This window comes from Rhizobium sp. BK619, from assembly GCF_014195245.1.
Taxonomy (GTDB): Bacteria; Pseudomonadota; Alphaproteobacteria; order Rhizobiales; family Rhizobiaceae; genus Rhizobium; species Rhizobium acidisoli.
This window is the reverse complement of the sequence record NZ_JACIBH010000017.1, coordinates 112,628-169,794: the sequence shown is the minus strand read 5'-3', so window position 1 is coordinate 169,794 and position 57,167 is coordinate 112,628. Positions and strand designations below refer to the sequence as shown.

Annotated in this window: 53 protein-coding genes (1 of these 53 cut by a window edge); 28 read left to right on the top strand and 25 right to left on the bottom strand. The window is 62.3% G+C overall.

All coding sequences use genetic code 11. The features are described from left to right. From FHX14_RS29130 to FHX14_RS29110, 5 genes are all read right to left on the bottom strand, one after another. Positions 1-1,662, bottom strand: partial view of a diguanylate cyclase gene (locus tag FHX14_RS29130; protein ID WP_184380432.1) — the 5' portion only. It extends 267 nt beyond the left edge of the window; only the first 1,662 of its 1,929 coding nucleotides appear in the window; the start codon lies at positions 1,660-1,662; its stop codon lies off the left edge, out of view. A gap of 286 nt (positions 1,663-1,948) precedes the next feature. Next, positions 1,949-3,388 carry a coniferyl aldehyde dehydrogenase gene (locus FHX14_RS29125; RefSeq protein ID WP_184380430.1) on the bottom strand — a complete coding sequence of 480 codons (1,440 nt, stop codon included), beginning with the start codon at positions 3,386-3,388 and terminating at the stop codon, positions 1,949-1,951. A 21-nt stretch (positions 3,389-3,409) separates the two neighbouring features. Further along, positions 3,410-4,516 carry an NAD(P)-dependent alcohol dehydrogenase gene (locus FHX14_RS29120; RefSeq protein ID WP_184380428.1) on the bottom strand — a complete coding sequence of 369 codons (1,107 nt, stop codon included), beginning with the start codon at positions 4,514-4,516 and terminating at the stop codon, positions 3,410-3,412. Between the two features lie 57 nt (positions 4,517-4,573). Next, entirely contained in the window at positions 4,574-5,398 is an 825-nt protein-coding gene (locus FHX14_RS29115; RefSeq protein ID WP_054183816.1) for a p-hydroxycinnamoyl CoA hydratase/lyase, read from the bottom strand. Positions 5,399-5,442: 44 nt separating this feature from the next. Beyond that, positions 5,443-7,026, bottom strand: a complete 1,584-nt coding sequence (locus FHX14_RS29110) for an AMP-binding protein (RefSeq protein WP_184380426.1) — start codon at positions 7,024-7,026, stop codon at positions 5,443-5,445. A gap of 209 nt (positions 7,027-7,235) precedes the next feature. Here FHX14_RS29110 and FHX14_RS29105 point away from each other — a divergent pair, with 209 nt between their 5' ends. Both FHX14_RS29105 and FHX14_RS29100 read left to right on the top strand, forming a co-directional pair. Then, on the top strand, positions 7,236-7,721 hold the full coding sequence (locus FHX14_RS29105) for a MarR family transcriptional regulator (RefSeq protein ID WP_184380424.1): 486 nt from the start codon (positions 7,236-7,238) through the stop codon (positions 7,719-7,721). A gap of 122 nt (positions 7,722-7,843) precedes the next feature. Then, positions 7,844-9,250 (top strand): adenylate/guanylate cyclase domain-containing protein, encoded by a 1,407-nt coding sequence (locus FHX14_RS29100; protein WP_184380422.1) that lies wholly within the window; start codon positions 7,844-7,846, stop codon positions 9,248-9,250. A gap of 175 nt (positions 9,251-9,425) precedes the next feature. Here FHX14_RS29100 and FHX14_RS29095 read toward each other — a convergent pair whose 3' ends face one another. The 6 genes from FHX14_RS29095 to FHX14_RS29070 all read right to left on the bottom strand — a co-directional run bounded on the left by FHX14_RS29095 (position 9,426) and on the right by FHX14_RS29070 (position 14,400). After that, positions 9,426-9,929, bottom strand: coding sequence for an SRPBCC family protein (locus tag FHX14_RS29095; protein WP_184380421.1), 504 nt, complete (start codon positions 9,927-9,929; stop codon positions 9,426-9,428). After that, positions 9,922-10,269 (bottom strand): metalloregulator ArsR/SmtB family transcription factor, encoded by a 348-nt coding sequence (locus FHX14_RS29090; protein ID WP_184380419.1) that lies wholly within the window; start codon positions 10,267-10,269, stop codon positions 9,922-9,924. Before FHX14_RS29090 ends, FHX14_RS29095 begins: the two co-directional genes overlap by 8 nt. A 137-nt stretch (positions 10,270-10,406) precedes the next feature. After that, positions 10,407-10,916 carry a nucleoside kinase gene (locus FHX14_RS29085; protein WP_184380417.1) on the bottom strand — a complete coding sequence of 170 codons (510 nt, stop codon included), beginning with the start codon at positions 10,914-10,916 and terminating at the stop codon, positions 10,407-10,409. A gap of 244 nt (positions 10,917-11,160) precedes the next feature. Beyond that, a complete protein-coding gene (locus FHX14_RS29080; protein ID WP_184380415.1) occupies positions 11,161-12,270 on the bottom strand; it encodes a sulfite oxidase in 1,110 nt (369 codons plus the stop codon). A 209-nt stretch (positions 12,271-12,479) separates the two neighbouring features. Then, positions 12,480-13,151, bottom strand: coding sequence for a DUF938 domain-containing protein (locus FHX14_RS29075; RefSeq protein WP_184380413.1), 672 nt, complete (start codon positions 13,149-13,151; stop codon positions 12,480-12,482). Between the two features lie 349 nt (positions 13,152-13,500). Beyond that, entirely contained in the window at positions 13,501-14,400 is a 900-nt protein-coding gene (locus FHX14_RS29070; protein ID WP_184380411.1) for an AraC family transcriptional regulator, read from the bottom strand. A 200-nt stretch (positions 14,401-14,600) separates the two neighbouring features. Here FHX14_RS29070 and FHX14_RS29065 point away from each other — a divergent pair, with 200 nt between their 5' ends. The 8 genes from FHX14_RS29065 to FHX14_RS29030 all read left to right on the top strand — a co-directional run bounded on the left by FHX14_RS29065 (position 14,601) and on the right by FHX14_RS29030 (position 23,151). Next, a complete protein-coding gene (locus FHX14_RS29065) occupies positions 14,601-16,067 on the top strand; it encodes an aldehyde dehydrogenase (protein WP_184380410.1) in 1,467 nt (488 codons plus the stop codon). A gap of 67 nt (positions 16,068-16,134) precedes the next feature. Further along, positions 16,135-17,439 carry an ABC transporter substrate-binding protein gene (locus FHX14_RS29060; RefSeq protein ID WP_184380408.1) on the top strand — a complete coding sequence of 435 codons (1,305 nt, stop codon included), beginning with the start codon at positions 16,135-16,137 and terminating at the stop codon, positions 17,437-17,439. A 3-nt stretch (positions 17,440-17,442) separates the two neighbouring features. Continuing rightward, positions 17,443-18,198: an ABC transporter ATP-binding protein gene (locus tag FHX14_RS29055; RefSeq protein WP_184380482.1), complete on the top strand. Its 756-nt coding sequence runs from the start codon at positions 17,443-17,445 to the stop codon at positions 18,196-18,198. Continuing rightward, positions 18,195-18,923, top strand: a complete 729-nt coding sequence (locus FHX14_RS29050; RefSeq protein WP_184380406.1) for an ABC transporter ATP-binding protein — start codon at positions 18,195-18,197, stop codon at positions 18,921-18,923. Before FHX14_RS29055 ends, FHX14_RS29050 begins: the two co-directional genes overlap by 4 nt. Further along, positions 18,920-19,834: a branched-chain amino acid ABC transporter permease gene (locus FHX14_RS29045; RefSeq protein ID WP_184380404.1), complete on the top strand. Its 915-nt coding sequence runs from the start codon at positions 18,920-18,922 to the stop codon at positions 19,832-19,834. Before FHX14_RS29050 ends, FHX14_RS29045 begins: the two co-directional genes overlap by 4 nt. Beyond that, a complete protein-coding gene (locus FHX14_RS29040) occupies positions 19,831-20,856 on the top strand; it encodes a branched-chain amino acid ABC transporter permease (RefSeq protein WP_184380402.1) in 1,026 nt (341 codons plus the stop codon). Before FHX14_RS29045 ends, FHX14_RS29040 begins: the two co-directional genes overlap by 4 nt. A gap of 41 nt (positions 20,857-20,897) precedes the next feature. After that, positions 20,898-21,683 carry a coniferyl-alcohol dehydrogenase gene (locus tag FHX14_RS29035; protein ID WP_184380400.1) on the top strand — a complete coding sequence of 262 codons (786 nt, stop codon included), beginning with the start codon at positions 20,898-20,900 and terminating at the stop codon, positions 21,681-21,683. Positions 21,684-21,705: 22 nt separating this feature from the next. Continuing rightward, positions 21,706-23,151 (top strand): aldehyde dehydrogenase, encoded by a 1,446-nt coding sequence (locus tag FHX14_RS29030; protein WP_184380398.1) that lies wholly within the window; start codon positions 21,706-21,708, stop codon positions 23,149-23,151. Positions 23,152-23,207: 56 nt separating this feature from the next. On the opposite strand, the gene FHX14_RS29025 is transcribed toward FHX14_RS29030, so the two are convergent. The 12 genes from FHX14_RS29025 to tssH form a co-directional block, all read right to left on the bottom strand. Continuing rightward, the gene (locus FHX14_RS29025; RefSeq protein WP_246713488.1) at positions 23,208-23,651 is read right to left on the bottom strand and encodes a chemotaxis protein; all 444 of its coding nucleotides are present in this window, start codon (positions 23,649-23,651) and stop codon (positions 23,208-23,210) included. A 73-nt stretch (positions 23,652-23,724) separates the two neighbouring features. Then, entirely contained in the window at positions 23,725-23,955 is a 231-nt protein-coding gene (locus tag FHX14_RS29020; RefSeq protein ID WP_348649274.1) for a PAAR domain-containing protein, read from the bottom strand. A 167-nt stretch (positions 23,956-24,122) separates the two neighbouring features. After that, positions 24,123-24,695, bottom strand: coding sequence for an SMI1/KNR4 family protein (locus tag FHX14_RS29015; RefSeq protein WP_184380394.1), 573 nt, complete (start codon positions 24,693-24,695; stop codon positions 24,123-24,125). Between the two features lie 298 nt (positions 24,696-24,993). Further along, positions 24,994-25,263, bottom strand: a complete 270-nt coding sequence (locus FHX14_RS29010) for a PAAR domain-containing protein (protein ID WP_157179821.1) — start codon at positions 25,261-25,263, stop codon at positions 24,994-24,996. Between the two features lie 108 nt (positions 25,264-25,371). Continuing rightward, the gene (locus tag FHX14_RS29005; RefSeq protein ID WP_184380392.1) at positions 25,372-25,884 is read right to left on the bottom strand and encodes a GNAT family N-acetyltransferase; all 513 of its coding nucleotides are present in this window, start codon (positions 25,882-25,884) and stop codon (positions 25,372-25,374) included. After that, a complete protein-coding gene (gene comJ, locus FHX14_RS29000; protein WP_184380390.1) occupies positions 25,865-26,353 on the bottom strand; it encodes a competence protein ComJ in 489 nt (162 codons plus the stop codon). The genes FHX14_RS29005 and comJ overlap by 20 nt, the downstream gene beginning before the upstream one ends. Positions 26,354-26,355: 2 nt before the next feature. After that, positions 26,356-26,784 (bottom strand): NucA/NucB deoxyribonuclease domain-containing protein, encoded by a 429-nt coding sequence (locus FHX14_RS28995; RefSeq protein WP_348649275.1) that lies wholly within the window; start codon positions 26,782-26,784, stop codon positions 26,356-26,358. 98 nt (positions 26,785-26,882) lie between these two features. Next, positions 26,883-27,821 (bottom strand): DUF4123 domain-containing protein, encoded by a 939-nt coding sequence (locus tag FHX14_RS28990; RefSeq protein ID WP_184380388.1) that lies wholly within the window; start codon positions 27,819-27,821, stop codon positions 26,883-26,885. A gap of 5 nt (positions 27,822-27,826) precedes the next feature. Further along, a complete protein-coding gene (tssI, locus tag FHX14_RS28985) occupies positions 27,827-30,226 on the bottom strand; it encodes a type VI secretion system tip protein TssI/VgrG (RefSeq protein ID WP_184380386.1) in 2,400 nt (799 codons plus the stop codon). 13 nt (positions 30,227-30,239) lie between these two features. Beyond that, on the bottom strand, positions 30,240-30,833 hold the full coding sequence (locus FHX14_RS28980; RefSeq protein ID WP_184380384.1) for a hypothetical protein: 594 nt from the start codon (positions 30,831-30,833) through the stop codon (positions 30,240-30,242). Positions 30,834-30,911: 78 nt separating this feature from the next. After that, positions 30,912-31,388 (bottom strand): type VI secretion system tube protein Hcp, encoded by a 477-nt coding sequence (locus FHX14_RS28975; protein WP_003592330.1) that lies wholly within the window; start codon positions 31,386-31,388, stop codon positions 30,912-30,914. 41 nt (positions 31,389-31,429) lie between these two features. Further along, on the bottom strand, positions 31,430-34,192 hold the full coding sequence (gene tssH, locus FHX14_RS28970; protein WP_184380382.1) for a type VI secretion system ATPase TssH: 2,763 nt from the start codon (positions 34,190-34,192) through the stop codon (positions 31,430-31,432). Positions 34,193-34,422: 230 nt separating this feature from the next. Here tssH and tssA point away from each other — a divergent pair, with 230 nt between their 5' ends. The 14 genes from tssA (at position 34,423) to FHX14_RS28900 (ending at position 53,097) form a co-directional block, all read left to right on the top strand. Next, positions 34,423-35,487: a type VI secretion system protein TssA gene (gene tssA, locus FHX14_RS28965; protein WP_184380478.1), complete on the top strand. Its 1,065-nt coding sequence runs from the start codon at positions 34,423-34,425 to the stop codon at positions 35,485-35,487. A 68-nt stretch (positions 35,488-35,555) separates the two neighbouring features. Next, positions 35,556-36,080 (top strand): type VI secretion system contractile sheath small subunit, encoded by a 525-nt coding sequence (gene tssB, locus FHX14_RS28960; protein ID WP_184380380.1) that lies wholly within the window; start codon positions 35,556-35,558, stop codon positions 36,078-36,080. A 130-nt stretch (positions 36,081-36,210) separates the two neighbouring features. Continuing rightward, positions 36,211-37,692, top strand: a complete 1,482-nt coding sequence (gene tssC / locus FHX14_RS28955) for a type VI secretion system contractile sheath large subunit (RefSeq protein WP_003592325.1) — start codon at positions 36,211-36,213, stop codon at positions 37,690-37,692. Between the two features lie 55 nt (positions 37,693-37,747). Further along, positions 37,748-39,151: a type VI secretion system contractile sheath large subunit gene (tssC, locus tag FHX14_RS28950; protein WP_281414181.1), complete on the top strand. Its 1,404-nt coding sequence runs from the start codon at positions 37,748-37,750 to the stop codon at positions 39,149-39,151. Next, positions 39,148-39,978: a type VI secretion system accessory protein TagJ gene (locus FHX14_RS28945; RefSeq protein WP_184380375.1), complete on the top strand. Its 831-nt coding sequence runs from the start codon at positions 39,148-39,150 to the stop codon at positions 39,976-39,978. The genes tssC (FHX14_RS28950) and FHX14_RS28945 overlap by 4 nt, the downstream gene beginning before the upstream one ends. Beyond that, the gene (gene tssE / locus FHX14_RS28940; RefSeq protein ID WP_184380373.1) at positions 39,971-40,480 is read left to right on the top strand and encodes a type VI secretion system baseplate subunit TssE; all 510 of its coding nucleotides are present in this window, start codon (positions 39,971-39,973) and stop codon (positions 40,478-40,480) included. The genes FHX14_RS28945 and tssE overlap by 8 nt, the downstream gene beginning before the upstream one ends. After that, the gene (gene tssF / locus FHX14_RS28935) at positions 40,473-42,254 is read left to right on the top strand and encodes a type VI secretion system baseplate subunit TssF (protein WP_184380372.1); all 1,782 of its coding nucleotides are present in this window, start codon (positions 40,473-40,475) and stop codon (positions 42,252-42,254) included. The genes tssE and tssF overlap by 8 nt, the downstream gene beginning before the upstream one ends. A 20-nt stretch (positions 42,255-42,274) precedes the next feature. Then, positions 42,275-43,276, top strand: coding sequence for a type VI secretion system baseplate subunit TssG (gene tssG, locus FHX14_RS28930; protein WP_184380370.1), 1,002 nt, complete (start codon positions 42,275-42,277; stop codon positions 43,274-43,276). Between the two features lie 10 nt (positions 43,277-43,286). Beyond that, complete coding sequence (locus tag FHX14_RS28925) at positions 43,287-44,474, top strand: FHA domain-containing protein (RefSeq protein WP_184380368.1); 1,188 nt, start codon at positions 43,287-43,289, stop codon at positions 44,472-44,474. Continuing rightward, positions 44,464-45,804 carry a type VI secretion system baseplate subunit TssK gene (tssK, locus tag FHX14_RS28920; protein WP_184380366.1) on the top strand — a complete coding sequence of 447 codons (1,341 nt, stop codon included), beginning with the start codon at positions 44,464-44,466 and terminating at the stop codon, positions 45,802-45,804. The genes FHX14_RS28925 and tssK overlap by 11 nt, the downstream gene beginning before the upstream one ends. Continuing rightward, positions 45,801-47,330, top strand: a complete 1,530-nt coding sequence (tssL, locus tag FHX14_RS28915) for a type VI secretion system protein TssL, long form (RefSeq protein ID WP_184380364.1) — start codon at positions 45,801-45,803, stop codon at positions 47,328-47,330. Before tssK ends, tssL begins: the two co-directional genes overlap by 4 nt. Beyond that, positions 47,327-50,803 (top strand): type VI secretion system membrane subunit TssM, encoded by a 3,477-nt coding sequence (tssM, locus tag FHX14_RS28910; protein ID WP_184380362.1) that lies wholly within the window; start codon positions 47,327-47,329, stop codon positions 50,801-50,803. The genes tssL and tssM overlap by 4 nt, the downstream gene beginning before the upstream one ends. Positions 50,804-50,813: 10 nt before the next feature. Beyond that, positions 50,814-52,187, top strand: a complete 1,374-nt coding sequence (tagF, locus tag FHX14_RS28905; RefSeq protein ID WP_184380359.1) for a type VI secretion system-associated protein TagF — start codon at positions 50,814-50,816, stop codon at positions 52,185-52,187. Next, complete coding sequence (locus tag FHX14_RS28900) at positions 52,177-53,097, top strand: serine/threonine-protein kinase (RefSeq protein WP_184380358.1); 921 nt, start codon at positions 52,177-52,179, stop codon at positions 53,095-53,097. Before tagF ends, FHX14_RS28900 begins: the two co-directional genes overlap by 11 nt. On the opposite strand, the gene FHX14_RS28895 is transcribed toward FHX14_RS28900, so the two are convergent. Then, entirely contained in the window at positions 53,094-54,233 is a 1,140-nt protein-coding gene (locus tag FHX14_RS28895) for a polysaccharide biosynthesis/export family protein (RefSeq protein ID WP_184380356.1), read from the bottom strand. The genes FHX14_RS28900 and FHX14_RS28895 overlap by 4 nt on opposite strands. A gap of 205 nt (positions 54,234-54,438) precedes the next feature. Between FHX14_RS28895 and FHX14_RS28890 the strand changes: the two genes are divergently transcribed. The 4 genes from FHX14_RS28890 to FHX14_RS28875 all read left to right on the top strand — a co-directional run bounded on the left by FHX14_RS28890 (position 54,439) and on the right by FHX14_RS28875 (position 56,535). Next, positions 54,439-54,786, top strand: coding sequence for a DUF488 domain-containing protein (locus FHX14_RS28890; RefSeq protein ID WP_184380354.1), 348 nt, complete (start codon positions 54,439-54,441; stop codon positions 54,784-54,786). Positions 54,787-54,934: 148 nt separating this feature from the next. Then, the gene (locus tag FHX14_RS28885; RefSeq protein WP_184380352.1) at positions 54,935-55,456 is read left to right on the top strand and encodes a DUF4142 domain-containing protein; all 522 of its coding nucleotides are present in this window, start codon (positions 54,935-54,937) and stop codon (positions 55,454-55,456) included. A 7-nt stretch (positions 55,457-55,463) separates the two neighbouring features. Continuing rightward, entirely contained in the window at positions 55,464-55,784 is a 321-nt protein-coding gene (locus FHX14_RS33220) for a cupredoxin family copper-binding protein (protein ID WP_246713487.1), read from the top strand. 40 nt (positions 55,785-55,824) lie between these two features. Beyond that, positions 55,825-56,535: an RNA polymerase sigma factor gene (locus FHX14_RS28875; protein ID WP_184380347.1), complete on the top strand. Its 711-nt coding sequence runs from the start codon at positions 55,825-55,827 to the stop codon at positions 56,533-56,535. A gap of 66 nt (positions 56,536-56,601) precedes the next feature. On the opposite strand, the gene FHX14_RS28870 is transcribed toward FHX14_RS28875, so the two are convergent. Further along, positions 56,602-56,802, bottom strand: coding sequence for a hypothetical protein (locus tag FHX14_RS28870; RefSeq protein ID WP_246713486.1), 201 nt, complete (start codon positions 56,800-56,802; stop codon positions 56,602-56,604). Between the last annotated feature and the right edge of the window lie 365 nt (positions 56,803-57,167).

Genomic DNA, 57,167 nt, shown 5'->3' with positions numbered 1-57,167 from the left:
GTCGGGCAGGAACACCACGAATTCCTCGCCGCCGTAACGGGCGACGATGTCGGCCGGCCGGCTGACGGATTGGCGCAGACACTTGCTGACGACCCGCAGGCATTGGTCTCCGGCGGGATGACCATAGGTGTCGTTATAGGCCTTGAAGCGGTCGATATCGACCATCAGCAGGCTGAACGGCATGTTCCTCCTGCCACTGCCCGAGGTTTCGCGGGCGAAAGCCTCGTCGAAGGTCCGGCGGTTGACCATGCCGGTGAGGCCATCGGTCTCGGCAAGGCTCTTCAACTGCTCCGCCGACAGCCTGAGTGCGATTTCCGCCTGTTTCGTCGCCGTAATATCGGAGACGACGGCCATCGCCGTGCCGTCTTCCGCAAGCCTTGTCCGGATGCTGCGCCAGTCGCCGTTGTGAAGCTGAACCTCTTCGTCCTTGTTGCTGTGCAGCGAGGCGGTGGCGGCCTTGATCCACCCGTCCACATCATCGGGAATACCAGGCCGCTCGCCGGTTTCGACGACGCGGCGCAGGATGTCGCTGATATGGGCGCCAACCACGCGGGCCTCGCCGGAGAGCGGGAAGGCATTGCGATACTGCTCATTGCAAAACAGGATAAACCCCTTGCTATCGTACATGGCGATGCCATCGGACATGCTGGCCATCGCATGCGAGAGCAGGTTCTTGCTTTCGCGCAATTCCCGCTCCAGAGCGGTGCGCTCGGTAACATCGCGCGTGACGCCGGCAAGGCCGATCACCCGCCCCTGCTTGTCCCGCAGCGGCACTTTGGAGGCGAGCAGGAATCTGCCTTCGATATGCTCGGTCGAATCGATCAGCGGCACGCCGGTGTCTATGACCTGCTGCTCGAGGTAATATAATTCCTCGGCAAGCGGCCGCGACATCAGATTGAAATCCGACAATCCGATCATCTCCGCCGTGGTCCGGAAGCGGAAGAGGCGGGTCATGTTTTCATTGACGGTGATGAACCGGCTGTTTCGGTCCTTAACATAGAGATAATCGGGCGACTGCGAAAATGCGGTCACCAATATGCTTCGCTCCAGCTCCCATTGCTGTGTCTTCAGCAGAACGAAACCACCCAGAACGGTCGCGAGACAATTCAATGCCGTCAGGGGGAAACCGACGCCGGCCAGCACATGGGCATTCACCAAGGTGGGAAGCAAGGCCATCGACAGGACCAATGCAACGCCAAGGGCAAGGCTCAGCAGCGCAACGTCCTTAAGCTCCGGCGATCTCTTGAAGGTCCAGAAATGACCGGCCAAACCAATGCCGGTGGCGACGGCCATGGTGATGACCCCGTCGACCATCGCTGTGCCGCCGACGGCAAAACGAAACGCTATCGCCAGCGCCGCGGCAAAGGCCGCCGCGATCGGCCCCCCGAACATGCCGGCCAATGCAAGCGGCGAAAAACGCAGGTCGATATAGATGCCGGGGTGGAATTCAACGGCCAGCAATATGGATCCGATGGAGGCGCCGCCGGCTATGATCCCGAAGGCGATTTTTTCCTGCCGGAAGGATCGGCGCTGAAACTCAATCGAAAAAAGCGCCCAGAGCGAAATTGCCAGGCACACGAAGGAAAGGTTGCCACCGAATTGCGTCCAATTGCCATTCACCGCGCTGTATCCACCTTCCACGACATGTAACGAACTCATCATAGGCGAAACTGGTTTGAGCTTGGTTAAACCGATCTCATGGGGCGGCATGGAGTATCGACCAGGCAAGGCTGGCACGCCTGTTATAAGGCATGTTTAACAAACACCGTCCTCTTCGACTGCAATGCCCGTCGATGGCACAATACTGCGCAATCCGGATAAGCCTGCGCAATCGGACTATTATTGCGCGATCAAAAGGCTCGCAGAATGCTGGTGGTTGCAGGCGAAATTGACGGTCGGTGGCGTCCCAACGAGAAAGCCCGGCGTGGCCCGCCGGGCCTGTCCTCCGTTACTTGCAGATCGCCCCGGCTAGAAAACCGCGCATCGCCTCGCCAAAGGGCGGCCGCATCATATATTCCGCTTCCACCATCTTGCTCTGGTGATAGACGGCGCGCGGATGTGAGAAGGCGAGGAAGCCGAACTTGCCGTGATAGGCGCCCATGCCGGAATGGCCGACACCGCCGAAGGGCAGGCCTTCGGCCGTGACGTGGCTCATGCAGTCGTTGACCGTCATGCCGCCGGAGGTCGTATTGTCGAGAACGCGGGCCTCCTCTTCGCCATCCTGGCTGAAATAATAGAGAGCGAGTGGGCGCGACCGGGCGTTGATGCGATCGATGACGTCGGCGATCTCGCGATAGGCAAGAACCGGCAGCACCGGCCCGAAGATTTCCTCCTGCAGCACGCGCATATCTTCGGTGGGATCGAGGATCAGGGTCGGCGGCACGCGGTGAGCCGGTTGCTGCGAGAAGTTTTCCGCCGCCGGGTTGATCTCGACGATACGGGCGCCCTTGGCCCTGGCGTCGTCGACCAGGCCCTGGACGCGGGCGTGATGGCGGGCATTGACGATCGACGTGTAATCCGGATTTTCCTTGAGCGTCGGATACATTGCGGCGACCGCCGCCACCGCATGTTCGGCAAAGGCTTCGACGCTCTCCTCCGGCACATAGACATGGTCGGGCGCCAGGCAGATCTGGCCGGCATTCAGCGTCTTGACGGTCATGACGCGGCGCGCGGCATCCGCTAGATCGGCCGAGCGGCCGATGACGACGGGCGATTTGCCGCCGAGTTCGAGCGTCAGCGGCGTCAGGTTTTCCGCCGCAGCGCGCATGACATGATGGGCGATCGCGGTGCCGCCGGTGAATATCAGATGGTCGAAAGCAAGGGATGTGAAAGCCGTGCCCGTCGCCGGTCCGCCCTGCACGACGGCGATTTCCGTTTCGTCGAAGGCGCGGGCGACGAGTTGCGCCATCAGTGCTGATGAAGCCGGCGTCACCTCCGACGGTTTGATCATGGCGCGATTGCCGGCGGCGAGAATGCCGGCAAGCGGCGCAAGGGCCAGCTGATAGGGAAAATTCCAGGGGCTGAGGATCCCGACCACGCCCTTCGGCTGATAGACCACTTTGGCGACCGCATCCGGGAACAACGCCTCGTGCTCTTCCGGCTTCAGCCATTCGGCCAGATGGGCCTTGGCATATTTGAGCGAACCGACGCAGGTGAAAACGTCGAGCAGCAGGCTTGCCTCGACACTGCGGCTGCCGAAATCCTCCGACAGCGCTCCGGCAATCGCATCCTTATGGTCGACAAGAAGGGCGATGACGCGGTCGATGCGATCGATGCGGGTTTCGATGGCTGGCGGCCCTTCCTTCAGGAAGGACGCCCTTTGCAGGGCAAGCAGCGCCTTCATGGCATCGGGACTGGTATCGGTGACGATTGGGGTGACGGTGTTCATTGTTTCCTCCCTTGAACGATGTCAGGCGGCCGGCTGGCGCACGATCGGTTTCAGCACGATGCCCTTTTCCGAATCCTCGACCGCCTGGTTGATGTCGGCGAAATCATAGAAGGTGACGAGCCTGTCGAAGGGGAAGCGGCCCTGCCTGTGAAGGTCGATCAGCAGAGGGATCAGCACGTCCGGATTGGAATCGCCTTCGACGATACCGCGCACCCGGCGTCCCCCGGACAGAATATGGGTGAGGTCGAGCGTCAGCGTCGCGCCGTGGGGCGAGGCGCCGACGATGCCGCAGGTGCCGCGCGGCGCCAGCACGCGGACGCATTGATCGATGACGGCAGGCACGCCGGAGGCATCGATCGAATAATCGACGCCGGCGCCGGTCAGCGCCATGATCGCGGCAACCGCATCACCCGTCTTACCGTTGACGATGTCGGTGGCGCCGAGTTCGGCGGCAAGCGCCAGCCGCGCCTCGTTGACATCGACGGCGATGATCCGGGAAGCGCCGACGATCCTTGCCGCCATCACGGCCGCAAGACCGACCGAACCCATGCCGAAGACCGCAAGCACCTTTCCGGGTTCGACCTTCAGTGCATTCATGACCGCGCCGGCGCCGGTCTGGATGCCGCAGGCAAGCGGCCCGAGCAGCGCCAAATCGGCATATTCAGCCACTTTGACGATATTGCGCTCATGGCAGAGCGCGTGACTGGCGAAGGAAGATTGCCCGAAAATATTGCCGTTCACCCGCTCCCCTCTGTAGGAGAGCCCGCTCGAACCGTCGGCGCGCGCACCGAAGAAATTGCGCGGAAAGAATTCATGGCAATAGGTCTCCTCGTGATCATTGCAGCTCGGGCAATGACCGCAGGAATTGAAGGTCATGACCACATGATCGCCGGGCACCACCTTGGTAACGCCCGGCCCGACACGTTCGACAACCCCAGCACCTTCATGGCCGAGCACGACCGGCTGCGGCACCGGCAGATGCTGGTCGCGCATGACGATGTCGGTGTGGCAAACCCCGGTGGCGACGACGCGAACCAGGATTTCCCCCTCACGCGGCTCCTCCAGATCGAGACTTTCCAGCGAAAACGGCATATGCGGCGCACGCGCCACCGCGGCATGGATTTTCATTCTATCCTCCTCCCGATGATCGGCCCGCGCGCGTCCCGGCGGATCGGGTTCGCTTCCTCAGCGGCTGCGTTTGTAGGCGCCGAGCCCCGGCTGATAGGTCTTGTCGTCGAGGAACTGCTTCAGCCCCTCGTCGCGCCCCTTGGTCTTATCGAGAAACAGCATCTGCTCCAGCTTGGCGTAGATGTAATCGTCGGCGAGATCCCATGGCAGGTCGCGCACGCGCTTATAGGTGTCCTTGGCGGCCTTCAGGGTCACCGGGTTCTTTTCGAGCAGGCCGGCGCAGATCTTGCGGACGCGGGTTTCGAGCTCGGCGAGCGGCACGGCCTCGTTGACGAGACCCATTTCAGCCGCCTTGCGCCCGCCGAAGAGTTCGCCGGTCATGATGTAGTAGAGCGCGTCGCGATGGCGCATCACTTCGGCGACCGCGCGGGTCACGTTGCCGCCCGGCAGGATGCCCCAGTTGATTTCGGAAAGGCCGAAATTCGCCTCCTCGGCAGCGATGGCGAGATCGCAGGAAACGAGCGGCGTGAAAGCGCCGCCGAAGCACCAGCCGTTGACCATGGCGATCGTCGGCTTTTCGAAATACATCAGCCGGCTCCACCAGCCTCCGGATTGGCGCCGCGCCTTCAGCGTGGCATTCCGCGGCTTGTCGTCATTGTCGCGGAAATATTCCTTCAGATCCATGCCGGCCGACCAGGATTGGCCGGCACCGCGCAGCACGAGGACACCGCAGCGCTCGTCGCCCTCGAGTTCGTCGAGCACCTCGAGCATCCGGGCATTGAGAGCCGGATTCATCGCGTTGCGCTTTTCAGGGCGGTTGAGGGTCACGAAGGCGATGCCATTGTCGAATTCGACCAGAACCGGCGATTGGTTTTCAGTCATCAGATCACTCCATTGGTTTCGGCATGAATGCCGGGGCCGCTTGATCAGGCCTGTGGTTGAAGGATTTCGTCGGAATGCAGCCGGCGCAGAACATGTTTCTGCACCTTGCCGGAGGCAGTGCGGGGAATGGTTTCGACGAAGAGGATGCGCGCCGGGCGCTTGAAGGCGGCAAGCCTCGCAGCGCAATGGCCGGCGATCGTCTCGGCTGTTGCCGCAGCACCCGGCCGTAGCACGACATAAGCAATGCCGCATTCGCCCCATCTGACGTCTGGAATGCCGACCACCGCGACGTCGAGAATATCGGGCTGGCTTGCGAGTGCGGCTTCGACCTCGGCGGGGTAAACGTTCTCGCCGCCGCTGATATACATGTCCTTCAAGCGGTCGACTATGCGATAGAAGCCGTTGGCTTCGCGCCGGCCGAGGTCGCCGGTGCGGTACCAGCCATCGCTGAGAGCGGCTGCGCTTTCCAGCGGCTTGTTCCAGTAGCCCGGCGTTACCGCCGGCCCGCGCAGCCAGAGTTCGCCGATCTCGCCTTCCCCGACGTCGCGGCCATCCTCGCCGACGATGCGAATGTCGAGCAAGGGCGCCGGCAGACCGACGCTGCCGGGATTATCCTGCACCGCGCGCCGGTCGATCGGCACATGCAGCACCGTTCCCGCCTCGCTCATGCCGTAACCGTTGACCAGCGCAACGCCATCGGCGAGATAGCTTTCGATCAGCGCCTGCGTCAGCGGCGCGCCGCCGACGAAAAGCGCGTGCAGGCCGGAGAGAGCCGCAGCGCTATAGGCGGGATCGTTACGCAAGGCGAGCGCGATCTGCGGCACGGCGAAATAATGGGTGATGGCATGCTCACGGTCGGCAAGGGCTGCGAGCGTCCGCCCCGGGGTGAAGCGATCGGAAACGACAAGCGTGCCGCCCAGCATCAATGTGGTGCGCGCCACCGCAATCAGCCCGATCGTATGAAAGAACGGCAGGTCGCACAGAGCAACAGATCCCGGCCCGATCTCGCCGACGAAGGAGAAATTGACGGCAGCGAAAAACGCGTTGCGGCGGGTGATGACGACGCCTTTCGGCTGTCCTGTCGTGCCCGACGTATAGAGAAGGACGCAGGCTCCATCGGCATCGGCGGACACGGGCTTCATCGGAAGGCTCGCCTCGATCCGCGCCGCAAGGCCAGTTGGGCCATCGGCCGTCGAGATCACCGTCATCTCGGGATCGGCGTCGGCAAGGCTCGCCACGGCCGCCGAAAACTCCTCGTCGTGTACGAGGAGCGCCGGCGCGCAATCGGCAAGGATCGGCCGAAGCTCGGCGGCATTGAGACGCCAGTTGAGCGGCACGTAGATGGCGCCGGCACGCTGGCAGGCAAAGGCGAGCACGATCGAGTCCATCGAGTTGCGCGCCAGCATGGCGACACGCGCTCCGTCCCGCCGCGCGGCGAGCATAGCGTTCAGAAGGCCGGCGCAACGAGCGATCCGCAGATCGAGTTGGGCATACGTCAGTTGCCGGCCGGTGGCGATCTCGAACAGAGCCTGACCATCCCCCGCGACGCGGGCGCGGTAGAGGATGGGATCATCCGTCACCAGCCCGCAATCCGCCGACGAAGCCCTCCCGGAAAAGGAATGCGCCATATTCTCCTCCCATGCCCGCCGCTCCTCCGCCGCAGGCAAATTTGTATGCAACACATACTAATATCTTTTCCCGGTGAGATGCAAGAGGCTGTTTTCGACAAATCGCAGCGTCCGAAGAGGCGCGGGAAATATCCCGGGCATAGCAATAGGGATATTGACTAACCCGCTGATTTTGATGGTTATGGCGCCTGAACGAAGCGAGACGAATGATGGCCACAAAACCACCGCAGGACGAAATCGAAGCCGAGGAGGCCTCCGTTATGCCGCCGCTCGACGTCGGCCGGCTCGGCGATCTCCTGGGCTTCCATCTGCGCATGGCGCATGTGGCGATCTATCGCGATTTTGCCGAAACCATGGAGGAGCTTGGGCTGACGCAGAAGCAGCTCGCGGTGATGGAACTCGTCGCCGGCAATCCGGGCGCTTCGCAAATCGACCTTGCCAATACGCTCGGCACCGACCGCGCGACGATGATGGCCCTCGTCAACCGGCTGGCAGCCCGCGACTTCATCGAGCGCCATCCTTCCGCGGCCGACCGCCGGCGCCAGGACCTGCATCTGACCAAAGCCGGCCAGGCAATGCTCACGCGGGCGCGCAAACTGATCGATACGCATGAACGGCGTTTCATCGACCTGTTTTCATCAGACGAAATGGAGGCGCTGCTGGCGGCGCTGAAGCGGATCTATAAGGGGCACTGACCCCGCTTCCGCTTGGGAAGAACGTGGCATCCAAGCCTATAGATTTCTATTGGGAAAGTCCCGTGTTATGATCCCTGTCCAGGCGTCGTCCGCCGTGGGTTCTGCACACGGAGACTTGTCTCATGAGTGAAATGGACGTGCTTTTTGCCACCCTGCGGCAGGCGGCTGACCCGCAGACGGTCGAGTGCATCGAAAACGTCGTCAAGCATGGCTCGGATCGCGATCTCAATCGCATCAATGCGCTGGCCTTTGCCGAAAAGCATCATCTCGATGAAGAGAAAACGATCGCAGCGCTTCTCCATGCCGCCCGCATAGGCGCATTCGAAATGACCTGGAATGTGCTTTGCCCGGGATGCGGCGGCGTCCTCGACAGCGGCGCAACCCTGAAAGGCGTCGTCCAGGACACATACCACTGCGCGCTGTGCGCCGCCGGATACGAACCGACCCTCGACGAGATGGTCGAGGTCACCTTCACCGTCAGTCCGCGCGTGCGCCGGATTGCCGCCCATGATCCCGACCGGCTGCCTCCGCTCGAATATTACCGCCAGATCTTCTTCAGCTCCGGCGTCGACCTGCCGGAGGATCTGGAGGCAAAGTTTCAACGCATCCTGCTGGAAATGATAGAGCTGGCGCCGGGCGAGAAGGCTTTCGTCTCGCTGCAGCTGCCTTCGCAATTCGTCATCATCTTCGATGCGGTCACGCACTCGGCGCAGTTCATCGATGTGCAGGGCGAGCCCACCGGTGAGCGCCAAAACCTCTCCATGGTCATCAGCCGGGGGCATGCACTGAACGATACCGTGACGCTGCGCCCGGGCTTGCTGCGGCTCGCCCTCGAGAACCACACCGATCGCCGTGTGGTGCCAAATGTCTGTATTGCGGGAGATGAGCTGCATGATCTCTTGGGCCGCCGGCGGCCTTTTCTGACGGCCAAGCGCCTGCTGACCAACCAGAGCTTCCGCGACATCTATCGGACCGACACGCTCGACGTCGACCAGCGCCTCAAGATCACCAGCCTGACTTTCCTCTTCACCGACTTACGGGGCTCGACCGCACTTTACGAGCGCGTCGGAGATCTTGCCGCTTTCGATCTGGTGCGGGCGCATTTCCGCGTTCTTCACGAGATCGTCGCCACCGAGGCGGGAGCTGTCGTCAAAACCATCGGCGATGCCGTAATGGCGACCTTCCCGAGCCCGGACCGCGCGGTGGCAGCCGCGCTCAGGATGCGGGAAGCAATGCTTCGGTTGAATGCCGAACACGGCAGCGACGATCTTCTCCTTAAGATCGGCATCCATGAGGGACCATGCCTCGCGGTCAACCTGAACGACCGGCAGGATTATTTCGGCCAGACCGTCAATATCGCCTCGCGCGTCCAGGGCCTTGCCGATCCCAATGTCATCATGACGACGGAGGCGATCGTCGGCGATATCAAGGTTTCGGAGATCCTGCGCGACAGCGGCATAAACTCCGCCTCGCGAATGGCGGAACTTCAGGGCATCGGCAGAGAGGTCAAAATCTTCGCACTGTCGTGAGGTTGTTCTGCTCTTCGAGGTCAAGTGAACTTCAGCAGTTACCGCTAACGGCCGGAAGCGATCATCAAATATCAGTTAGTTCAACGGCTGTTTCGCGCCCTCAAGACGGTGAGAAAGGCCGGTGGAGTCGCTTCCCGAGAGCAGACGTCCCTCGAGGCGAGTTTCCCGACCCGCGCTACTCGCCTATGCTGGAAAGCAATTCGTCGAGCTGCTCCAACTGCTCCGACAATGCGGCCGCCGAGCCCTGCAGTGCTTCCTCAAGCGCCTCCTTGGACGGATAAATTTCGTGGAATTTCAATAGTGTCCTCCCGCCTTGGTCCTCGAAGGTCACGGTCGTGATCGCACCTTCTTCGCCCTCGTCGTTGGTCCAGACGATGCGCTCGTTCGGCACGACCTCGAGATACTTGCCGTAGAAGGCCATGGTGTCCGAACCGTCGGCGCCGAATTCCAGCCGATATTTGCCGCCGGTACGAACGTCCATATCGCACGATACGAGCGAAACGCCGGATACCGATTTTGGCACCCACCAGCGCTGGAACAGCTCGGGCCGGCTCCACGCCTTGTAAACCGTGCTCGGCGGCGCATTGAATATCCGCGTTACCAACAGTTCGCGATCTCCTCTGCGCTCGACTGACGTGCGGTTCTGCGCACCATCTGCACTGTTAACTTGCTCAGTCATCGCTTCCCTCCTGTTTCATTTCGCTGATGATTTCGTCCAATGCTTCGAAGCGGGCCTCGAAGAGCTTGCGATGCGCCTCGATCCATTCGGCCTCCGCCTGGAGGCCGCGTTTCCCAAGCGTGCAGGTTCTCACCCGCCCGACCTTCTGCGTGACGACGAGCCCCGCTCGCTCGAGAACCTGGACGTGCTTCTTCATACCGGTCAGCGTCATCTGGAACTTATCCGCGAGACTGGTGATCGAGGCGTCGCCCCGCCCAAGCTGATCGATGATCCCGCGGCGGGTCGCATCGGACAACGCCGCAAACGAGAGATCGAGGGGAAGGCCTGGATACTGAACCATTTAGTTCAGTATATAGCCAGCTCGCACAGGAAACGCAAGCATTCCGAACGTTCCATGCCGTAGACCGCACCCCGGCGGCGGCAGCAGAAAATCGTCTGGCGCGCGACCGACAGCTGCAGAAGTGCTCCTGTCGGGCTTCAGGTAAGTTTAGCGAGGATATCGTCGACGACACTTGGGATGGTATTTGCCGTGTCGATATTATTGCCGGCGGGAAGATGCTCCCGGCTACGATGGTAGCGGAGCACCAGGGCCCGCTCGGCCGGCTCGAAACCTGGCTCGTTCGGGCGCCCATCCAGCCGTCGGTTCAACGTCTCAACGTCGATGTCGAGCACGAAAACCTTATCGAACAGGTCGAGGAATTTGTGGAAATTGCGCGAACCGCCACAAAAGAACGTGGCAGGGCGGGTGGTGTCGGCAGCGATGGCTCGGACCTTGTCGACAGGCCAGATCCAGTGAGCGTGTCCCCAGGCGATACGGTCTGCCCCTTCAGGTGGTCCTGCGAGCGCCTGGCCTGTCTCGGGGTCGCCGACATAGGCCAAAACGCGGTCACCATGGACGACATGGTAGCCCCGCCGCTCCAGTTCGGTAGCGACAGACGTCTTTCCAGTCCCCGAGCCGCCTTCGATCAGATAGTTCTTGATGCCCATGAGCCCTCTTTATCACGGCCTTCAATACGGTGAGAAGACACTCTACCTGGGTGCGGTCAGCCAGCGAGCTCACCTGATCAAGGTTAGTATTCGGTACATTTGGATTAAGGGTGAATGTCCGGGGGGACGCGCGCCCATAATGGTCATCGAGCCACAGGTAGTAGTTGCTGCAAAGCGGAAATCACGCAGTGACAACGCGGGTCGCAGTTGCGCCAAAAGCCGCCATTCCGCCCCATGCGGGTGATTAGATCACGAATTCCTCCTCGTAGGTCTGTGGCTCGGGAACGACCGTAACCTCCACAGGAACGATCCAATTGGCCGCATAGCTCTCGCAGTCGGAATGCGGGAGGTCGGGCTGCACGCACCCCGCCGCATCGATCGCGCGACATCGCAGTGTATATGGCCCCACGTCTTCAGGGGTCCACATGTACTCCCACAAGCGCCATGCAAAGGGACGTTCTGTTTCGAGGAGCCGTCCCTCGCGCCAGCCCCTGCCATCTCCGGTGCAGACCTGCACCTGCCGGACAGCAGCCTCTCCGCTCCAGGCGGCTCCGAAAATCCGGTACGGTTGGCCGGCGATGAGACGCGCGCCCTGCGCGGGACGCGCGATCTGCGCTTTGACCTCCATCTCCGCGAGGGGGACCAGCCTGGGTTCCCCGAGGCTACGCTCCCAACGGAAATAGTCGCGCGCCTGCCAGTAGCCAAGGAACGGTTGCTCCACAACCGTGATATGCGTGATCCACTTGACCCAAGCCATGCCGAACCAGCCACCCACGACCGCGCGCAACGGGTAGCCGTGATCGCGCGTCAACGGCTCCTCGTTCATCGAATAGGCAAGCATCGTGCTGTCAGCGATGGCCTTCTCAAGCGGTAAACTGCGCGCAAAAGCGATGGGGCCGGGAGAAGCCGTTTTCTTGTTCGTGTCGACGATGCCGCTGTCTGCGCCTACGAGCAGAACTTCACGTGCGGTTGGCTTGACGCCCGCCATTTCCAAAATCTCGCGCAGGGGAACACCTGTCCACGCAGCATTGCCGACGGCTCCGTTCTGCCACTGCAACCCCTCCTTCGGCGGCACATAGTGGACGCGCCCGTTCCCTGCGCACTCGACGACGGCGGTGAAAGTCGTGCTCCGCATCGCCTTGATGCTGTCGAGGTCAAGTTCGATCGGCCGCTCCACCGCCCCGTCAACGCGCAATCTCCAGTCTCGCGCATCGAGGTCCGGCGACGGGAAATGGTTTCGCACGAAGAACAGCTCGGTTGGGATCAGCCAATCGGAGAGCGACGCAAACGGAAACTCGATGTTTGGTGGGGACTTCTGTCGAATTATTAGACTGGGTTTCTCTGGTGTCGGCATCGTCCTCGTCTCCCCTTCCAAGAGCACAACGTTGGAACTCGGTCACGCGAAATCCGGTTCGATCACACCGCCCCTCGCAGTGCGTCTGTCGCGTTCGATCTTCGGTCCCATTCTAGCACATACCGCACGTTCCTCGGATCGAGCTCGAACGGCAGCAATGGGCCCGAATGCTGCTATGGGCCAACGTCTCTTTCGCGCCCGCTTGTCGTTCAGACGCTACCGTTGGAGAAGACCAGCAACATATTGTTGGTAGGCATCTCGATCGTCTGGCGGAGATTAAGTCCAGCGGCCTCACCCACTTGTTCAAGATCAGCGATATCACGCACACCCCAGGATGGGCTACGCTCCTTTAGAGCCGCGTCGAAAGCAGCGTTCGAGGGGGCGTTGTGTGCCCCGTCACGCATGAATGGGCCGTAGAGAAGAAGAAGCCCACCAGCGTGAAGCAAACGGCCAGCTCCTGCGAACAATCCTAAGCTCGCCGCCCATGGCGCGATATGGATCATATTGATCGACACGATGGCGTCAAAATGCCCCGTTTGTTCGACGCCCCATTGCGCTGAGCACACATCAATATCCCGCGGGGCCAGCACATTCTTGAGCCCTGCGAATTTGATCCAGCTAGACGTGCTGGTGCGGGCGTCGGCATCCGGATCGCTCGGCTGCCAGGTGAGGTTGGGCATTGCTCCCGCAAAACACACGGCGTGCTCGCCGGTCCCGCATCCAATCTCCAGCACGGTGCCACGTGTTGGAAGGACACGTTTTAGGATCGCGAGGATCGGCGCCGAATTTCGCGCAACGGAAGGTGAGAACATGCGCTGGTCGGCGCTTATGTCGCGCTGTTCCAGCGCAACAGGCGAACGGTCCTTCTTCTCTGGGGGCATTGGCCTTGAATCCCCTTTGGGCGATGTCTCCCACCTTATAGCTGAAATGATGGGACTGAAACCAAGGATTTCGGACTTGCGAAGGGGGGGCGTCGGCGCGTGCGTTCGGCCGAGGGCGACCGAACGTCCACTTCGCGTCAGATCACGCACCCGCCAGGCTCAAGGTCTGCTTTCGAAAATCAGAGCCCGGAAGCCGACCGACGGCTTTCGGCGCGAAAGCAGGTTCACCCGATCCGTTGTGACGGTTACTATTGGCGCATTGCAGTCCTCCATCTGTTGGGGCTTCCATATCAATGTGATCTGCGATCCAAGACCGGCAAATTCCAGCTTTGACCAATAAGCCTCGAGCCTAAGGCCAGTCGGCATAGCCTGAGGAGAGCATGCCGTTTTCCGAACCGGCGGCAGCGCGGGCGATCTCGCGGTAGCCGGCGGGGGAAAGGCCGGTCTTGCGTTTGAAGAAATGGCTGAAATAGGTCGGGTCGCGAAAGCCGAGGCTGTCGGAGATTTCCTGGATATTGCGGGCCGAGCGCTCCAATCTCAGCCTTGCCTCCTGCACAACGCGCTCATGCAGAAGCTGGATCGGCGAGCGGCCGAGCGCCCTCCGGCAGATCGAATGAAGCCGGTCCGCGGTGACGCCCAATTCCGCGGCATAGTCGCTGATCGGCCGATGCTGGCGGAAACCGGCCTCGACCAGTTGCCGATATCGCTGCAGGATCGATCCGGTTTCGCCCTGCCCGCGCGGCTCGCTTCTCTCGCCGTCGGAACCGCGCCACAGCGTCATCAGGATCAGCCGCATATAGGCCGACGCAACCATCCAGGAGGAACGGGAGGGATCGGCGAGCTCCCGCACGAAGCCTGAAATCAACGGGCTGATTTCAGCCACCAGCAAAAGGTCCCGCGCCTCGACCAGCTTGCGTTGCTCTGTGAAGATGCGCAGCGAGTAGGATTCCACCTTGTCGCCGATGGCATCGACCATGACCTGCGCCGAGGCTCCGATCAGATGGGCCGCGGTTCCGGCGGAAATCGACAGGTCGCATCGTGCCTGTGGCGGCAGGAAGGCAAGCAGCGGCCCCCGCAACGACCGATCTTCGCCACTGTCAAAATGAAGCTCGACCCGCCCCTCCCCAAGCAGCAGGAAATGGTAGAAATCGGCATAGAGTCCCTTTTGCAAACGGATGCGCCGATGCGACAGCGACGGCGCATGCCACTCGCCCCTGGCATAATGATGAATGCCGCCATCCGTCGCCAACGCCTCTCCTCCGCTTCCACCCGACATTGGGGCAATCGCCGGATAATTACAATATTAACCCAATAAATCGCATTCCATCCGCAATTGATCGGCGTAACCTTAGCGTCATCAGCCTTTGGGAGGAGGCATTCCGACAGACGCAGCAACGCTTGGACAGCCTTCGGGCTGTGGCGTCCGCTCGTCTTCTCCCCATGGCAACAATGCGGAGTGAAACGGTGTTTTCGGCGAAGCTGATGATTAACAACGAGGCGCTGGATGCTTCCGAAGGGGCGACCTTCGAACGCATCGATCCGCTGACCGGCGATGTCGCAACGATCGCGTCGGCGGGATCCGTCGCCGACATGACGCGGGCGGCCAATGCTGCCGCCGCCGCATTTCCCGACTGGTCGCAGACCGGCCCGGGCGAACGGCGCAGGCTGTTGAACGCGGCCGCCGATCTCCTGGAGGCCCGTACGCCGGAACTCATTGCCGCCATGACCGGCGAAACCGGCGCCACGGCGCAATGGGCGATGATCAATTGCGGGCTCGGTGCAGATATTCTTCGCGAGGCGGCCGCGATGACCACGCAGATCTCGGGCGAACTCATTCCGTCAGGCATTCCTGGAAGCCTCGCCATGGCGGTGCGCCAGCCGGCCGGCGTCTGCGTCGGCATCGCCCCCTGGAATGCGCCGATCATTCTCGGCACCCGCGCCGTCGCCATGCCGCTTGCCTGCGGCAACACCGTTGTCTTGAAAGCCTCGGAACTCTGCCCGAAGACCCATGGCCTGATCGGCGACATCCTGCGCGACGCCGGCTTCCCGCGCGGCGTCGTCAATGTCGTTTCCAATGCGCCGAGCGATGCCGCCGCCGTCGTCGATGCCCTGATCGCACACCCGGCCGTGCGCCGCATCAATTTCACCGGCTCCACCCGTGTCGGCAGGATCATCGCCGAAACCTCGGCAAGGCACCTGAAGCGCTGCCTGCTCGAACTCGGCGGCAAGGCGCCGTTCATCGTCCTTGCCGACGCCGATATCGACGAGGCGGTCAGTGCCGCAGCCTTCGGCGCCTTCATGAACCAGGGCCAGATCTGCATGTCCACCGAGCGGATCATCCTCATGGACGAAATTGCCGACGGCTTCGTCGGCAAATTCCGGATGAAAGCTGCGACCCTCGTCGCAGGCCACCCCGGAGACGGCAACACGCCGCTCGGGACGCTGATCAACGCAGAGGCCGTGCGCCGCGTCAGGTCGCTCGTCGACGATGCCTTGCAGAAGGGCGCGGTCCTCGTCTGCGGCGGCGAGGCCCACGGCACGCTGATGGATGCGACCGTCATCGATCACGTCACCCCTGCCATGCGCGTCTACCGCGAGGAGAGCTTCGGGCCGGTCGCGGCGATCATCCGGGTCGGCAACATCGACGAGGCCGTGACGGTCGCCAATGACAATGAATACGGGCTCTCTGCGGCGGTTTTCAGTGCCGATGTCAATGCGGCCTTGGCCGTCGCCATGCGGATCGAATCCGGCATCTGCCACATCAACGAAGCCACGGTTTCCGACGAGCCGCAAATGCCGTTCGGCGGCGTCAAATCGAGCGGCTACGGCCGCTTCGGCGGCAAGGCGGCGATCGATGAATTCACCGAGCTCCGATGGGTCACCATCGCATCGGGAAAACGGCAATACCCGATCTGAATTCAGATCGGTGGGGTGAACAATGGAAACGGGCGGGAGGCCCGTCTCGAGAGGGAGGAATGATTTCATGAACGGAAAACTCAACGCGGCATCGCTCACACGCCGCTCCTTCATCGCATCGGCCGCGGCAGGCAGCGCAGCCCTGGCGCTTTCCGGCCGCACGGCCTTTGCCGAGAGCGGCGACACTTTGAAGGTCGGCTTCATCAGCCCGCGCACCGGCCCTCTCGGCGGCTTCGGCGAGACGGATGGCTATGTGCTCGATTTGGCGCGCAAGGCGCTGGCCAACGGCCTGCAGGCCGGCGGCAAGACCTGGAAGGTTGATATTCTCGACCAGGACACCCAGTCCGACCCGTCGCGCGCCGGCCAGCTGGCGAAGGACCTGATCAACAATCAGGCGATCGACCTGATGCTCGCCGTCTCGACGCCGGAAACCATCAATCCGGTGGCCGACGCCTGCGAGGCAGCCGGCATTCCGTGCCTGTCGACGGTCATGCCCTGGGAAGCCTGGTATTTCGGCCGCGGCGCCAAGCCGGGCGCACCCTCACCCTTCAAGTGGACCTACCATTTCGGCTTCGGCGTCGAAGAGTTCCACAAGGCCTATGTTTCGCAGTGGAACCTGATCGAGACTAACAAGAAGGTCGGCGTCATGTACCCGAACGACGCCGACGGCAATGCGATCCGCGCCCATCTGGCGCCGGCACTTGCCAAGGCGGGCTTCACCATCGTCGATCCCGGCGCCTATGAAACCGGAACCACCGATTTCACGGCGCAGATCGCCCTCTTCCGCCAGGAGGGCGTGGAGATCTTCAACTCCTTCCCGATACCGCCCGACTTCGCCGCCTTCTGGCGCCAGGCGGCACAGCAGGGTCTGACCCAGCAGATCAAGATCTGCCAGGTTGCCAAGACAGGCCTGTTTCCTTCCGATATCGAGGCGCTCGGTGATCTCGGCATGAACATCGGCAGCGCCGCCTACTGGCACAAGGCCTTCCCCTATAAGTCGACGCTGACCGGCGTCTCGGGAACCGAGCTTGCCGACGGCTATGAAGCGGCCAGCGGCAAACAGTGGACGCAGCAGCTCGGCGCCAGCCTTGCGCTTCTCGATGCCGGCTTCGACGCGCTGAAGGCGAGCACCGACGTCAAGAGCAAGGAGGCGGTCGCCAAGGCGCTCGCCACGCTGAAGACCACGACGATCGCCGGCAAGGTCGACTTCACCAGCGGCCCGGTCGCCAACGTCTCGCCGGGACCGATCATCGGCACGCAATGGGTGAAGGCGGCCGAGGGCTCGAAATTCGCGCTCGACTATGTCGTCACCGAAAACGCCACCGACCCCAATGTCCCGGTCGGCGCCAAGCTCATCGCTTACAACGGATAACGGATAGTGCAGCAGCTAGCTCAAAATCGGCCGGGAGGAGCCTTTCTCTCGGCCAAAGGGATCCACAAGCAGTTCGGCGCGCTCATCGTCCTGGAAAACCTGGATTTTTCCATGAGCGATGGCGATGCCGTCGGCATTGTCGGGCCGAACGGCGCGGGCAAGACGACGCTGCTCTCCGTGCTCGCCGGCGCCTTCCCGCCCAGTGCCGGAACCATCACTTTCGATGGTGTCGATGTCACCGGCCGGACGGCGGCGGAACGCTGCCGTTCCGGGCTGGTGCGGACCCATCAGGTGCCCAAACCCTTCAGCGGCATGACGACCTTCGAAAATGTCTTCGTCGCCGCATCGCACGGTCATGCCGCAAGCCGCGACGAAGCCTATGAGCGTGTGGTGGATTCGCTGTCGCTCTGCGGCATGCTTGGGGTGGCCAACCGCCCGGCAGATACGCTCGGCTTGCTCGATCGCAAACGCCTGGAGCTTGCCCGCGCGCTCGCCACGCAGCCGCGGCTGCTGCTGCTCGACGAGATCGGCGGCGGTCTCACCGACGGCGAGGCGAGCGAGCTCGTGGAAACCATTCTCGAATTGCGCCGCCGCGGTATCGGCATCGTCTGGATCGAGCATATCGTTCATATCCTGCTGCAGGTGGCGGAACGGCTGATCTGCATGGACGCCGGCAGGATCATTGCCGATGGCGAGCCGAAAGCGGTCATGAGCAATGCCGAGGTCGTCAAAGCCTATCTTGGAGGGACGCCGGCATGAGCCTACTTTCCATCCGCGACCTCGACGTCCGTCACGGCCTGCTGCAGGCGGTACGCGGGGTCAGTTTCGATATCGCCAAGGGCGAGGTGCTGGCGCTGGTCGGGGCCAACGGCGCGGGCAAGACGACGCTGCTCAGATCGATCGCCGGCGCCCATCTTCCCTCCTCCGGGCAGATCCTTCTCGACGATGAAGACCTGGCCCCGATCCCCTCCCACAAACGGATCGCCAAAGGCATCGCCCTGGTGCCGGAAGGCCGGCGGCTGTTTTCGCAGATGACCGTCGAAGAGAACCTGCTTCTCGGAAAGAGCTGCGGGCGCAAGGGCGAGTGGAGCATCGATCGCGTCCTCGATGCCTTTCCGAACCTGAAACCCCGCCGTCACGCCAAAACCGGGCATCTCTCGGGCGGAGAACAGCAGGCGACCGCGATCGGCCGAGCGCTGATGAGCAACCCGGATATTCTGCTGCTGGATGAAGTCTCGCTCGGGCTGTCACCCTTGGTCGTCGACCGCGTCTACGCCCAGCTGCAGGCATTGCTGACCTCGGGAACGACGATCGTGCTCGTCGAGCAGGATCTCGCCCGCGCCATGGCTGTCGCAAGCCGGGTCATCTGCATGCTGGAGGGACGCATCGTCCTCGACAGGCCGGCCACCGCCGTCACCCGCGAGCATGTCACCCAGGCCTATTTCGGATTGCACCGAGCAGCCGGCGAAAGGAGCGCATCATGATCAACACGCTGATCCAGGGCCTCCTGCTCGGCGGCTATTACGCCGTCATCGCCTGCGGCCTGTCCTTCATGTTCTCCGTCATGCGGATCATCAATCTCGCGCATGGCAGCCTGGCAGTCGCAGCCGCCTACGGGCTGTGGCTGCTTGCCGCCAAAGCCGGCATCCCGCCTTTCGCCGGCCTGCTGATCGTGCTGCCGGTCATGGCGGTGCTCGGCTGGCTGCTGCAGCGCTTCATTCTCGAACGCAGCGCCCGCGGCGGCACGCTGCTGCCGATCCTGACGACCTTCGGCCTGTCGATCGTCATCGACAATCTGCTGTTCGAACAGTTTGGCGCCGACACAAGATCGCTCGCGCCCTTCATCGGCAACCTGTCCTATGCATCCTGGCAGTTACCCGGCCATATCTTCGTCGGCAAGCTTGCGGTGATGATGATGGTGACGGCGGTCCTCGTTCTCGGCGCGCTGCAATTCTTCCTCAGCCGCTTTGCGCTCGGCCGCGCCATCCGCGCCACGGCCGAAGATCCCGATACGGCGGGGCTCGTCGGCATCGATGCGCGCAGGGTCAATGCAGTCGCCACCGCCATCACCATGGTCACGATCGGGATTGCCGGCGCCTTTCTCGGAATGCGGGCGACCTTTAGCCCCTATGCGGGCGGCCCGCAACTTCTCTTTGCCTTCGAGGCGGCCGTCATCGGCGGAGCGGGATCGCTTTGGGGCACGCTTGCCGGCGGCATCGTGCTCGGCCTTGCCCAGTCGCTCGGCGCGCAGCTGCATCCGCAAGGTTTCCTGATCGGCGGCCATGCCGTCTTCCTGCTCGTTCTCTTCGTCAGGCTGTCCCGGCTTGGCATGCCTCAACTCGACAAGCTCGGCGCCTTCCTCAACTTTCGCGCCCGTCTTCGGAGCCCGACATGACATTCGTCTCCAACGGAATTTCGATCGAGCGCTGGACGAAATCGTCGCGGGTAGCGCTCGGCTCCATGGCAGCGGTTCTCGCCCTGCTGGCGGTCGCCCCAGCCGTGCTCGGTGCCGGCGCGATCGACAGGATGACCGCCCTGTTCATCTATGTGATCCTGGCCGCTATGTGGAATGCGCTCGCCGGCTTCGGCGGGCTCGTCTCGGTCGGCCAGCAGGTGTTCTTCGGTCTCGGCGCCTATTTCACCATCCGCCTTGCCGATGCCGGGCTCGATCCCTTCGTCTCGGTCTTTGCCGCCGCGATCGTGACCGGCGCGTTGTCGATCCCGCTTTCGCTGTTCATGCTGCGGCTGAAGGGCGGCGAGTTCGCAATCGGCATGTGGGTTGTGGCCGAGCTCGCCCATCTGCTCGTCAACCTCGACCGGCTGATCCAGGGGGAAACCGGGACGTCGCTGATCTCGCTCAACGTCTACGATAGCGGCACGCGGCGGGCGATGATCTACTGGCTTGCGCTCGCATCCATGGCGGCCCTGCTCGGCGCGCTCTTCACTCTGATGCGCAGCCGCGCGGGTGCCGCCATGCAGGCGATCCGCGACAATGAAGAGGCGGCGACCTCGGTCGGCGTACGGGTGATCGCGACCAAGAGGCTGCTCTTCGTGCTTGCCGCCTTCGGCATCGCGATTGCCGGCGGCCTGTGGCTGGCGACCGCCACCACCTTCCAGCCGAAGACCTATTTCAGCGTCCAGTGGACGGCCTACATGATCTTCATGGTGCTCGTCGGCGGGATCGGCAAGTTCGAGGGCGCGATTCTCGGCGCCATCCTGTTCTTCGTCATCGAAACCTTCTTCGGCGCAGCCGGCGTCTGGTACCTGATCGGCCTCGGCGCTACCGCCCTGATCTTCTCGCTCTATCTGCCGCGCGGCCTCTGGGGCGAAATCGAGCGCCGCTTCGACTTCCAGCTTCTGCCCGTCGGCTACCGGCTGAAACTGCCCGGTCCCACCAAGATCAAATGGAAGGAATGAGCCGGTTTGCTTTCCGGTCTCTCCAGCGAAAGGTGACATTCATGCTTTTTGGTAAAACAATCCTGGTGACCGGCGTGGCCTCGGGCATCGGCGCCCGGACGGCTGAGTTGGCCGGCCAGATGGGCGCTGAGGTGATCGGCGTCGATGTGCGCGAACCGGCCAATGGAAGCGCCGCCTTCATCAAGGGCGATCTGTCCACGCGATCGGGCGTCGCCGAGATCGTTGCGCGGCTCCCGGCGCGTCTCGATGCGCTTGCCAACGTCGCCGGCCTTTCCGGCAATACCGGCGTCGTCTCGACGCTCGCGGTCAATTTCTACGGTCTGCGCGCCTTGTCGGAAGCCGTCGCCCCGCGACTGCGCGAAGGCGGCGCCATCGTCAACGTCGCCTCGATCGCCGGCTACGGCTGGCGCGCCAATCTCGAACGGGCGAAATCGCTGACATCGATCGAAGGCTTTCCGGATGTGGCGGCGATCGTCGCCGAACACGGCCTCAAGGACGAGCAAGGCTACCCGCTTTCCAAGGAGTTGCTGCTGCTCTGGACCATGCGCGCAGCCCATCAGCCGTTGTTCAAAGCGCGCGGCATCCGCGTCAATGCGGTGAGCCCCGGGCCGGTGGAAACGCCGATCCTTAAACAGTTCCGCGCCGTGCTCGGCGATGCCAGGGTCGATAGCGACATCACCCGCGTCGGCCGCGCCGGCACATCAGCCGATATTGCCCCCGCCGTGCTCTTCCTGTGCTCGGATGGCGGACGCTGGATCAACGGCGCCAATCTTGCCGCCGACGGCGGCCTCGAAGCATCCATCAACGCCGACGTCCTCGGCTTCTAGTTTTTTCTTAAGGAGACCTACGATGAATATTTCCCTGCTGATCAACGGCGCAGACCGCCCGGCCTCCGACGGCCGGACCTATGACCGCATCGACCCCTTCACCGAAAAGCTCGCCAGCCGCGCCGCCGCGGCGAGCCTGGAGGATGCCGCAGCCGCCGCCGATGCCGCCTCCGCCGCCTTTGCCGCCTGGTCGAAGACCGGCCCGGGGCAGCGCCGCGCGATCCTGATGAAGGCCGCCGACATCATGGATTCCAAGGTGGGCGAGTTTACCCAGCTGATGATCGAGGAAACCGGCGCCACCGCGCCCTGGGCTGGCTTCAACGTCATGTTCGCCGCCAACATTCTGCGCGAGGCCGGCGCCATGACGACGCAGATCGCAGGCGAAATCATCCCCTCCGACAAACCCGGCACGCTCGCCATGGGCGTTCGCCAGGCGGCCGGCGTCTGCCTGGCAATTGCCCCCTGGAACGCGCCCGTCATCCTCGCGACCCGCGCCATCGCCATGCCGATCGCCTGCGGCAACACCGCCATCCTCAAGGCATCCGAACAATGCCCGGGCACGCACCGGCTGATCGCAACGGTGCTGACCGAAGCGGGCCTGCCCGCCGGCGTCCTCAACGTCATCACCAACGCGCCTGAGGATGCGCCCGAGATCGTCGCCGCGCTGATCGCCCATCCCGCCGTCAAGCGCGTCAACTTCACCGGATCGACCAAAGTCGGCAAGATCATCGCCGAGACCTGCGGCAAGCATCTCAAGCCCGCCCTTCTCGAACTCGGTGGCAAGGCCCCACTGGTTATCCTCGACGACGCCGATCTCGACGGCGCGGTCAACGCCGCCACTTTCGGCGCCTTCATGCATCAGGGGCAGATCTGCATGTCGACGGAGCGGATCATCGTCGATAGCTCGATCGCCGATCAATTCGTCGCCAAACTCGCCGCCCGCGCCAGCCAGCTCCCGGCCGGCGATCCGCGCGGCCATGTGGTGCTCGGCTCGCTGATCAGCCTCGATGCCGCCAAGAAAATGGAAGAGCTGATCGCCGATGCGACGGCCAAGGGCGCCAAACTCGTGGCCGGCGGCAAACGCTCGGGCACCGTAGTCGAGGCCACGCTGCTCGATCACGTCACCTCTGATATGCGGGTTTATGCGGAAGAATCCTTCGGCCCGGTGAAGCCGATCATTCGCGTCTCGGGTGAGGAGGAAGCAATCCGGATCGCCAACGACACCGAGTACGGCCTGTCATCGGCCGTCTTCAGCCGCAACATCCAGCGGGCAATGGCGGTTGCCGCGCGCATCGAATCCGGCATCTGCCACATCAATGGTCCGACCGTGCATGACGAGGCCCAGATGCCCTTCGGCGGCGTCAAAGGCAGCGGCTACGGCCGCTTCGGCGGCAAGGCGGCAATCACAGAATTCACCGATCTGCGCTGGATCACGGTGGAGGATTCCGCCCAGCATTATCCCTTCTGACGACGAAACGCATCAGCGCGCCACAACGGCCATTGCGGCTGTGGCGCGGTCGTTGTTCAGGCCGAAAAACCATCCAGCGCATCGACAAGCTTCAGCCAGAGATCATGGGGAGGCGAAGGAATTGGCCTCGATTCATCATCGGAGGCCCGGATTTCGAAAGCCACACCCTTCGATCTGACGCCCGCCAGCATCCGCCGAAATTTCGTCGCCTTCTCTGTGAACCGGCCCGAACCCTGTTCGCCCAGCACCGTGCGGACCGTCGCCAGGGCGAGATTGCAGTTCTTCTGCAATTGTCCGAAGGCGCCGCGATGTTTGTCCCGCATGCCGCGATGGAGATCCCCCTGGGCGAGCGCGGCCATCGCGTCGTTGAAATCGGACAGATTATCGCCAATCGACGTGATCAGTTCATTGAGGATAATGGCCGAACGCGAGAGATCCGGATCGGCGTAGTCGGCGTTCATCCGCCGCGTCAGATCTCCGCCCAGGACAGCCGTCGCCAATGCCGCGATCTCAGCGGAGAATCTGGCTTTCTCATCGTTGAGATCGGTTGGCGCTTCAATGCTGTCGGGATCATCAGGATCTCGATCCCGATACGCCGCATTCCACCCCGGGCCGTTCGTTGTCTCGACCATGCGCACCGAGCCCCATTCGGGCCAAGGCCTTGCCTTCGATAAAGACGATCGACGAGCCGCCGCTGACCGTATTGGGCCCGCCGACCACGCAGGTGCATTTGTCGCCGACAACGGCAACCGGCACGCCGTCGACGGTCACCAATGTCTGCGTTTGCGAAATCGGCGCCGACATGCGGCTTGGGTCCCGGTTCAACCATCGGGCAAGTGTGGTTGTGACCTTTAAGGGAAACGTAAGACGCCATATAATTTCCGTCCAATCCCCGTTGATCGAAATAACCAGCCATGGAAACTCGGTCGCCCCCTCCCGGCCTCAGTTGGACTATCGGTCAGGCGTCGGACTTATTCGAAGTCCTTTGCCCGATCCTTCCAGTATTCGCTGATGAATTCACGTGACGGTGGCGAATCCTCGTCGTCGCCATCGAATTCCGGACCACCTTGGGCGCGCGCGTCCAGAGTGCGTCGCACTTCGTTGCGCAGGAACTCGCCAAAGCTGTCCGCGAGCTTGTCCTTGCCGTTCGCGTATCCGCCAGCGGACACCTCGTAGACCGGCGCCTCGCCGTCCGCGTTCATCTCGGCGCAATCCATCACAAAGAAGGGACCATAACCCGCCGTCAGAAACGGGATCATCGTCTCGCTGATCCGGCCATCGGCGCGTTCTCGTTCCGTGGCGTACACAACATTGGTGATGAATTTCGCGTCGATGCCTTGGGAGAGCCAACCGTAAATCTCAACCGTGTCGAACTCGAGCGCTCCATATTCGGACAGCATCTTCTTATACGACACCGGCAGCGACACGCCGAGCCGGGTCTCGATCTGCTTCAAATCTTCTTCGGTCGCGCTCTTGGTCCCGAGAATGTCGATCCCGTTGTCTCGCAGGCTGTGGATCGCATCATCATACATCACGGTGCTCATTATCTACTCCTTTGTCCACGGCCGATCCAAAGAGCTTGCGCGGGAAGCTAATGCCGCTACCCCCCGCCAGTAGCAGCATCCGTCGCATGTGTCGGCGACACAGGTTCCGCTTTAAAGATCAGGATGCTCAATCCGTTCCCATTCATTTCCATCTAAGCGGAATATATCCTGTTGGCCGACAACCCATAGAACATCGCGAAAATTGGAACCGCGGTGTCGTAGTGCCCCCCGAGGCTGGGATCGTTATCGACTGGGTTCCCGAATATCGTGACCGGCGTGCAGGGAACGCCGGGTCCAACTATTCAAATGTCAGCCAAGTCTCGCCTTGCACGAGCCGGCCGCCGTGCTCGCAGGAATCGCCCATACGCGCAACATCTTTGCCGTTGATTTTCGCTACCGAAGACCCGCCAGTGATCGCTGCCGTAGTTGGAACGCCTGTACACAGGCACTTGTCGCCCACCGTTGCGATAGGAATACCGTTAACTTTGACGAAGTCTTGGTTGGTCGTTTGTACCGGTCCGCCGACATGAAGCCTGGGGCCGGGATCACACGCTGGACAGACGTGCATTTGACCTTTGAGTGTTACAGGTTGCCCCAAATCAGCCTCCCAAATTATTTTCGTGAATGCATGTTACAAGCCGGCGCCATGATCGAACATCGGACCGACAAGTGAATTTCAAAGCCGTTGCATATGCACATATGGAATTCTGATCCGCCGCTTCTCGACATAACCAGTCGATATAAGCTGGAACCCAAAATTCGTATAGAAACCAGTCGCATTCAAGGTTGCCTTGACATACTTTATCTCAGCAAACCTGTCGGTGCATCTTAGCAAAAATGAGCCAACCCCAGACTTCTGCCTCTCAGGGCAAACGAACAGCGAGAGCAGCTCGCTTCCCTGCCAGCTACTGAACGCAACGGCCAAGCCTTTATGTTCAGCGACCAGATATCCTTCGCCCGCCAGCATGCCATACCAATAACCTTGAGAAGTACGGCCCTCTAGCCATGTCCTGATTTGAAGAGGGGTATAATACTCCGCTAAAGAGCGCGTCAGACAATCGGTATGGATATGGTGTACACGAACGATGTCACGCTCTTCCATCGGCCTGCACACGATATCCGCAACACCAACGGACTGAATGTCAACGTCGCGACTCAACACTCCTAGCTCACTGAGCTGCTTGAGCATGCAGATCTAATGGTGAAGACGTATCCATCTCTTGATCTGCCTTACGGATCTCAAAGACGGCGTCGTCTTTTTTTACAAACCTAAATCGAATACCATGGTCAAATTTGTGCAGCTCATTCGTTCCGCCTGGCAGTAATTCAAAAATTACCTGATATTTTCCTCTCTCGAGGATGGAAATGTTATTTTCGTCAGTGATTGAGCCGATGATTACGGAATTATCCTCAATGAGCTCAAAAGGAGTCAAGATTTCGCGTGTGGATACACCGCCAAGGGTCGGCGATTCAGCATCCCGAAGCACTTCAATCATACACATTTCCCCATCAGGAATCCTAAACGAAACACTTTCAGAGCGCCAAGAAAACCCTTGCGAGACGTGTCGTGGACCCCAGTCGTTAAAGGGACTGTCCAGGTTAGAATTAAACACTGCCACCTGTTGATAGCTAACGAAAAGAGGAAATATATCAGCCATGATCAAGGTCCAACTGTAATTGTAGCTTTACAACCATCTTTATACTTCCTGAGCTGATTGCCCATGGAAGCTCCGGCACCCATATTATCACCGGAAGCAACGTTTCGTACGCTGGCACCGGCGCCACCTTCGAGAAACATTGCTGGTGGATACTCGTCGGGTTGCATGTTTGGCACTCTTGGGTATCCACCGGTTGCAGCAGCCCTGCGCGCGGCAGCACCTGGTCGGTCGATTGTGAGGATTGAAGGCTTGCCTGCCGCTTGCGCATCCAGAATATGCTGTGCGGACTCGGGATATTTGCTTTTAGAAATTACTGCGACGCCGTGGCAAGGGCAGTTTCCCGTTGTGCAGGTATCTGTGCCCGCTTGATCCCGCGCCTGAGCCCCATCCTCTGCTTTATTGATGTGGTCTGAAGCGACTTTTGCGGTCACAGCCAACCCCAGCGCTCCAGCAATCCACGGAGCTGCCGCGGTGGCGGCCTCTCCAACTCCCACCCAGAAGGGCGGATATAGCAAGATGGCCGCCAACGTCAGCCCCCCTTCACTTCTTGCATGATCTTCTGCATCAGGATTTTGACCCTATCATTAGGCGAGATATCAGTGTCGTCAGCCCTCATCGCCCTCATCACCTGCGGTGAAGTTGATACGCGTCCTCCGGACAGAAGTTTTAGATAGGCCCACCGGCAATGTGATCCTTCAGATGTAACTCCGAGATCGATCGATTCTCTAACCGAGCCATATGCGAAGGCCGTAAGTTCATTGTTGGAGAATTCTCTGCATTTCTCTCCCGCGACTGAGCTGAGGTATTCAGAAACCCGCCCAACCATCGTGGAAATCTTGGCCTGCGAGACAATTTCGATCTGCGCCGGCTCGATCTTAAGAAGCCCTCCTGGCGCTTCGGGCAAATTTGGGGGCCGTAATGCGCGTTTAAACCTGCCATTGTTGGTGACGTTAGCAAGGATCGCGGTTGCTGGTCCGAAGATACGAGCAAACTGCTCCATGGAGAAAAGTGGCAGGAAGCTGCCCAAGACGTTCGGATCCCAGTGTCGAAATAATACCCGCTCATACACTATCGGCTTGCCTGCCGGCCGCCCATTTTGCAAAATTCTGTCATCGGGAACTAACACTTGATTAATGCCGCGCAAGTGCCGCCACAATGCGTCTTCGCCAGCCTGACATGACCAGAACACGGCACATGGTTTCTCCAGCGCGAGTTCCTCGATGTGCTCGCGTATGCTCCTATTTTTTAAGGTGACCAGCCACGGACCATCTCGCCGCATCTCATCGTTACCGCCTTTCAAGAAGAGCGAACGGCTGGCAATGTCTGCATCCGCCAGCTCATCTTCCAGATCGTCAAAGTGTCCACCATCTAAGACGGCAAACAATGGCGTAGGCATAGTGTCGAGTGCTACTCGGAAAACACCATTGCTTGCTTCAGTATCCTGAGTTTCGATAGTCTGAGTGTCCATGTCGCCTATGCCCTCACAAACGGCGTTGACGACTGCGACATCTTCTTGAGACACGACGGACCCTTGCCCGGACCGCCTTTCTTGAAGTTGATCCTATTGCCCTCGATATCGATCTTAAGGGCATAGAGTTTTATCCCCTTCTTGTTGATAACTATGTAGCCGCCAGGCGCAGAGAAACGGATTTCATCCTCGGCGTAGATTTCCCATACCTTGGCCTCGCCGTGGTATTTCTCACCGGAAACTATGTTGTAGAGCTTGCCGACATCGACTGAGATCTTCTCCCCGACGGAAATTTGCTGCTCCTTGCCAACCTGCCGCATCTCGATTTGGCCGATATTCGTGATCTTGCTCATACCAATCTGCTCAGCCTTAGCGACGCCAACGGTTGTCGACTGGAAAGATCCGACGATCGTGTTCATGATGCCGGGGAGCGGAAAGAGGCCGGAGGCCGCATCGCCAACGCCCGTGCCGGAGCCGGCGAGTGCAGTGCCGGCATCGGCTCTCGGCGATGGCCCTGACACTACGCCGTCGCGGCTGCCAAGCCCGCCGGCGCCAAGAAAACCGAGGGCAGAAGAAGCAACCGTGCCGGCAAAGGCTGCAAGCCCCGCCCCGCCGCCGCCTGCAATTTGGCCGGCCTGTGCCAATAGCCCCGCCGTATGTCCAGAGAGACCGCTGACCGCTCCCATCAGCGCCATCGCCATCGGCCCCGTGCCGCCGACGACCGTATTCATCGAGCCGCCGACCTCGTGTTTCTGGTTGCCGCCGACTTCCACCGTCCGGTTGGCGCCGATGGCCGAGACTTCGTGGCGGTCGATGCGTTTGGTGCGGTCGTTCAGCACCCGCGTCGTCTGGTCCTTCTGGGCATGGAAGAACATGTTCTCCTGGCCGGCCTCGTCCTCGAAGGTCATTTCGTTGAAGCCGGTGCCCTTATGGGTGTTCGAGCGCATGACCATGCGCGTTTTGTTGCCAGGCAGGTCGTAGGGGACCGCGTTGGCCGGGTTTGGCACGACGCCGGTGACCAGGGGCCGGTCGGGGTCGCCGTCGATGAAGGCAACCATCACCTCCATGCCGATGCGCGGAATGATCTGCCCGCCCCAGGTGGAGCCCGCCCAGTTCTGCGCCACCCGCACCCAGCAGGTGTCGGAGCCGTCCTTCTTGGCCTTGCGGTCCCAGGGGAACCACAGCTTGATGCGGCCGTATTGATCGGGATGAATCTCCTCGCCGGCGGGGCCGGCGACGATCGCCACCTGCGTGCCTTCGATGCGCGGCCGCTTCGTCTCGCGATGTGGCGTCATCGATACCCGTGAAGGGACTGCTTCGAAGGTATTGGTGTATTCGGGCTCGTTACTATTGGTCTCGTAGGATCGGTCGACGACGGTATGTTCAGCCTTGACCACCACATGCTCCTCATAGGCATGGTCGGGGTGGGCGACTTCATAGGGGGTGAAGCGGCGTCCCGCCTCCAGGATGCGGGATGTCGAGCCGCCGAAGACCCGGTCGTGGTCGGCTTCGGAGGCCTGCATCCTGAGTTTTTCCGCCCGCTCGGCTTCAGCGACGGAAGAAATGCGCGCCGGATATTCGTAGAGCTCGCGTTTGGTCGCCTCCGGCATCTGCACCAGCGACGGCGTCATCGTGCCGGGCACCATGCGCGGCGTCTCGAAATTCCAGTCCGCGCCGGCCCGCTGCCCCGGCACATAGGAATAACGACGGCTCCACTCGGTAATGTGGTTTCGGTCGGCCGAGCCCTGCGCCAGGCGGACCTGCCCCTCGCCCTGCGCCGAGGGCGACGGGCCGAGCCAGGAACGGGCGCTGTCGGCCATATGCAGCTTGTGTTTGCCGTCTTCGTGCGAGAACCAATAGAACAGCCCGTCCTCCTCGAAGCGGCGGGTGAGGAAGGCAAGGTCGGTTTCGTTCCACTGCACAGAATAATGCTGCGGCGGCGGGGGCGTGATGACGCCCGAGGTGTCGGGCGCCGGGATGCCGTGTTCGGAAAACAGCGTCTCGACGATGTCGACCGAGGTCTTGTCCATCCAGATGCGGCAGTCGGACCGGCGCGACAGCAGCCACATCTGTGGGCGCAGGACCATGGAATAGGAGCGCAAGCCACGGGTGATCGGCGGTCCCTCGTTGAGTTCGGTCACCAGGCCGTTGAACGGCCGGCGTACGCCGCCCTCGCCGTCGCCTTGCTGCACCTCGACGGAAACATCCATCAGCCGGCCGATCAGTTCCTCCGGCTTGACGGATGGTTTCTTGGCGCGTGCCGAAACCCTGATCTCGAAGAGTGAGGAAATACCCTCCTCGATCGTCACCCGCTCCGGCAGAAGCTGGTCTTCACCGAGCGGCGAGACGATCTTCAGAATACGGTTCGCCTGGATGAAATCGGCGGCGGACGACATGTCGTTCATCGATAACGACCTCTCAGCCTACGGCCGCACTGGATGCTTCCGAGAAGCGTTTCAGAAAGCCGTCGACAAGGGTGCGCCGATCGAAATAATGAAGAAGTTCCAATCGATTGTTGTTGCCGTTGAAGTAGGCGGCTGCCATCGGCCGCTCCCCGGTCTTCTGAATGAAGGTCACCGCCGGATTGCCGTAAAGCAGACGGGTCGGCGCCGGATCCTCGCCGTAGATGGGAAGGAAATTCAAGGTAACGGAAGCCTTGTAATGCTCCAGCGCCTTGGCCGTGAAGATATTCTTCTTGCCAAGATAGCGGTGCATGACCGTCGTGCGACCGTTTGGACGGGTGGTCAGCTGCGTTCCGGATTCGAAGAACTCCGAAAGCAACTCCCGTGCCCCCGGCGAGCCCTGCAGCTTGCGACCCTTGAAATAAACATCTTCGCCGATAGCGAGGGTATAAACGCTGCGCATCACCTGAAGATGGCTGGTTCCTATCCCTTTGACGCCCTTGATCTTGATGCTGGGCGCGACCATGCCGAAAACGCTTTCGTCGAACACTTCCTCGACGATGAGATGGTAGTTCGTCAGTTTCACATTATCGATGGCCAATCCGCCCATGGGAAAGACTTCCTTCAGCTCGCGACGAGGATGGAGTGAACGGGCGCCATCATGAGAGGCGCCCGTTCCAGTCTGATATTAAGCGGCCTTGGTAGTGGCGAGATCGTAAGAAGCGATCATCGGCGACTGCGGCGAGTGCTTGTCGTCGTAAGGCGTGTACTTCACTTCCATCTTGGTGAAGTTCAGCTTGATCGTCTCGACCGGGCGGTCGCCGTTGGAATCGATCGAATAGCTGGCGATCAGCGTGTTCTCGAGCGCATATTCGATATAGGTGTCGCCGGGATTGCCCGTCGTCACCAGATGAATAACGGAGCGCTTGCCGGTACGGCCCGAGCAGGCCTCCTGGAAAAGCTTGGTCGACGAGGAGTCGCTGACCTTGGTGAGGATCACTTCCGAAACGGTCGGCTCGGAAGCTTCACGGTTTGCCGCCGAACCGGCGGAGGTGTTCATGTTGCGGGCGACGTTCCAGTGGATGGCTTCGATGTCCATCCATTTGCGATGCTGTTCGTGGGTCGCATCACCCTGGATACCGTCGATCTGAAGATAAATCGGCATGCTGTCAGCTCTCCTATTGGCGGTTGAGTGCCTCGTTGCGTCTAAGGCGTCGTCGCCTTTCTTCGTCCTGCTCCCCGAGTGCGCTTGCGGCTCGGGGCTACTTCATCCGACAACCGGTTTTCCCCCGGCGTGCCGAATTCCTGTGGGGCAGCCTCTTCGGCATCGAGGCCGAAGCGTTGCCCATCGTAAGCGATGGTGATCCCGGTCATTTTCTTCCCCGCCGCGACGGCATCGAGGAAAAATGTGGAAAGCACAGGCAAGAGGTCGCGCGCGATCATCACCTCGATCGCGCGGGCGCCCATCTCGCTGGTGCGGGCGCGCGAAATCAGCGCGTCGCGGGCTTCCGGCGACAGTGAAAGCGTCGTCCCGTAGGTGGCCGCTACCCGCTCGCGGATACGGCCGATCTGCATGTCGACAATGCCGGACAGCGTCTCAGGCCCAAGCGGCATGAAGGGCAGCACCGTCGTGCGGCCGAGGAAGGCCGGTTTGAAATGCCTCTGCAATTCCGGCAGCAGCAGCGCTTCCAGCGCCTCGCCTTCCGGCATCGTGTCGGGATCGGCGGAAAGAGCGGCGATCATCTCCGAACCGGTATTGGCGGTCATGACGATGGTGGTGTTCTTGAAATCGATGTCGCGGCCTTCGCCGTCGCGCAGCGTTCCCTTGTCGAACACCTGGTAGAAGATTTCCTGGACGCCGGGATGGGCCTTGTCGATCTCGTCGAGCAGCAGCACGCCGTAGGGTCTGCGCCGCACCGCCTCGGTCAGCACGCCGCCTTCGCCGTAACCGACATAGCCGGGCGGCGAGCCGAGGAGCATGGAAATCTTATGCTCCTCCTTGAACTCGGACATGTTGATCGTCGTCAGATACCGGCTGCCGCCATAAAGCATGTCGGCGAGCGACAGCGCCGTTTCGGTCTTGCCGGTGCCGGACATGCCGACCAAGAGGAAAACGGCCGGCGGCCGGCGCGGATCGGAAAGCCCGGCGCGAGCCGCCCGCATGGCCGAAGCGATCCGCTCGATCGCCGCGTCCTGACCGAGCACTCTCTCCTTCAGCCTGGCATCGAGCGTCTTGACCGTCTCGATCTGGTCGGCGAGCAGCTTGCCCAACGGTATCCCGGTCCAGCGGGCAACGACGGCGGCAACGACTTCCTTGTCGACGACACGCGGCAGCAGCGGCGTCTGATCCACAACGGCAGCGAGGCTCCGTTCGGTCGCGGCAAGGGCTGCCCGGGCGCTTTCGGCAGTCATCGCCTGCGGCGGAAAAGGCGCCACGTTCGTGCCGTCGCCGGGATTGTCGGCCGGCGCCAGCGGGACGACGGCGTCGTCGGGCGAGAAGAACTCCTCAAGCCGGTCGGCCTCACGGACGAGCCGATTTTCCTCGTCGAATTTCGACCGGATCGCCTCGATCTCCAAGGCGATCTCCTGCTGCTTGGCAGCGATTGCACCAAGCCGGTCGAGCTTTTCCGCCGTCTCCGGTTCGCGCCCGAGCCAGTTGGCCTCGGCTTCCAGAAGATCGCGTTCGTCGGTCAGCAGCTTCAGCGCCTCCGGCACCGTCTGGCGTGCAAGCGCCACGGCCGCGGCGGCCGTGTCGATCAGGCTGATCGCCTTGTCAGGAAGCTGCCGGTCCGGGATATATCGCGCCGAAAGCCGAACGGCGGCGACGATCGCCTCGTCGCGGATGCGGACCTTGTGATGGGTCTTCAGGCCTTCCGCCACGCCGCGCAGCATGCGGATCGCCGCCTCTTCATCCGGTTCGCGGACATGCACGGTCTGGAAGCGGCGGGTCAGGGCGGCGTCCTTTTCGATGAAGCGCTTGTATTCGCTCCAGGTCGTCGCCGCGATCGTGCGCAATTCGCCCCGCGCCAAAGCCGGCTTCAGAATATTGGCGGCATCGCCCTGCCCCGCCTGTCCGCCGGCGCCGATCAGCCCGTGCGCCTCGTCTATGAACAGGATGATCGGTTGCGGCGAGGTCTTCACCGCATCGACGACGCCATGCAGCCGCCGTTCGAACTCGCCTTTGACGCCGGCACCCGCCTGCAGCAGGCTGAGATCCAGGAGCAGCAGCTTCACGTCCTTCAGCCGGGCAGGCACATTGCCGCCGGCGATCTCCAACGCCAGCGCTTCGGCCACCGCGGTCTTGCCGACGCCTGCCTCGCCGACGAGGATCGGATTGTTCTGTCGCCGGCGCATCAGGATATCGATCACCTGCCGCAATTCGCGGTCGCGGCCGATGACCGGGTCGGTTCGGCCGGCGCGGGCGTCGGCGGTCATGTCGCGGGTATAGAGCCGCAGGAATTCATTGTCCCCGGCCGGCGTGGCTGGCATGGAAAGCTGTTCCGACGGAGCGGATGCCGCTTTCTCCAGCAAACTGTCGAGCTTGGCTCTGTCGAGGTTGCGCAGCGACGGGGCGATGCCGCGGATAAGCGCGCGCAATGCCGGATCGCTCAGCAATGCGGCAAGCAGATCGGCAAGCAGCACGACATTGCGCCCGCATTGCAGCGATGCAACCAGAAAGGATTCCCGGCCAAGGGCAAGCAGATTGGGCGAGAGCGCAAGGGCGGCGCCATCCTCCCGTGGGATGTCGGCGATTGCCGCGTCGAGCTCCGTCCTCAGCGTCGCGGAGGAGATCCCGAGTTCTTCGAAAACGGCAGAAAAGCCCGCAATATCAAGCAGGCAGCGCAGCCAGTGGGCGATGTCCACGACGGCGTGCTGATGACGCACGGCGAGCGAAGCCGCTGTCTCAAGACCGACACGTAGATTGGGCTCAAGCGTTCTTATCAGACGATTGAGATCGATATGGGACATCCGCTAGTCCTGTTTTTACGTCGAAATTCAGTGCGCTCTCGTGATGCGAAGCAACAACTAGGGCGCTCATAAACCCTTGTCCAGAAGAAAAACGACTCTATTTTAAAAAATGAGCATATCGAAAGTCGTCATAAATCCGTCATCATCGAGAGATGGTTGACAAGCCAATACAGGCCGCCCAAAATGTCAAATCTCTGCCGTATGCTCTTGTTTTTGAGGTATTTAACCGCGTGAACGTCCACGAAATTACAGATCCACTTGAAAAAGATCGCCCGTGCGGAGAAAACGTGCGAGTTAATACTTCGTCACGTGAAATATACTATAGAATTAAGGACGCGAGAAACGCCGCTCGTACAGCCGAACGTAGTATTTCTCCTGGTGATGTTATTTCGCTTGCACCTGCTTGGCATGATGTTAGCAATCTTGGATTGCAAATCCTTTCTTCCAGAAGCAAGGATATCGAAGTATTGGCCTGGCTTGCGGAGGCACAGCTGCGGCTGCGCGGCTTCTCAGGATTGCGCGATGTCTATGTTGCAACCGCGTCGCTTTTAGACAAGTATTTTGACGCTTTGCATTCGATCGGCGACGGCGATTTCGAGGAACGGTTCGCCCCCTTCGCAGGCCTCAACGGTGTGGGCGGCGAGGGAACCCTCATCCAGGCTATTCGTTTGACATCGTTGATCCCGGACGGGAAGTTCGCGCAATTTTCGCTCTGGGATTTCCAGCTTTCGCAGCGGCCGAACGAAGCCGAACGGCGCAAGGAATTGCAGCAGGCGGCCGCAGAAGCCGGTGTCGCTCAGATGTCAGCCTATCTCGGAGTGCTGACCGAGTGCATCGCCGCCTTCGACCGCATGGTCGAAATACTTGACCAACACTGCGGCGACCAGGCGCCGCCGAGTTCGAATACACGCAATGCTTTGCAGGAGGCGGCGTCTGCAATCCGGATGATCGCCGGCCTCGAAGCCTCCCCGGCCACATCTGAAACGCCTGCCCCGCAAGGGCTGGAGCCGTTGCAGACAGGCGATGCCGGTGAGGCTGAGGCCATTCGCACGCGGCCAGCCGGCGCTGAGGCGATTCGTTCGCGGGAAGAAGCCTTCGAACTTCTGATCGCCGTTGCGCGCTATTTCCGCCGCACGGAGCCCCATTCACCGATCTCCATGTCGATCGAAACGCTGGTGCGTCGCGGCCGCATGGATTTTTCCGAGCTTCTTGCCGAGCTTCTGCCCGAACAGCACACGCGCAACGCGGTGCTGACGGCGGCCGGCATTCAGCCCGCAACCGACAGGGGAGGCTAGCGGCACGCGGCCGCGATCCACAGCACCCCTCAATTTCCAATCCGCCGATGAGACGAAGGAGAATCTCGATGGCAAGTGTGCATGAGAAACTGGAACGGGTTCGCAAGCCGCGAGTCCACATCAAATACGAAGTCGAAACCGAAGGCGCGATGGTGGTGAAGGAGCTGCCTTTCGTCGTCGGCGTGCTCGGCGATTTCTCCGGCAATCCCACGCAGCCGCTCAAGGCTTTCGGCGAGCGCAAGTTCGTGCAGATCGACCGCGACAATTTCGACGACGTCATGCGCCGCATGACGCCGGGCCTCACCCTCACGGTCGAGAACACCCTGGAGAAAGACGGAACGGAGCTTCCCGTTTCGCTGAAATTCGAAAGCATGGCCGATTTCGAACCCGGCGCGGTCGTCGATCAGGTGCCGGCGTTGAAGGCCCTGCTCAGCGCGCGCAACCAGCTGCGCGACCTGATGAGCAAGGCGGACCGCTCCGACGAGCTCGAGCGCCTGCTCGAAGACATCCTGCAGAACAAGGCCGACCTCTCGCAGCTGGTGGCCCAGCTTGGCGGCGGCAAGGCCGACGAGACGAAGGACGTACTGAACTGAGTGCCCGGGATCGCGGGCCGATCGCGGCCCGCGCGCTCAATTCCTGAAGAATCGTTGTCCGGCAGCGGCCTCCTTTGAAGGCAACCCCTCATGCTTCAAGGACCGCCGCTTTCGCAAAAAGGATCGATAGATGACTGCTGAAACGCAATTGCAGACAAAGGAAGAGGCAGGGTTCGCGCCTGACGAGAACCTGCTCTCGAAGGTCGTTGCGGCAACCCGCCAGACCGAGCCCGACCGTGCGCAGGATCTGCTGCGCACCCTCACCGACCAGGCCCTCAAGGGCACCGTCACCTATGATCGCAATCTGACGATCACCCTGAACAATGCCATTGCCGAGATCGACAAGGCGATCTCGAGCCAGCTTGCGGCAATCATGCAGTCGCCTGAATTCACCAAGCTCGAAGGCGCCTGGCGCGGCTTGAACTATCTCGTCAAGAACAGCGAGACCAGCGCCAATCTGAAGATCCGCGTGCTCAACGCCTCCAAGCGCGATGTCGCCAAGGATCTGGCCAAGGCCGTCGAATTCGACCAGTCCAGGCTTTTCAAGTCGGTTTATGAAGACGAGTTCGGCACACCCGGCGGCGAGCCGATGGGCGCGCTGATCGGCGATTATGAATTCGACAATTCCTTCGACGACGTCCAGCTTCTGCAGGGCGTTTCGATGATCGCAGCCGCCGCCTTCGCCCCGTTCATCTCGGCGGCCAGCCCGCGCATGTTCGGCTTCGAGGATTTCCGCGAGCTCGCAAAACCCCGCGATCTCGAAAAGATCTTCGAGACGGTGGAATATGCCAAGTGGCGCAGCCTGCGCGAGAGCGACGATTCCCGCTTCGTGACGCTCGCCATGCCGCGCGTGCTCGCCCGCATGCCCTACGGCCCGAAGACCAGCCCGATCGAGGAGTTCAACTTCGACGAGACCGGAGGCTCCAAGACCGGCGAACTGCCGCACGGCTCCTACTGCTGGATGAACGCGGCCTATGTGATGGGCACGCGCCTGACCGAAGCCTTCGCCAAGAACGGCTGGTGCACCGCCATCCGCGGCGCCGAAAACGGCGGCAAGGTCGAAGGCCTGCCGATGCATATCTTCTCCAGCGACGACGGCGATCTCGACCTGAAATGCCCGACGGAAGTCGGTATCACCGATCGCCGCGACGCCGAACTCGGCAAGCTCGGCTTCCTGCCGCTCTGCCACTACAAGAATACCGACTATGCGGTGTTCTTCGGGGCGCAGACGGCCCACAAGCCGAAGCTCTACGACCGGCCCGAGGCGACCGCCAACGCTGCCGTTTCCGCCCGCCTGCCCTATATGATGGCAACCTCGCGCTTTGCGCATTACCTCAAGGTCATGGGCCGCGATAAGATCGGTTCCTTCATGGAGGCGGAAGATTGCGAGGCCTGGCTCAACCGCTGGATCTCCAACTACGTCAACGCCAATGACGATGCCGGCGAGGAGTCGCGGGCGAAATACCCGCTGCGCGAGGCGAAAGTCACCGTCCAGGAAATTCCCGGCCGGCCGGGCGCCTACAACGCGGTGGCCTGGATGCGCCCGTGGCTGCAGATGGAGGAATTGACGACCTCGCTGCGCATGGTCGCCCGCATTCCCTCGAAGAACTGACGAAATCAGGGTCCGGCGCGGCTGAAACCGCCGCGCCAACCTCTTGCGAAAACATTTGGTCAGGTCGACGATGGGTTCCAGCACTGAATGGCGGCGCCGGGCGGATCAGCTGATTACGCTGATCGACGAGGCGTTGAACAGGCAAGTCAATGCCATCCTCCACCATCCCGATTTTCAGGCGATGGAGGCGAGATGGCGTGGCCTTGCCATGCTCGTGCGCGAGGCAAGCCGCAGCGGCGAGGTGAAGGTCAAGCTGCTCAGCATCAGCTGGCGCGAGCTCGCGCGCAGCATGGAGCGCGCCAGCGACTTCGACCAGAGCCATCTCTTCGAACTGATCTACAGCCGCGAGTTCGGCATGCCGGGCGGCGAGCCATTCGGCCTGCTGGTCGGCGATTATCACCTGTCCCCGCGCGATCCCGCCGACGGCGATCCCGTCAGCACGCTGTCGCAGATCGGCATGGTGGCGGCGGCCGCCTTCTGCCCCTTCGTCGCCGGTGCTGCGCCGCTATCGATCGGGCTTGAGGATTTTCACGAGCTGAACCGGGTCAACGACTTTTCCTGGCTTGCCACCGAGGCGGACCGTATCCGCTGGAACGGTCTTCGTGCCCGTGAGGATTCGCGTTTCCTCGGGCTTGTGGCCCCACGCATCTTGATGCGCTCGCCGCTGACCACGCATGCGCGCGATCGCAATGACGGCTTTCCCTTCCGCGAAAGCATTGCCGCCGACGGCAGCTCGCTGCTCTGGGGCAACGCCGCGTTTGCCTTTGCGACCGTCGTCATCCGCAATTTCATCACCTCAGGCTGGTTCGCCGATATCCGCGGCGTCACGCAGGATGCCGTCGACGGCGGCCTGCTGAGTGCGAGCGAATTGCCGCCTTATGATTTCGGCACTGAGAGCAACGGACTATCAGCCCAGACGCCGGTGGAAATCCATCTGACCAGCAGCCAGGAGCAGCAGCTCTGCGATCTCGGCATCATCCCTGCCGCGACCACCTATCTCTCCTCTTCGGCGATCTTCAATTCCAATCAGTCGCTGCATGCGCCGCCGCATTATTCCAACGAGCATGCACGCCAGAACGCCCGCCTCGCCGCCATGCTGCAATATGTACTCTGCGCCTCGCGCTTCGCGCATTATCTCAAGGTCATCATACGCGACGAAATCGGCCAGCTCTCCGATGCGATCTCGATCGAGCGCAGGCTGGCGGACTGGCTGACCGCCTATACGCTCGGCAACGACGACGCCGACATTGCGCTGCGCACGCGCTTTCCGCTGCGCTCCGCCGGCATTGGCGTCGCCGAGATCCCGGGCAAGCCCGGCAGCTTCTCCTGCACGGTCCGGCTGCAGCCGCATTTCCAGCTCGATGACGTTGCCACGAGCTTCCATCTTATCGCCGAGACCGCAACCACCGGCCAGATCCTAAGCCGCCCGATCGCCATACCCGAGAGGATGTCCGCATGACGCTTTCCGCCAGCATCGCCCAATCGCTCAGCGACAACGCCCTTGAGGAGGCGATCGAGGAGGCCAAGGCGCATCTGAAGGCCAAGCCCTCGGATCATGAGGCGCGACATCTCTATATTGATCTGCTCGTGCTTGCCGGCGACTATGAGCGTGCCGACAATCAATGCAGCCTTGCAGCCACCCTCTCTCCCGACGCGACGATGGGCTTTGCCCTGCTGCGCAACGAGCTTCGGGCGATGGCGGCGCGCGACGCGTGGTTTACGAGCGGCGCCGTGCCGGAATTTCCGCAGGGGCCGAGCGAACTCGACAAACTCGCCGTCCGCCTCGGCATCGCCCACCGCGACGGCGATGCGGACGATGCAAGGGCCGCGCTCGATGCGCTGGACAATCTCAGGGGTGAACGTCCGCTGATCTGGAATGGCAAGGCGGTCTCCGACTTGCGCGACCTCGACGACCGGACGCCGCACGCTCTGGAAGTCATCATGACCGGCGGCGGTTATCTGTGGATCGACTTCGCCAAGATATCGGCCCTTTCAATCGAGCCGATTGCCCGGCCGCGTGATCTCGCCTTCCGCCGCGCCGAACTGACACTGATCGACGGCGCAGCCGCGTCGGTGCTTCTGCCTGCGGTCTATCATGGCACCGGCAAGGATGCGGCGCTCAGGCTCGGCCGCGAGACCGAATGGGTCGAGGAAGCCACAGGCATCACCACCGGCCGCGGCCAGCGCTGCTATCTCGCCGGTGACGAACTGGTTTCCTTCCATGATACCCAAAGTCTGGAGATCATACCGGCAGTCTCTGCCGGCAGGCAGGCCGCGCATGGTTGATCCGCTCGAACGCTACCGGCTGCGCGACCGCGTCCTGTCCCGCTCGATCCTCGACAGGCTGATCGACGAGGCTCCGGATCGCGTCGTCGATCCGCCGGTGAGCTTCGTCGACCAGGTCCGCGAGGTCAGGGAGGCGATCCGCCGCGATCTCGAGGCGCTGCTCAACACAAGGCGCGCCCCGGCCACGCCGCCGGCCGTGCTTTCCGAATTGAAGGACGCCCTGGTGAGCTACGGCGTCGACGGCATCGTCTCGGCCAATCTGATGACCGACCAGGCCAAGCTCAAGCTTGCCGAAGCGATAGAGCGGCGGATTGCGCTGTTCGAGACGCGGCTTGCCGATGTCAGGGTGACGATCCTGAAAAGCCGGACGATGACCGAGCGGGCGCTGCGCATGCGCATCCAGGCGACCTTCCGCCTGCATGAGGGCATGCCGCCGATCAGCTTCGAATCGACCATCGATCCGTCGACCCAGCGCTTCCTCGTGGAGGCAGGCAATGGCTGAAGGCTTCCTGCACCGTTACAATGAAGAACTGCTGGCGCTGCGCCGCCGGGCCGCGCGCTTTGCCGACGCCTTCCCGAAGATTGCCGGCCGCCTACGCATGACCGGCGACGTCGCCGACGACCCGCATGTGGAACGCCTGATCCAGAGTTTCGCCTATTCGGCCGCCCGCGTGCGCCAGAAGCTGGACGACGAATTTCCTGAACTCACCGACAGCCTGCTCGAAACGCTCTATCCGCATTATCTGGCGCCGCTGCCCTCGATGAGCATCGTCAAGTTCCGCCCAAGCGATACGCTCGCCTCGGTCCAGACCGTGCCGCGCCATACCGAGATCCTGGCCGAGCCGGTGAGAGGCGAAGCCTGCCGCTTCCGCACCACGCAGGACGTCGAGATGGCGCCGGTCGAGATTGCCGAAGCCAGCCTTTCCGGCCAGCCGGTCAACGCGCCGCTTTCGCCCTATGCCGGCGTTGCCGGCTGCTTCAGGCTTTCCATCCGCTCTCTCGATGCCCGAAAGCCTCTCGGCAGTCTCGGCATCAGCCGGCTGCGCCTGCACATTCCCTCCCCCTGGCAACAGGCGGTGGCGATCTACGAACTGCTTGCCAATCACACGCTCGGCATCGCGCTTGCCAAACATGCCGATGACCGCGCGCCTATCTTCCTGCCGGCTCGGAATCTCAAACCGGTCGGCTTCGAGGCGGAAGAAGCCATGCTGCCCTATCCGGCGCCGAGCTTCACCGGCTACCGGCTGCTCACCGAATTTTTCGCGCTGCCCCCGAAGTTTCTCTTTCTCGACATTGAAGGCCTCGATGCCTGGACGGGCGAGACGCTAGAGCTCTTCATCTATCTCAGGGAAAGCGACGCGAAGCTCGAACGAGCAGTGTCGGTCCGCGACTTCGCGCTCAATGCAACGCCGGTCGTCAACCTCTTCCGCCAGATCTGCGAGCCGATCGCCATCGACGGCACCCGCACGGAATATCGCCTCCTGCCCGATGCGCGGCGCCAGAAGACCCGCGAGATCTATTCGATCGACCGCGTCCTGTTGACCAGGTCACGCGGCCAGGAGGAATTCTGCCAGCCCTTCTTCGGACGGTCGCAGCGGGCAGACACGAGCGCGACCTACTGGCAGGCCTATCGCCGTTTCGACGAAGACGACCGGACGAGCGACATGGACATCGCCTTCGTCGACAGGCAGCGCCGCTCGGCGGGCCCCGTCGATGCGGTCGCCAGTGTCGATACGCTCTGCCTCAACCGTGACCTGCCGGAACAGCTTCCCTTCGGCGGCGGTCATCCCTTCCTGCAGCTCGCCTCCGGCCATGAAGCGGTGGCCGGCGTCGAGGCGCTGATCCCGCCGACCCCGTCCGTCAGAATGAACGATCAGGAAGGCCGGAACTGGCGGCTGATCTCGCATCTCGTGCTCAACCATCTGTCGCTCTTCGACAATGAGGGTGCGGCGCTGAAGGATATATTGTCGCTCTACGCCTTCCGCGACAGCCCCGAGACCAAGCAATTCGTCGACGCGCTGGTCAGGATCAAGGCCGCCAATTCGACCGCCCGTCTCGGCAGCGGCGGCATGGTGCCCGGCACCGAAATCACGCTCGAATTCGATCCCGCTGCCATCGACCGGCCCTCGGCCTTCCTGTTCGGCAGCCTGCTCGATCGGTTCTTCAGCCTCTACACCTCGGTCAACAGCTTCACCCGGCTCACCGTCGGCATGAAGGGTCAGTCGAGCCCGATCGCCCAATGGCCGGCGCGCGCCGCCGAACGCCCGCTTCTCTGAGGAAGGACCGCTAGCCCATCATGGATCTTTCGACCGCCCGCAAGCCAGACGCCCTTGCCGATCTGCTCGAACGCGACCCCGGCCGCTTCGAGCCGGTGACGGCTTTCCGCGTCGCGCAGGCATCGGTCGGCGAAGGAGGGCTCGATGTCGCCGCCCATGTCGGCGTCTCGCCTGCACCGCTTGCCGTCAGCGGCTACAGCCGCAAGGCCGGCCGCGCCCGCTTGCGCAGCGCGCTTGCGGGTCTCGTCGGCGCGCTCGGCTCGATGCCGTCGGCCTATAACGAACTCGTCATGCGCGAGGAGCGCAACCGGTCGCGGGCGCTTGCGGGTTTCTTCGACCTGTTCGGCGCACGGATGGCAGAACTCTTCACGGACGCCTGCGAGAAATACCGCATCGCCCGGCGGCTGCGCTGGGGCGGCATCTGGGCAAACAATACCTTCGTCACCACGCTGCTTTCGCTCACCGGCTTCGGCACCAAGCGGCTCGTCGAAACGAGCGGCGTCGACGAGGAGCTGATCCTGCGTTTTTCCGGGTTCTTCGCCGCACGCAACCGCAATGCCGTCAATCTCCGCGCCATGCTGACCGAATTCAGCGGCCTGCCGGTGGAAATCGAATTGTTTCGCGGCCGCTGGCTGACGATACCGGCGGAGGAGCGCAGCCGCATGGGCCAGCCGCAGGGCGTCCAGCTTGGAGTCAACGCGACGGCAGGTGCCGCGATCCACGATTTCAGCGGCGGCTTTCGCATCGTCATCGGCCCGCTTGGCTATGCCGATTACCTCTCGCTCGCGCCGGGCGGACGCGCCATCACCGAGCTTTTCGCCCTGACGCGGCTCTATGTCGGTTCGGCGCTCGAATTCGACATCCAGGCGATCCTGAAGAAAGAGGACGTTCCCTTCTGCCAGCTCGGACAGGCAGGCGATCCACCGCGGCTGGGCTGGAACAGCTGGGCGAGGGTCGCGCCAGCGGCGAAAGACAGCGGCGATGCGGTGATCGTCGAACGCCTGTCGGCCGAGATGCGGTGAGGAGACGAGGATGAGGCTCGAACTGAGAGAGATCACCAGCGACGTGGCGATGCCGGCCGGCCGGTCGAAATGGTTTTTCGAACGCGGCCGCCGCACGCTCGGCCGGGCGCCCGATTGCGACTGGCAGCTGCCGGAGGACCAGCGCTCGATCTCCAAGCTCCATTGCATCATCGAGCGCGATCGCGAAGGGTTCCTGCTGCGCGACCAGAGCGCAAACGGCTCCCGGGTCAACGGCGTGACCGTCCATGAGGGCCAGATCGCCAGGCTTTCCGACAGATCGCGGCTGGAGATGGGCGGACTTTCCTTTTCCGTTCATATATCGGGAGAGAGCGACCGTGAAATCGAGGATCCCGATGCCGGCCTGGTGCTGAGCGACGAACCGCTGACCATTTCCGCGATCCTTGCCGATATCGCCCCGGGCGGCCGCACCGCCAGCGGCATTCTCGGCGAGCGCACGAGCGATGACTGGGCCTTTCCTGAAACAAGCGGAAAGAAAGGTGCGGCCTCCTCCCGCAATGTCGAGATCGGCTGGAGCGGCCCTCCGGAAACCCGCTCGGTCACCCAGCGTCTGCCGGAGGACTGGAATTCGGAGGAGACCGATTACGGCAGCCATCTGGAACATGGCTCCGCCACCCATGTCGCCGTGCCGATCGCGCAGCGCCGGGCCGCGCCGGTGATCGAGATCGTCAACGACAATGATCCGCAGGTTGAATCCGAGGATTTTCCGGCGCTGACAATCGGCCGGCCAGAAGCCTTCGCCGAACGCCTGGAGCCGCTGCTCAAGCGGCTCGAAGAGGCTGTCGAGAACAGCTATGCCGTTTTCGAGATGAAGGCGCCCTCCGCTGGCAGGCAGCCGGATTTCCCGGCCGGCGGGGAGGAAGCACTCCTTGCCCGCATCGAAATTCTGCTCGGGCAACAGGTGAAACTCAGCGCCGCGCTCGAAGCTGTCCTTCAGGCGGCTGGCCGACTGGAGCCTCGCAGCGTCGAGGCGCAGGTGGAGACGAGCGCCTGGCGCCTGCCCGGACGTAGGGAGCAGAGCTATTGGCGGGCCTACCGTGCGCAATTCGAAAAGGACGGCAAGAGCCGGTCGATCCACGATGTTTTCCGCGACGCGATGACGGATGCAGTGGACGGCAGAGACGCAGGACCTGGTTCACAAGACAGGCAGGAAGGAAGAGACGCGCATCATGAGGAATGAGAACCGGGTGGCCTGGAGCGAAGGCATGTTCCTTCGCGTGCAGCATTTTCAGCAGGCGGACCGCTGGACCGAGCGGCTGGTGCGCACCGCCACGCACGGCCTGTCGCCCTATCCCTGGGGCATATCGGAGATCGGCATCGACCGCGGCGCGCTGGCGATCGGCCAGTTTGCGCTGTCCAACCTGCGCGGCGTCCTGCCCGACGGCACGCCGTTCGAAGCCCCTGTCGATGCCGACCTGCCGCCGCCGCTCGATCTCGACGAGAACACCAAAAACGCGATCGTCTATCTCGCACTTCCCGCCCGCCAGCCGGGCAAGGCCGATGTGGCGCTCAACGGCGGGGCTCAGCGCAACAGCGTCCGGCTCGTCGCCTCGCCCTATGAGGCGCCCGACGCCAATGTCGAAACCGATTTCATGGCGCCGATCGATGTCGGCCGCCTCAGCCTGCGTTATCTCCGGACCGGCGACGAACTTGCCGGTTATGAGCTGATCGGACTTGCCCGCATCATCGAGGTACGCTCCGACCGGGCGGTGATCCTCGATCCCGATTATATCCTGCCGAGCCTCAACTGCACGGCCGCGGGACGGCTGAACGAGCTGATCACCGAACTTCTCGGCATCGTGCGCCATCGCGCGGAGGCAATCGCCGAACGGATCGGCGATCCCACCATTCGCGGAACGGCCGAGGTCGGCGATTACCTGCTGTTGCAGATCCTCAACCGCGCCGATCCGATGCTGAAACATATTTCGGCCAATGCTACCCGGGTTCATCCCATCGTCTTTTACGAGAACTGCATCCAGCTTGCCGGCGAGCTCGCCACCTTCACGACCGAGCGCAAACGCGCCAGCGACTTCCCGCCTTATCGTCACGACGATCTGAAGGCGACATTTGCGGCGGTCTTCGACGATCTCCGCGCCTCGCTATCCTCCGTGCTCGAACAGGCGGCTGTGGCGATCGAGCTTGCCGAACGCCGGCATGGTGTCAGGATCGGCACGATCAACGACCGCACACTGCTCAGGGATGCCGGCTTCGTGCTGGCGGTCCGCGCCGAGATGCCGGCCGAGGACGTGCGCCGCAAGCTGCCGGCACAGATCAAGGTCGGCCCGGTCGAGCGCATTGCCGACCTCGTCAACGTGGCGCTGCCGGGCATTCCCGTACGGCCGCTGCCGGTGCTGCCGCGCCAGCTCCCCTATCGCTCCGGCACCATCTACTTCGAACTCGACACCAAGAACCCGCTCTGGAAACAACTCGATACCTCCGGCGCCATCGCCGTGCATCTCGCCGGCGATTTCCCCGGACTCGAAATAGAACTGTGGGCCCTTAGAGAATGAAGACCGACCCCGCCTCATGGCAGAATCTCCCGACCGTCGTCGAACTCACCGAGGACGGCGCAAAGAAAAAGCAATCCGCCCGCAAGATGGCGGAGATGCTGGATGACGTCCTCGATTTTCCCGACGGCGAGAAAGGAAAAGGACCGGCGGGAGCGCCTGCGACGGGCGGCGCATCGGTCGAGACACTCGTCAAGGATTTCCGTTTCGGCGCCGAAGATGTGCCGACCCTGGTGCGCTCGGCAGCACCGCTGCTCAATCTCGCCCACGGCCTGCGCTACACCGAAGAGCAGCCTGACATCGATGAACTCAGAGCGGTGGCGATCGCAGCCGTCGGCCGCTACGAGCGGGATCTCGCAAGCGCGCGCATCAGTCCGGAACGGGCACGCGCCGCCCACTATATCGTCTGCGCGACGGTCGACGATGTCGTGCTCAGCAAAGCCTGGGGTGTGCGCGCCGGCTGGGCCCGCTCCGGCCTCGTCTCCACCTTCCATATGGACGTGACCGGCGGCGAGCGGGTGTTCGACCTGCTCGACCATTTCCACCAGAGCCCCGGCGCCAACAAAGACCTGCTGCTGCTCATCTATCTCTGCCTGTCGCTCGCCTTCGAGGGCCGCACCCGCGTGTCCGCGCGCGGCGGGCTGGAACTCGCCCGTATCCGTGACAGCCTCTATAAGACGCTGCTCGGCCAATACGGCGTCTTCGAGCGCGAGCTTTCGCCCCATTGGAAAGGGGTTTCTGCCCGGCACCAGCCGTTGCGCACCGCCGCCGCGCTCTGGACGCTGCTTTCCGTTTTGACGCTGATCCTGGCGCTCGGCTACCTGTTCTTCACGCTCTCGCTCAACCGCGCCTCCGACGGTACTTTCGAGCGCCTCGCCAACCTGCCGCCGCGCGAGACGCCAAGCGTGCTGGTGAAGCTTCCCCAACCCGTCCGCCAGCCTCCGCCTGTCGTCGTCGCGGAGACGCCGCCGCCTACTCCCGCTCCGCAGGTCAAGCCGCCGAACCGGCTCGACAATCTGCTCGCCTTCCTACAGCCGGAGGTCGAGAAGAAGCTGGTCACGCTCTCGAATTCGAACGGCCGGCTGCTGGTCCGCATCAGCAATTCAGGGCTGTTTGCCACCGGCAGCGCCGAGGTAAGCCCGAAATTCCACGATCTCCTCCAGCGGATCGGCGGCGCGCTCGCCGCGGAGAAATTCCGCGCCGTCGTCGTGGGCTACACCGACAATGTGCCGATCCGCACGATCCAGTTCCCCTCCAACTGGCACCTTTCCGAAGCCCGCGCCAAGGCGGTCGGCGAAATCCTGGCGTCATTCACCGGGCCGGGCGCGATCCTGACCGAAGGACGCGCCGACAGCGATCCGATCGCCGGCAACGACACTCAGGAGGGCAGGGAAATGAACCGCCGCACCGAGATCCTGGTTCTGACCGATCCGAGTGAACGGTTAAGCGATGCGGGTTTCAAGACACCGCCGATCGAGGCCGAAAGGCCCGATGAACCGTCGCCCGCTGCAGGAGGCGCATCGCGATGAACCCCTTAGGCTATTTCTATACGCTGCGCTCCTATGTCGAGGCCTATGCCGGCCTCCTCGGCCGCCGCTTCATCTCGATCATCTGGGTGGCGGCGATCTGCGTCGTCATCTGGTTCTACGGCTATCTTGCCGCCCATGGCGAGTTCAAGCCGCTGGCGAGCGCCTCGGCGCGGCTGACGCTGATCGGCATCATCATCGCCGCCTGGCTCGCTTACCTCCTCTTCACCGTGATCCGCGACCGCCGCCGCGACAAGCAGCTCGTCGAGGGGATCGAGCGCGACGCCGAGGCCGAAGCGGCGGCCAGCCAGCAGGCTGAGGTCGGCGAGATCCATAGCCGGCTCAAGGAAGCGCTGCAGCTGTTGCGCCGTATCACCAAGAGGCGCTTCGGCTATATTTACGAGCTGCCCTGGTACGTCATCTTCGGGGCGCCGGGCTCCGGCAAGACGACGGCGCTCACCAATTCCGGCCTGAAATTTCCACTCGGCGATGCGCTCGGCAGCAATTCGGTGCAGGGCATCGGCGGCACGCGCAACTGCAATTGGTGGTTCACCGACGAGGCGATCCTCATCGATACCGCCGGCCGCTACACCACGCAGGACGATCTGAACGGCACCGCCAAGGCCGGTTGGGAAGGCTTTCTCGGCCTGTTGCGCAAATACCGCCGTTCGCAGCCGATCAACGGCGCGCTGGTGACGCTGTCGATCGGCGATCTGCTGACGCGCGATCCCGAAGCCCAGCGCGAGGAAATCAGGGCAATCCGCCAGCGGTTGTCGGAGCTTGACGAGCTCCTGCATGCGCGCGTGCCGGTCTATCTGCTGTTGACCAAGGCCGATCTTCTGACCGGCTTCGTCGAGTTCTTCGACGGTTTCAATAAGAGCGACCGCGAGCAGGTCTGGGGCACGACCTTCGGGCTCGACGAGAGCTATAAGGCGGCCAATCTGCCGGAACGCTTCATGGAGGAGTTCACCCTGCTGCAGCAGCGTGTCGACGCCATGCTGATCGAGCGCCTGCAGCAGGAGCCCAATCCGGAGCTGCGCGGCCGCATCTTCCGCTTCCCGGCCGAGCTCGTCTCCTTGAAGGAGCGCCTGCAGGAGGTCGTAACCGAGCTATGCTCGGGTTCTAAACTGGTGGAAGCGCCGCTCTTGCGCGGCATCTATTTCGCCTCCGGCACCCAGAGGGACGAGACGGTCGCCGTCCCCCGGATGCGGCGCAGCTATTTCCTCTCGCGCCTCTTCAAGGAAGTGATCTTCGGCGAGGCCTCGCTCGTTGCCCGCGACAAGCGGCTCTCCGGTCGGCAGCTGCTCTTCCGCCGGGCGGCCTATGTATCGGCGGTCCTGCTGCTTGCCGTGGTGCTGACCAGCTGGACGGCCACCTACATCCAGAACACCACGGCGCTCGCCGGCGCGGAAAGACGCATCGATGCCTATGAGCAGTTGGTGCGCGGCGTGCCGGTGCGCGACGTTTCGGATGCGGATTTCCTGCGCATCCTGCCGGCGCTCGACAATCTCGCCGCCGTCACCACCGATTTTTCCAAGGCCCGCGTCTGGCCGGTGAGCCTCGGCCTCGACCAGGAAGGCAAGGTCACCAGCCGCCAGCGCGAGGCCTATCAGCGGGCGCTGAACACGCTGCTCCTGCCGCGCATGCTGGTGCAGCTCCAGAAGGAGATGACCGAGACCACCGACATCAACAGGACCTTCGACGCGCTGAAACTCTACGGCATGCTCGGCGGTCTCGGCCCTGTGAATGCGGACTTTGCCTCGCTTGAGGCAGAGGACATGTTCACCAGGCTCTACCCCGACGAAGGCCGGGCCGCGGCCCGCAACGCGCTGATTAGCCATGCCGAAGCGATGGCGCGTGGCGCGCTGCCGCCGATCGAGCTCGACAAGGCGCTGATCGCCAAGGCCCGCTCGACCATCCGTTCGCAGAACATCGCCAGCCGCGCCTATGACATCCTGGCGGAATACCGCCAGTCCCGGGCTCTTCCCGGCTGGAGCCCGGCCGGTGCGCTCGGACCACTCGGCGAACAGGCATTCGAGCGCACCTCCAAAGCGCCGCTCGGCGAAAGTATTCCCGGCCTTTTTTCCGCGACTGGCTACCGCACTGTCGTTCTGCCCGAGATCAGCGACGCCGCGCGCGAAGCGCTCGACGAGCAATGGGTCCGCGGCGATCCCAATCCCGCGGGCGTCACGGTCGACACAATCGCCCAGGCGACACTTCAGCTCTACTTCGACAATTTCGAGCAGCGCTGGTCGACGCTTCTCTCCGATATCCGGGTGAAACCCTCGCAGACAATCGGCGATGCGGCTGAGACCACCCGCATTCTGGCGGGCAAGCCGGGACCGGTCGAGACGATCGCGAAATCGATCGCCGCCGCCACCGATCTGCGCGGCCCCGGCGCCGAAATCGCTTCGGCCGCCGGCGACAGCCTACCGGATTCCACGACGGCGCTTGCCAGTGCGGCGAATGCGCCCGATCCCTTCGGCCGTCTTCGTGACGCGCTGAAGGCGCCGGCCGGCCAGTCTCCGCTTCCCGATCAAGCGAAGGATGCGCCGCGGTCGGAGATCGGCCAGCTCGAGCCGATCCTGCAGAGGGTTCAGGAGCAGCTTTCGCGGGCGACGACCTCGACCGCCGAAGTCGCCAAGGTCTTCGACGTCGACAGCCAGCTGACCGACGCCAATCAGGACCTGCTTCAGCAGGCCCGCAAGCTGCCCGCGCCTGTGGACAGCTGGATGGCGGGACTGGCTGCCGATGTCGGTTCGCTGGCGGTCAAATCCGCGCGTTCCCGCATCAGCGGCGCCTGGGCCGCGGAAGGCGCCGGCTTCTGCTCGAATGTCGTCGCCGGCCGTTATCCCTTCGATCGGAAATCCCCTCGCGACGTGGCGATGAGCGACTTCGTGAGGCTGTTCGGCCCCGAGGGCCTGTTCAAAACCTTCTTCAAGGAGAAACTCGAAGCCTTCGTCGACACCAGCGCCTCGCCATGGGGCTGGAAAGGCACGTTCGGCGCGGCGAGCATTCCGAGTGCCGCGATCGCCCAGTTCGAGAATGCCGACAAGATCAACCGCGCCTTCTTCCCGGCCGGCAGCAAGGAGCCATCGATCACGATCAACGTCAAGCCGGTGTCGTTGACCGATGCCGCCAGCGCCGTGATGTTGGAGATCGAGGGGGAACGGGTGGTTTATTTCCATGGCCCGATCCAGTCGAAATCGATCACCTGGCCGTCGGCGGAAGCCAGCAACGCCTCGCGCATCGCCTTCCAGCCGGGCGGCTGGCAGCAGGCCTTGACGGAGAATGGCGACTGGTCGCCCTTCCGCCTTTTCGACGATGCCAATGTCACCGTGCAGGGCGACGATCTTTTCCGGGCAAAATTCCAGCAGGAAGGCCAGGCGGCGGAGTTCGACGTGCAGTTCGGTTCGGTGCTCAATCCATTCCGGCTGGAGGCGCTCGGCGCCTTCTCATGCCCGGTGCAATTCTGATCGGCCCGATATGAACGAGCGCGCCACCCTCGAGCGAAACCCGGCGGAAGCCGACAGGATCGGCTTCTTCGGCAAGCTGCCGAGCCATGGCGATTTCGTTTCGATGGGCTTCGGCCGCAACCTGCAATCCGCGCTCGACGCTTGGCTGCAGGCCGGGCTGCAAGCGGCGCAGCAGGAACTCGGCGAGGATTGGGAACGCCGGTTTCGCGCCATGCCGGCATGGCGTTTCATCATCGAACGCGGCCTCTGGGGACCGGCAACCATTGCCGGCGTTCTACTGCCAAGCCTCGATCGCGTCGGGCGCAGCTTTCCACTCGTCATCGCCACCCAGCTTCAAGGCTTTACCGAGCATCCGCGCCAACTCTATCTCGACGGCACGTGGTTTACTGCAGTCGAGGCAATCGCCGAAAGCTCGGCCAAACGTGATTTCGACATCAATCATTTCACCACGAGCCTGAAGCGGCTTAGGAGCCTGCGTCCGGCCGACCTTGCAGAAAACGAGATATTGCAGGATAGAGCGTCCAGCCGAGGCACGATCTGGTGGCGGATCGACCCGGAGGAGCAGCGGGCCAAGGGGTTTGGAGTCAGCGGCGCTCCTGAGCCCGAGCATTTTCCGAAACTGCTGCACGACAATTCCCCCGCCGCTTCGGCCGCCCCGCGACCCGAAACGACCGAGACGCCGCGTCCCGTCAGCGTCGAACCGCATCATCCCCTCGTGTTGCGGCACAGCCACGCCACACATGCCGGCACGCGGCTCACCGTCAATGCCGATGCGCTGCTCGTTTCGGAGACGCCTTCGCTCTTCGCCGTCGCCGATGGCGTCGGCGATGGCAACGCAGCGGCCGAGGCCGGCAAGATCGCCGTTCACGTGCTTGCCGAAACCGCTAAGCAGCAGACGATCGAAGCTCTGGTGCAGGAGGTCAAGGGCAAGCTCGGCCGTGCCCACGGCCTGCTTCAATCGGCCTATCATTCCGAAAATCGCGAGCCGTCGGCCGCCAGCATCGTCGTGCTGGCCACGCTTCGGGAGAGCTGCACCCTGCTTTGGGTCGGCGATGCCCGCTGCTATCTCCTGCGGGACGGCATGATGCGCTGCCTCACCCGCGACCATGTGGAGATCGGCCTGCGGCGCACGCTCTCGCGCGCCATCGGCCTGCGCGGGCATCTCGTTCCCGAAGTCCTCTCCGGCGGATTGCAGACCGGCGACCGGCTCCTGCTCTGCAGCGCGCCGCTGCCTGGCGCCGTTCCCGAGCGCAGCATCGCCGAGATCCTGCTTTCCGCGAAAATCGAGAAAGCAGCCGATATTCTCGTCCAGGAGGGGCTGATCGCCAATTGCCGCGACAACCTCAGCGCCATCGTGATCGACGTGAAGACCGATGAGCCATGATCTTCCGGAAGTGGATTTCGCGGAAATCGCGCGACGTTTCTCCCATCTCTGGCAGGCGTTGCATGCAGGCACAGACAATCCCTACTCGCCGGAAACCCGGCAGATCCTGCTGGACCGGGTCCGGGACGCGCTCGATCGAGGCGAGGCCCGCCTTGGCGATGCCAATCCCAGGATAGTCGCCAACAGCTTCGTGCTCGAGGGGCTGATCCATGACGGCGCGCTCACCCAGATCCATCGCGCCCGCCACCGCGATCTCGGAACGCTTCACGCCATCAAGATGCCGCGGCCCGAGCATGAGGACGATCCCATCCTCAGGAAGCTCATGCTGCGTGAGGCTGAAATCGGCATGGCGCTCCGCCATCCCCATATTGCCGCGACGCAGACCGTTCTGCGTCTTGCTGACGGGCGCACTGCCCTTGTGATGGAATGGATCGGAAGCCGGCTCACGGAGCTTTTGCAGCAAAGGCCGCTATCCCCCGACGACGTGACGTCGGTCATGACATCGGTGCTCTCCGGCCTGGACTCGATCCACGCCGCCGGTTTCGTGCATTGCGACCTGTCGCCACTCAATCTTCTGTTCGACGGCGATCTCTCGCGTTTGAAGATCGCCGATTTCGGCATCGCGCTGGAGACCGGATGCCGGCACGAAGAGCTCGATCTTGCCTTTGCCGGCCAGCCGGGTTTTGCATCGCCCGAACAGACGGGCGGCAGGCCGCTCGACGGGCGATCAGATCTCTACGCGGCCGGGCATCTGCTGTCCCTGCTGCTGCGCCATTGCCAGGAACGCGACGAGGGGTTGGAGGCCTTGGCGCTCCGCCTGTCCGAACGGGATCCGCAGAACCGCCCCCAAAATGCGAAGGCCGCCTTGCATCTGCTCGGCGGCCCCGCGAAACGTCCAGCTGGCGCTTAATTGCCGCTCGAACCGGGGATTGGTGCGGCCGCCGTCGGCACGCTCTTCTGGTAAACGTTGAAGAGCTTGGCGAAGTCCACCAGGCTGGCATTGCTGGCGTATATGATATCGCCGTCCATCATCTGGAAGCGCTGCATCAGCGCCAGATTGGAAACGTCCTTCATATTGACGCGGTAGATCACCGGCTTGCTGCTTACCACCACAGGCGCGGCAGTCTTGGCGTTCGCCGCCGCCACCTGCGTATAGACCGGCTGATTGCGCAGCACATAGAAATTGCTCGCATCGGCCCGGTCGTCGAGCAGGCCGCCGGCGCGACCGAGCGCCTGCGCCAGCGTCAGCCTGCCCGGTTCGAATTCGAACTCGCCGACGCTCTTGAAGGCGCCGAATGCGGTGAAGGTCGGGGAATCCTTGTCGACATAGATCTGATCATCAGGCAGCAGGTAGACATTTTGCTTGCTGTCGTCGATGACGCGCTGCAGCGGCACGGTGGCGCGCTGCTTGCCACGCATCAGCGTGACGGTCGCCGAGCCCGGCGCGGAGGATGCGCCGCCGGCAAGTGCCACCGCATCGAGCACGCGCTCCTTGCGGGCGGTGAGCGGGAAACGGCCGGCGGACCGGACGTCGCCATTGACGGTGACGCCGCTGGAGGGCCTGTCGACCACGGTGACGACAGCCTGCGGATTGACGGCCGAGCCCTTCAGGCCGGTGACGATCCGCGTCCGCAGCGCCTCGGTCGAAGAATCCACCACCCGCTGCTTGCCGATGAAGGGAAGCGTCACGTTGCCGGTGGAATCGACAGTGAAACGGCCGAGATTGAGGGTCTTGCTCTGTGTCGAAGAGAAGAGTCCATCCTCGCCGGGATCGAGAATCGTCACGTCGATGACGTCGCCGCGCCTGAGCCTCGTATCGGCAAATCCGCTCGAACGCATGGCGCTGAGCCCGGGATCGGTGGCGGCATAGGCAAGCGGAGCGGCCGAAACCGGACCCATCGGCGCTTCCGACAATCTGACGACCGGGATTCGCTCGTTGGTTTGCGGTGAGGTGGCATTGTAGAAACCACCGGCAGTTGGGCCATCGGATGGCCGGGCGCATGCGCCGAGAACTGCGACAAGGACCAACGGCGCCAGCTTTCGCATCAGGTATCCTTTTGGCAATGTTGAGAGAATCGGAAAATATCAGCGAGAGACGACCGAGCAATACCAGTTGCACGCGAAAAATCAATTGTGACAGCTCAGAGGCAGTCCAGTGTGACTAATTGGCAACCATGTGCGTTAAGGTGGAACCAAATCCCTCGCCCGTCTCTTCGGTCGAAATTGGTTTCAAACCGATGCAGGTAAGCAAATGACCGTGCACATCAAACGAATATACGAGCCGAAGGAAGACAAGGACGGCACGCGGATTCTGGTCGACAGGCTCTGGCCGCGCGGGCTGAGCAAACAGAACGCGGCGGTCGACGTCTGGCTGAAGGAGATCGCGCCGAGCCCGGCTCTGCGCCGATGGTTCGGCCACGATCCGGCCAAATGGACCGAGTTCCAGCGCCGTTACCGGCAGGAACTCGAGAAGAATACGTCGGCTGTCGAAGAACTCGAACGCCGGATCGGGACATCGCACGCCACACTTCTCTATGCGGCGAAAGACCTGCAGCACAATCACGCGATCGTGTTGCAGCGCTTCCTCGGCACAGACTGAAGTCTCCGTGGCCGACGCCGATGACACGCCGCCGCCCGTGTAAAAAAATCCGGGAACCTTTTCGACCGATCTGCATCCAATGCTTGCTTTCAGAGGCGCGCTGTCGCTGCGGGAGGCATTCCGTCACACGACACAAGGGAGACAGATCATGTTGAAACAAATTTTCGGTGCAGCCCTGATAGCGGCCTCGCTCGGCACGGTTTCGATCGCCGCCGATGCCAAGCCGACCGACCCGCAGATCGCCCATATCGCCTATACGGCGGGGCAGATCGATGTCACCGCGGCGGAGCAGGCGTTGAAGAAGAGCAAGAATGCCGAAGTCATCGAATTCGCCAAGACCATGGAGCGCGACCACAAGGCGGTCAACGATCAGGCGCTCGCCCTCGTCAAGAAGCTGAAGGTGACGCCGGAAGACAATGCCGTCAGCCAGTCGCTGTCGACACAGGCGAGCAAGGAGTTGACGACGCTCGGCGCTCTCGACGGTGAGGCTTTCGACAAGGCCTATGTCGAAAACGAAGTCGCCTATCACAAGTCGGTCAACTCAGCGCTTGCCAAGGTGCTGATCCCCTCGGCGCAGAATAAGGAGCTCAAGTCGCTCCTGGAAACGGGCCTGACCCTGTTCACACAGCACCAGATGCATGCCGAGCATCTTGCCTCGATGATGAAGTAGGCCTGCGATGCGTTTGCCGATGAAATCGCTGCCGCTGCTCTTTGCGCTACTTTGGGCAGGCAGCGGCGTTGCCGCTGCCACGGAATATCAGATCACCATTGCAGGAATGAAATTCACTGCGCCGCCTGCGGAACTGCATGTCGGCGATGTGATCGTCTGGCGAAATGATGATATATTCCGGCATACGGCGACGGCGCGTGACAAAAGCTTCGACATCGATCTGCCGCCGAAATCGCAAGGCCGCATGACGATCGGCCGAGCGGGAGCAGTCGATTTCTATTGCCGCTTTCATCCCGCCATGACGGGTAAACTGGACGTCCGGCCATAGGCCGGGCTCCGATCGGAAACGGGAGAGCGGAGAAATTTCCATGACAGCCATTCCGGTTCCGGTCGCGCGACACCAGCCGCTTCTATCGGCGCTTGCCGACGCCGACCTCGTGCCGCTCGCAAAAATGGGCGATGAGCCCGCTATCCGCGCCATCGTCCAGCGTCACAATCAGCGCCTGTTCCGCACCGCGCGCGCCGTCATCCGCAACGATGCGGAGGCGGAAGATGTCGTCCAGGCCGCCTATATCAAAGCTTTCACCAATCTGGCGACGTTCCGGGGCGAGGCGGAGCTTTCGACATGGCTGACCCGCATTACGCTCAATGAGGCGCTCGGCTGGATGCGAGCCCGAAAGAACACCACCGGGCTGGAGGAAATCGACATGCAGGCGACGTCGGCAGGTGGGGAGGTGGTGCAGTTTCCGTCCTCCCTATCTGCAACAGATCCCGAAACCGAGCTGTCGCGGAGCCAGGCGCGACAGCTTCTCGAACAGGCGGTCGACGAACTCCCGGATGATTTTCGCGCCATCTTCGTGCTGCGGGATGTCGAGGGCATGAGCACCGACGAGGCCGCATCCTATCTCGGCATAAGACCAGAAACCGCCAAAACCCGATTGCACCGGGCGCGGAAGATGATGCGCCAGTCGATCGAAAAACGGCTCTCCGGCGCCTTCTCGGCGCTGTTCCCCTTCGATGGCGCCCGCTGCGCCTTCATGGCCGATCGCGTCGTCGCGGCGCTTCGCGAGCCGTCATAGGGCCTTTAATATCAGCCCGGCTGCTCCGTCATGGCCGACTGCGACCAATCATCCGCAGCAGTACTCCTATGCTCGCGTCGACAAAGAGCAGGCCTCCAGCTCTCCGCTTAGTCTATCGAGTTCGTCCAAAACACTGCGGATCCGGGCACGCGCCTGGAGCATCTGATCCATCTCCGGATCGCCGGACGGTTGGCCCGGAACCTGCGGATCGTGGATCTCAATCAACGTGTTGGAGAGCGGATTTGGAAAGAGGATGATTTCAGCCATTTGCATTCTTTGTTTCGTTGTTCTGGCGGACAGGAAACGCTCAATGTCTCCAGATCCGATGGCTTGGGGATGCGGCGTGTTTCATTGCCGATCGACCGGAACATCCTCGCTAATCATTGCAGCGATTGCGTGTGTTCGTCAGACGACAAACGCCGCATCAGCCTTAACAAACTCCTATTTTCGCGCATGCCGCAGGTCACATGACAGCTTTGTTGCGCCAAGTGGACAGGGCTGCGGCAATCGGACAGCACACTCGTGGATTGCAGCAGCGCCGGCTCGTGTCATTCGTCTAGCCTCCTCTGCCGCAATCGCTCGCCATCCTTGATCTAGTATAGATCGCCATAGTGCCGCCATAGAGTTCGGAC

Coding starts and splice junctions, on each gene's coding strand:
- FHX14_RS29125 (WP_184380430.1), bottom strand. CDS start 3,388: ATGAACACCGTCACCCCAATCGTCACCGATACCAGTCCCGATGCCATG.
- FHX14_RS29120 (WP_184380428.1), bottom strand. CDS start 4,516: ATGAAAATCCATGCCGCGGTGGCGCGTGCGCCGCATATGCCGTTTTCG.
- FHX14_RS29115 (WP_054183816.1), bottom strand. CDS start 5,398: ATGACTGAAAACCAATCGCCGGTTCTGGTCGAATTCGACAATGGCATC.
- FHX14_RS29110 (WP_184380426.1), bottom strand. CDS start 7,026: ATGGCGCATTCCTTTTCCGGGAGGGCTTCGTCGGCGGATTGCGGGCTG.
- FHX14_RS29105 (WP_184380424.1), top strand. CDS start 7,236: ATGGCCACAAAACCACCGCAGGACGAAATCGAAGCCGAGGAGGCCTCC.
- FHX14_RS29100 (WP_184380422.1), top strand. CDS start 7,844: ATGAGTGAAATGGACGTGCTTTTTGCCACCCTGCGGCAGGCGGCTGAC.
- FHX14_RS29095 (WP_184380421.1), bottom strand. CDS start 9,929: ATGACTGAGCAAGTTAACAGTGCAGATGGTGCGCAGAACCGCACGTCA.
- FHX14_RS29090 (WP_184380419.1), bottom strand. CDS start 10,269: ATGGTTCAGTATCCAGGCCTTCCCCTCGATCTCTCGTTTGCGGCGTTG.
- FHX14_RS29085 (WP_184380417.1), bottom strand. CDS start 10,916: ATGGGCATCAAGAACTATCTGATCGAAGGCGGCTCGGGGACTGGAAAG.
- FHX14_RS29080 (WP_184380415.1), bottom strand. CDS start 12,270: ATGCCGACACCAGAGAAACCCAGTCTAATAATTCGACAGAAGTCCCCA.
- FHX14_RS29075 (WP_184380413.1), bottom strand. CDS start 13,151: ATGCCCCCAGAGAAGAAGGACCGTTCGCCTGTTGCGCTGGAACAGCGC.
- FHX14_RS29065 (WP_184380410.1), top strand. CDS start 14,601: ATGCGGAGTGAAACGGTGTTTTCGGCGAAGCTGATGATTAACAACGAG.
- FHX14_RS29060 (WP_184380408.1), top strand. CDS start 16,135: ATGAACGGAAAACTCAACGCGGCATCGCTCACACGCCGCTCCTTCATC.
- FHX14_RS29050 (WP_184380406.1), top strand. CDS start 18,195: ATGAGCCTACTTTCCATCCGCGACCTCGACGTCCGTCACGGCCTGCTG.
- FHX14_RS29045 (WP_184380404.1), top strand. CDS start 18,920: ATGATCAACACGCTGATCCAGGGCCTCCTGCTCGGCGGCTATTACGCC.
- FHX14_RS29040 (WP_184380402.1), top strand. CDS start 19,831: ATGACATTCGTCTCCAACGGAATTTCGATCGAGCGCTGGACGAAATCG.
- FHX14_RS29035 (WP_184380400.1), top strand. CDS start 20,898: ATGCTTTTTGGTAAAACAATCCTGGTGACCGGCGTGGCCTCGGGCATC.
- FHX14_RS29030 (WP_184380398.1), top strand. CDS start 21,706: ATGAATATTTCCCTGCTGATCAACGGCGCAGACCGCCCGGCCTCCGAC.
- FHX14_RS29020 (WP_348649274.1), bottom strand. CDS start 23,955: ATGTCGGCGCCGATTTCGCAAACGCAGACATTGGTGACCGTCGACGGC.
- FHX14_RS29015 (WP_184380394.1), bottom strand. CDS start 24,695: ATGAGCACCGTGATGTATGATGATGCGATCCACAGCCTGCGAGACAAC.
- FHX14_RS29010 (WP_157179821.1), bottom strand. CDS start 25,263: ATGCACGTCTGTCCAGCGTGTGATCCCGGCCCCAGGCTTCATGTCGGC.
- FHX14_RS29005 (WP_184380392.1), bottom strand. CDS start 25,884: ATGCTCAAGCAGCTCAGTGAGCTAGGAGTGTTGAGTCGCGACGTTGAC.
- comJ (WP_184380390.1), bottom strand. CDS start 26,353: ATGGCTGATATATTTCCTCTTTTCGTTAGCTATCAACAGGTGGCAGTG.
- FHX14_RS28990 (WP_184380388.1), bottom strand. CDS start 27,821: ATGGACACTCAGACTATCGAAACTCAGGATACTGAAGCAAGCAATGGT.
- tssI (WP_184380386.1), bottom strand. CDS start 30,226: ATGAACGACATGTCGTCCGCCGCCGATTTCATCCAGGCGAACCGTATT.
- FHX14_RS28980 (WP_184380384.1), bottom strand. CDS start 30,833: ATGGGCGGATTGGCCATCGATAATGTGAAACTGACGAACTACCATCTC.
- FHX14_RS28975 (WP_003592330.1), bottom strand. CDS start 31,388: ATGCCGATTTATCTTCAGATCGACGGTATCCAGGGTGATGCGACCCAC.
- tssH (WP_184380382.1), bottom strand. CDS start 34,192: ATGTCCCATATCGATCTCAATCGTCTGATAAGAACGCTTGAGCCCAAT.
- tssB (WP_184380380.1), top strand. CDS start 35,556: ATGGCAAGTGTGCATGAGAAACTGGAACGGGTTCGCAAGCCGCGAGTC.
- tssC (WP_003592325.1), top strand. CDS start 36,211: ATGACTGCTGAAACGCAATTGCAGACAAAGGAAGAGGCAGGGTTCGCG.
- FHX14_RS28945 (WP_184380375.1), top strand. CDS start 39,148: ATGACGCTTTCCGCCAGCATCGCCCAATCGCTCAGCGACAACGCCCTT.
- tssE (WP_184380373.1), top strand. CDS start 39,971: ATGGTTGATCCGCTCGAACGCTACCGGCTGCGCGACCGCGTCCTGTCC.
- tssF (WP_184380372.1), top strand. CDS start 40,473: ATGGCTGAAGGCTTCCTGCACCGTTACAATGAAGAACTGCTGGCGCTG.
- tssG (WP_184380370.1), top strand. CDS start 42,275: ATGGATCTTTCGACCGCCCGCAAGCCAGACGCCCTTGCCGATCTGCTC.
- FHX14_RS28925 (WP_184380368.1), top strand. CDS start 43,287: ATGAGGCTCGAACTGAGAGAGATCACCAGCGACGTGGCGATGCCGGCC.
- tssK (WP_184380366.1), top strand. CDS start 44,464: ATGAGGAATGAGAACCGGGTGGCCTGGAGCGAAGGCATGTTCCTTCGC.
- tssL (WP_184380364.1), top strand. CDS start 45,801: ATGAAGACCGACCCCGCCTCATGGCAGAATCTCCCGACCGTCGTCGAA.
- tssM (WP_184380362.1), top strand. CDS start 47,327: ATGAACCCCTTAGGCTATTTCTATACGCTGCGCTCCTATGTCGAGGCC.
- tagF (WP_184380359.1), top strand. CDS start 50,814: ATGAACGAGCGCGCCACCCTCGAGCGAAACCCGGCGGAAGCCGACAGG.
- FHX14_RS28900 (WP_184380358.1), top strand. CDS start 52,177: ATGAGCCATGATCTTCCGGAAGTGGATTTCGCGGAAATCGCGCGACGT.
- FHX14_RS28895 (WP_184380356.1), bottom strand. CDS start 54,233: ATGCGAAAGCTGGCGCCGTTGGTCCTTGTCGCAGTTCTCGGCGCATGC.
- FHX14_RS28890 (WP_184380354.1), top strand. CDS start 54,439: ATGACCGTGCACATCAAACGAATATACGAGCCGAAGGAAGACAAGGAC.
- FHX14_RS28885 (WP_184380352.1), top strand. CDS start 54,935: ATGTTGAAACAAATTTTCGGTGCAGCCCTGATAGCGGCCTCGCTCGGC.
- FHX14_RS33220 (WP_246713487.1), top strand. CDS start 55,464: ATGCGTTTGCCGATGAAATCGCTGCCGCTGCTCTTTGCGCTACTTTGG.
- FHX14_RS28875 (WP_184380347.1), top strand. CDS start 55,825: ATGACAGCCATTCCGGTTCCGGTCGCGCGACACCAGCCGCTTCTATCG.
- FHX14_RS28870 (WP_246713486.1), bottom strand. CDS start 56,802: ATGGCTGAAATCATCCTCTTTCCAAATCCGCTCTCCAACACGTTGATT.